We start from the raw sequence: 57,671 nt of genomic DNA, 5'->3' as shown, positions 1-57,671 counted from the left end.
GCCTCCAAATTTCGCGGGTGCAGCATTTCAAATCCTGGAGCCAACAGTAAGAGTGAAGTCCCTAATCATCATTGGATCCGTATTTAAGCGTGCCTCAATGCTCAGAAGTACGTACAAAACTGTTCCATTAAAAAACAATATATAACTCCACATTGCGATTAAAAATCATGACATCTTAGGAGAAGTTATTTTGAGTAAACCAGAGATTGATCCAAACCATATTGTCGTTTTTACTGGAGCAGGAATATCAGCGGATCAGCTAGCGACATTTACTGATGATAATGGACTGTGGTTGAAGTATCGGGTTGAAGAGGTTTCTTCTGCTCAGGCCTTAAAAGCGTACCCAGAAAAAGTTATCGATTTCTATAATTTCCGCAAACAGGAAGTGTTGTCAGCACACCCTAATCCAGCACACATTGCCATTGCCGAACTTGAAAAAAAATACCGGGTTAGTGTTGTAACCAGTAATGTGGATAATCTTCACGAACGAGCAGGCTCAACTCAGGTTTATCACGTTCACGGAAGTCTATTTGAGGCTCGGCATTTAGAGAGTGATGTTTCATTTAGCATCGGTGATAGGCTTTATTCGCTCGAGAATAATGAAAGGCCTCACGTCGTTTTATTTGGGGAGCAGGTTCCTAATCTTTATGAAGTAAAAAAACTATTTAAAACAGCATCTAAGGTTTTGATTGTTGGCACTTCCCTTACCGTAAAGCCTGTATGTAATCTTCCAAAATATGCACGCGGAAGAGCAGAAAAAATTCTAGTCTCTAAACATGTCAACAAACGACCTTATGGTTTTGAGTTCATCCCCTTAGATGCAATTATTGCTGTACCGCTGATAGTAAAACGCTGGCTTAATCAACATTAATGGCGACCAACTCGCTCCCCACCTACTTTAGCCAACATTGTTTCCACGATATCACTTGATGACCATTGGAAAGAAATGATGGATTTTTCGATTTTGAAAAATCCATGTGGCATCCCCTTGGAAATACCGTAATCATCCAGCATGGATGCAAAGACCCTATCCAACGCGATTTTTGATTCAAATGGCACATTCTCATCACCATCAACCAAAAGCCACTTTTGGTAACTTGCATTTGAATAAGGAGGCTCTTGGCTACACGTACCAATAAAAATATATCCATTCATACTGGCAAGTGTTGGACAGATATCCAGTATCTCTTTGATAACACACGTTACCGATTTCATATCAGGCTCCGATTGGGGGTTCATTGATACTACTTAGAGATACGACATCTAACGGCTAAAACAATTCTAGAACCATGAATGACATTATATGACTCTGGTCAATATATCATAGCCGTTAGTTATGAATAATAGCGAAATTCCCTTCGAGGTTATGGTGTTACATGCAAGAAAATGATCCCGCAAACGAGCGCCGTCGCAAAAGTGCAATTTTTAGAAATTTGTTTATGTTGGATAACCTTCCCACTTTCCCTGCTCGTGGTATGACCTTGTCCGAAATTCATACCTTACTGGAAGATGAAGGATTTGAACTGTCAATGAGGACGATTCAAAGAGACCTTAAAATGCTTTCTGCATGGGCAAACCTAGGATATGAGGACGATGACCTAGGATATCGACGCTGGTTCAGAGATTTAAAAAAGCGAAATGTGCTCGATATTCTTCCCACGTCAGAAGCATTCATGCTGGTACTGTCGGAGCAGTTACTACGGAGAGTATTACCGCTACATCAAAGTGATAAACTTGAAGCATGGTTAAATCAGGCCAATGTAACGCTATCCTCAAAACACCTCTATGTGAACTGGATGAAAAAAGTTCGGGTTGTCTCGGACAATTATCCCATCATCTACGATGAGCAGCACATTGACGAGCAATACCGAAAAATCATCTATGAGAGTGTACTTAATGAGAAGGTCATCTCTATTGGCTATCAGTCGAATGAGGTGAGTGACATAAAATATTACACTCTTAATCCATTAGGTTTAATTATTAGGGAGCAAAGCCATTACCTTGTAGCCACTAAGGAAGAGTCACCAGAGGTGCCTCAGCTATTCCTTTTCCACAAAATAATATCAGTCCAAAAGGAGTATTTGGGCATTACCAAACCCAAATCTTTCACTCTTGATGAGTATTACACCAAAAATCCAACAGGCTGGTTCTTAGAGGACACATTAACCACAGTAGAGCTAAAAGTTAAACATTACGCTCTGGATGTTGTTAAACACAATAAGCTTTCCATAGACCAACAGCTTGAACAGATAGATGAAACATGGTGGAAGGTGACTTTTACTTGTTATCCAACATACGATCTCATCGGTTGGATCCTTAAATTTGGTCAAGATGTCGTGTGTTTATCTCCTACTTCACTAAAGCAATTTGTGGTCAAACGATTACGAGCCACTATTGAAAACTACGAGTAAGCATTATGGATAATAGAGTCGAATTAATAAACAAATTGAATGATCATGAACACTTTCAAAAATATCCTCGATTAACACCATGGGTTGGGTCGCGGTACTCAGAAAACAAAATCCTGATTATTGGTGAAAGTCATTATTTGCCCAAAGGGGCGACCTACCATAAGGATGTCGAAAAATGGTATGCAGGGAATGAATTGGCGCTTGAAGAACACATCAAACATCACTGCCTCAATGAGAAGAACGGGATCAGCTACATAAGCACCTCTGGTATTCTTAGGGCTCGCTCAACGGATGTATCACCTGAAGAAAGAAAATCATTCAAAGCCAAAGGCCATACTATTTATCGTAATCTGTTAACTTGTAGTGGCATAGTGAATTTGGCCACCTAATAAGAAATGTTATGATCCCCTCATAACCCATTTAGGTGACAACATGAATAAAAGTAAACGTGCACGATATAGCGCTGCGATTAAGCTTGAAACCGCTCAATTAGTCGTTGATCAAGGTTACACACAAGAAGCGGCGGCGAAAGCCATGAACGTGGGTAAATCGACGGTCAGTAAGTGGGTAACACAGCTTCAAATCGAGCGCCAAGGGCTTGCGCCTAAAGCCTCACCCATGACACCTGAGCAGATTGAAATCAGGGCACTTAAACGTGAAATTGAGCGCATCAATCTCGAGAAAGAAATCTTAAAAAAGGCTACTGCTCTATTGATGTCGGACTCGCTGAACAATTCTCGATAATCGAGAAACTCAATCAGAGCAACAAATATCCTATTTCAGTGTTATGCCACGTATTCAACGTGAACCGGAGCAGTTACCGTTATTGGATGAGCCGCAAGCTTTGTGTAACACCAGAGCAGCGGCTTTTAGAATGTGAAATCAAAGCGATACATGCTGAGAGCAAACAGTCTGCGGGTGCGCGAAGTATCGCCACAATCGCCTCTGAACGTGGCTTTGCATTAAGTCGTTATCGGGCAACGCGGTTAATGAAAAAGCTCGGATTAGTGAGTTGCCAACAACCCAAACACCGTTATAGAAAGGCTGAAAATGAGCATGTGACTATCCCTAATGCACTCAAAAGGCAATTTGCAGTTGTCGAACCGAACACCGTTTGGTGTGGCGATGTGACGTATATTTGGGCGGGTAATCGTTGGTGCTATTTAGCGGTTGTACTGGATTTATTTTCGAGAAAGGCCATTGGTTGGGCGATGTCATTTTCACCGGATACTGAGTTAACGGTAAAAGCGTTAGAAATGGCATTTGAATCAAGAGGAAAGCCTAAAAACCTGATATTCCACTCAGACCAAGGCTGCCATTATACCAGCCTGAAATACCGTCAACGGTTGTGGAAATATCAAATCACCCAGAGCATGAGCCGTCGCGGTAACTGCTGGGATAATGCGCCAATGGAGCGATTTTTCAGGAGTTTAAAAACGGAATGGATCCCGACACAAGGCTATAAGAGTTTTAGCGAAGCTAAACAAGATGTGACCGATTACATCATTGGTTATTACTGTGAAGTCAGGCCACATCATTACAATGCAGGATTGAGCCCAAATGAATCAGAGCGACGATTTTGGGCTGATTCTAAAGCTGTGGCCAAATTTAGTTGACCACTACAACTACCATAAATTCATCTCCTAAATTCAAGCACCAAAATTACCTGGACGTCATTGACCAAGTTGCTTATTACAACTATTTCCAACGCCCAGCAGAGGAGGCCGGAGGAAGTATAGATGTAACCTGCCTCGATAAAGTTATGGCCGAGAGTACATTAAAGCTAGTTTTAAACACACTACAACCGGAGTTAATCATCGTAGCATCAAGGAAGGCTGGGAAATTGATTAAGCCGGTAATACCTAATTATGAGTTTGTCATTACAGCCCACCCGTCAAGCGTATGGTGGAATCGGCTAACCAAAAAGGGGAATTGCGGGAGAAGTGATTTAACCCACTTTTTAGCGAAGCATGTGTGAAAACTTAAGTTGTTAAGTAAGCATATGTTATTTAAAACATATTAAAATTTATGATTATATTCCAATGAGTTAGAGGTACCCCAACCTTTGGATTAATCCAAATAAAGTCTAAGGAGATTTTAGTGGATATCGAACTATCAAAGCTATTAAATGAGCTGAATAATATATATACCAAATCCGACATAAGTAAGTATTGCTTAGAAAATGGGCATAAATGGTCCTATTCTTTGGTTACCTCTACTCTCGAAAAAAATGGCCCACTTGTTATTGGATTCAACTGGGGAGCCTCAAAGGGCGAAGAATACGAGCCTCAAACAGAAATAAAAAAAGCAAACTTCTTAACTGAAGATATTGGTTCGCTATCTAGAATATATCCATTTTGTAGAAAACACTTCGGTGATGATTTTATATCCAAGATAACTCAATCAAACTATTGCTTTTTTAGACCCCACAATGAGTCCCAGATAAGTTCAAAAGACATTGAGTTGTGTGAGCCAATCTTTGAAAAATTGATTAGTATTATAGAACCTTCGATAATCCTTTGTTTTTCAAGCAAACTCCGCGATTCAATCCTCAGAAGTGGTAAAATTAAATCACTAGAAAAGCTTGAAATTGAATACGATAGAGGAAGCTTAAAAATGACATATAGTGCAATCAAAGCAACCTTAAACTCTGGGGTTAAAATTAATTTTTTACCACACCCAAACTATCCCATTAAAGGTGAAGCCAGAATAAAAGCATGGGACTTTTGTTGTGGGCGAAATTCTTGATATGGAGTAGTCCGATCGTAGATAACTACGATCGGACTACGACTAAACTCATCTAAGCAGCCATGTTTTATAATTAAATTTATGTTAATTCACACCGAGCGCTTTATATACCGCATCCACAGGGTCAGCATAAAAGCTGATTTGAAACTTGGAGAAGATCTCTGCAGGCACAGTAGGAATATCTGAGGCGGAGGCCATGGGCAATAATACTCGCTTCCCGCCGCTGTCCATTGCCAATTGTAAACTGCCCGCCAGATCTTCTACCGGATTGACCACACCACCGAGCGTCATGTCCCCAAGAACCACCATTTGCTCCTGCACAGGTTTATTCATCAATATAGAACAAAATGCCACTGATGACGCGTGATCAAATGAGACAAGCGGTATTTGAGTATATTGAGGTTGATTACAATCGAACCAGACGGCATAGTGCTCTTGGTTATTTGAGCCCTGAAAACTTTGAATAAAAAAACAGTGCTTAGCAAAGTGTCCACTATTACTGGATCAGATCATTGGGGAAATTAGGCGTATTTACGTACCTTTTTTAAGGCGATTTGTTGCTTCAATGCCGATAAATGCTCGATAAACACTTTACCGTGTAAATGATCAATTTCATGTTGCAAAACAATGGCTAAAAAGTCGTCGGTTTCGATTTCAACCGCTTTGCCTTGTCTGTCTAAGGCGGTGACTTTGACCTTTTCGAAACGGCTCACTTTGGCGCGGTAACCTGGGATTGAAAGACAGCCTTCTTCACCCACATACTCGCCAGACTTTTCAACAATCTCTGGATTAATCAGCACTAAGGGTTGGTCACGGGTTTCGGATAAATCGATCACAATCACCGCATCTGTACTGCCCACTTGGGTAGAGGCCAGACCGATACCATCGTCAGTGTGGTACATGGTTTCGATTAAGTCATCGATAAATCCCTGAATTGCTTCTATATCTTTTACGGGTTGCGCTTTGCGTTTTAGACGTTCATCGGGAATTGTCAGAATATCGAGTACAGCCATGCCTGTTTCATCTCTTATGGAGTCAAAAAAATTGGCGCCATTATGAACTATTCCTGTGTTTTCTCAATATTCAAAACTAAATAGTTTAATAAAAATCATTACAATCGGTTTTTTAGATTGACATTACGGCTTTTCAAACTAGCCTCTATTTCACTTGGCCTTCGTTTAACGCTACACTGGCTCATCTGTTCATGTTTTACTTGGCATCATCATGCGATTTGCAAAAGATAAGTCTCCACTTTATCGCTACTTAGAGCAAGATAAGGCTAATACGCCAGACGAGTTAGACAATACACAAGATATACGAAGTCATGCCCTATCACCCATGGCGAAGATTTGGCAGATTGTAGCGATGATCCCGCCTGGCAAAGTGAGCAGTTATGGTAAGATCGCCGATTTCGCAGGGTTACCAGGACGCGCTCGCTATGTATCCAGGGCTCTCAAATTGGCCCCCGAACATTTGTCACTTCCTTGGCATAGAGTACTCAATAGTCAAGGAAAAATTTCCTTCGAAAAACATTCAGCCTCCTTTCAGGAACAGATGGAATTATTGCGCCTTGAAGGTGTAATGGTGAACTGTGGCAAAGTGAACTTGTCTGAATGTGAGTGGCAACCGGATATGGTAACCTTAGTGATGTCAATCCCGTTCTAATTTAATATATTGATCTAAAAACTATTTATTCCAATATAAACTCGGTTATAAACACTTAAATTTGATAGCTGAGCCATAGGATAAGCAGTGTTAGACGCTTTCTGTTTGCGATATAAAGGAGCATTAATTGCGCACAATTCCAACGTTATTCGTGAGTCTCGCACTCACCCACAGCGTATTTGCGATGGCGGCGCCAACGCCTTTAACGCCTCAAACTGCTGAATATCAAGTTAATTATGGTGATGTTGAACTGGGTAAGGCCAAGTATCAACTGCCAGCCATAGAGGATGGCGTCTATAAATATCGCTTCGACAGCGATCTTAGCCTGTTATTACTGACCGATGTGCGCCATGTACTGAGTGAGTTTGCCCAAGAGGGGAATCAATTATTGCCCCTGCGCTATTTGCATGAGCGCCAAGGCGTCGGCCCAAATTTTATCGAACAAACCGCCTTTGCTAAGGCACAGGGCATGATCCACACCCGTTATAAGGATGAAAAAGGTAAATTCCCGTTTGAAGGCGATATTTTCGATCCCTTAATGGTGCAGCTGCAGTTTCGACTCGATATCAGCGCTGGCAAAGAAGTGCTTGATTATAAAATGATTAAATCTAACGAGCTCGATGAGTATAAGTTCCATGTGATTGGTAAGGAACGGATGACAATTGAAAGCGGCAGTTATGATACAGTCAAAATTGAGGTAGTGCGTGACAATCATAAACGCCAAACCTTCTTTTGGATGGCGCCGGATTTAGCCTACCTCCCCGTTCGTCTGACGCACTTTGAAAAAGGCAGCAAACAGCTAGATATCAAACTGCTTAAGTATCATTTCGACGATGTGCCAGTTGAAGCCGTGCCCGCTGCCGTTGATACTGAAGTTCCGACGGAGCGGAAAGTACCTAAACTCCTCGGCACAGGCGCGAATTAAGCCAGTTACACATTTATCGCAATTTAAGATGGATTTAGCGCTGTTTCTAAGATGCCGTAACAGCACAAAAGGCCAAACGTGAGTGACTCCGTTTGGCCTTTTGTGTCTTATTTAATTCCGTCAAAGTGCAATGACTGACTGTGACAGCGCCCCAATTACAAATCGATAAGCAGCTCACCTAAGCGGAACAACTTCCAATTACCGGGTTGCATCACCTGCCAGTCTTCGTTTTCGGTTAGCGGCCGAGTGGCAATTACAGTCACGATATCGTGTGGCGTGGTTTCTTTATCAAAATCAATCACTACATCGGTATCAATTAATTTTGCCTTGCCAAACGGCGCCCTGCGGGTGATGTAACACAGATTATTACTGCAATAGCTCATCAAATATTCACCATCGCTGAGGATCATATTAAATACCCCAAGGGCTCGGATTTGTTCGGCAAGCGTAGCCACAAATCGAAACACCGCCTGCATATCCTCTGGACGACGGTCACCAAACTTGGCCGCGACTTGCTCCAGTATCCAGCAAAAAGCCAACTCGCTGTCGGTATCACCAACACTCTGATAACGGGACACCTGAAACTTCGCTTGATAGTCGCTTAACTGACCATTGTGGGCATAGGTCCAATAACGACCCCACAACTCGCGGGTAAAAGGATGAGTATTTTCAAGGGAAACACAGCCGCGATTGGCCTGACGAATATGGCTTATCACCACCTCGCTTTTAATCGGATAGGATTTGATTAATTTTGCAATGTGCGACTCACTACTTGGACAAGCATCTTTAAACGTACGGCTACCACGGCCCTCATAGAAAGTGATCCCCCAACCGTCGACATGGGGCCCAGTGACGCCACCACGCTGTGCTAAACCCGTAAAACTAAACACAATATCGGTCGGCACATTGGCGCTCATCGCCAGTAACTCACACATATTTCTCGCCTTTCTCAATCCAAATATCCACGGTTTTGCATTGTAACTAGTTGATGACATTTGTGGAATGATCATAGGTGACAAAAAATTTAAACAATTGTTTGAAAAATACTTGTATTAAAACTGCCTTAGGTTTAACTTTTATGCGACACAGGTCAGACCACAAACTATAATTGTGATCGCAATCAACAAAACTCGTTATGACCTGTGATTGGCACTCGGTCATACTTAAGGAGAAATACAGTGACTACCCTACTTTGGATCATCGCCATGATCTTAGTGCTAGGAGCCCTAGCTTACCTTCGGGTATCTTTGCTCACTGCCACTATTGCAGCCGCTGTTGTGATGACAGCCGGATGGACACTCGATGTTGTCGGCCCTATCTCTTGGATTATCTTCCTGGTGATCGCGCTGCCCCTCAATATCAGTGCATTTAGACAAAATGTTATCAGTCGCCCACTGATGAAGATGTACCGTGGCATCATGCCCGAAATGTCTTCAACCGAAAAAGAAGCGATTGAAGCTGGTACCACTTGGTGGGAAGCCGATCTGTTTGCGGGTAACCCAAACTGGAAAAAACTCCACAACTACCCTGTCGCTCGTTTAAGTGCCGATGAGCAAGCCTTCTTAGACGGTCCAGTTGAAGAAGTGTGCCGCATGGTGAATCAACACCAAGTATCGCACCAACTGGCTGATTTGCCTGCTGAAGTATGGCAATACCTGAAAGATCACGGCTTCTTCGCCATGATCATCAAGAAAAAATACGGCGGTTTAGAGTACTCAGCCTACGCCCAATCACGCGTACTGCAAAAGCTTGCGGGTTTAAGCAGCGAGCTGGCATCCACTGTAGGTGTGCCTAACTCTTTAGGCCCTGGCGAACTGTTACAACACTATGGTACGCCAGAGCAGCAAAACTATTACCTGCCACGTTTAGCCAAAGGGCTAGAAGTCCCTTGTTTCGCACTGACCAGCCCAGAGGCTGGTAGCGATGCGGGTTCTATCCCTGACTTTGGTATCGTGTGTAAAGGCCAATGGGAAGGCGAAGAAGTCTTAGGTATGCGCTTAACCTGGAACAAGCGTTATATCACCCTCGCACCTGTTGCGACTGTATTAGGCTTAGCCTTTAAACTGCGCGATCCTGATCACCTGTTAGGCGATAAAGAAGAGCTGGGCATTACCTGCGCGCTTATTCCTACAGACGTTGAAGGCGTTGAAACGGGTCGTCGTCACTTCCCGCTGAACTGTATGTTCCAAAACGGTCCTACTCGCGGTAAAGACGTATTCGTACCATTAAGCTTTATCATCGGTGGTCCAAAAATGGCTGGCCAAGGCTGGCGTATGTTGGTTGAGTGTTTGTCTGTTGGCCGTGGTATTACGCTGCCATCAAACTCTGCCGGTGGAGTGAAAACCGCAGCGTTAGCAACCGGTGCCTATGCACGTATTCGTCGCCAATTCAAACTGCCTATTGGTAAGTTAGAAGGGATTGAAGAGCCAATGGCACGCATCGGTGGTAACGCCTACCTGATGGATGCCGTGACCTCATTAACCACCACAGGTATCGACTTAGGTGAAAAACCTTCGGTTATCTCGGCTATCGTGAAATATCACCTGACCGATCGTATGCAGAAATGCGTTATCGACGCCATGGACATCCACGGTGGTAAAGGTGTGTGCTTAGGCCCTAACAACTACTTAGGCCGTGGCTATCAAGCGGCTCCGATTGCGATTACCGTTGAAGGCGCAAACATCCTGACACGTTCGATGATCATCTATGGTCAAGGTGCAATTCGTTGCCATCCGTACGTGTTAGCCGAAATGGAGTCAGCATTTGACACTGAGTCTGGCCAAGGTTTAGCCAACTTCGATGCGGCCATCTTCGGTCACATTGGTTTTGCGACCAGTAACTTTGTCCGTAGCTTCTGGTTAGGTCTGACATCAAGCCGTTTCTCTAACGCGCCTTACTCAGATAAAACCAAGCGTTATTATCAACATATGAACCGTTTCAGTGCTAACCTTGCCCTGCTATCAGACTTAGCGATGGCAACTTTAGGCGGTAACTTAAAACGTAAAGAGCGTATTTCTGCCCGCTTAGGTGATCTGTTAAGCCAGTTATATCTCGCCTCTGCAACCTTAAAACGTTACCAAGATGAAGGCCGTCAAACTGACGATCTACCACTGGTTCAATGGGCGGTTGAAGATGCTCTGTACAAGTTACAAGCTTCATTAGACGATTTACTGGATAACTTCCCTATGGGTCTGGGCGGCGTGTTACGCGCCATCATGTTCCCATTTGGTCGTCCACTGAAACGTCCAAGCGATGTGTTAGACCATAAAGTGGCTAAGATCATGCAAACCCCTTGTGAAAGCCGTGATCGTTTAGGTAAAGGCCAATTCTGGTCTAACTCTGAGCACAATGCTGTGGGTATCCAAGAGCAAACGCTGAAGGATATTCTGGCCGCCGAACCTTTATTCGACAAAGTCTGTAAGGCCAGTGGCAAACGTTTACCTTTCATGTGGTTAGATAAAGTCGCTGCTGAAGGTAAAGCCTTAGGCGTACTAAGCGACAGCGAAGTACAACTGTTGGAACGTGCCGAAATCGGCCGTATGAAGTCTATCAATGTGGATGACTTTGACCCAGCAGAGCTGCGCCCTGAAGTCGTCGCAACGACGTCACAGGAACGCGCCGCTTAATCGCTAAGCGGTACCAGCTAAGCCCATCAAAAATAAACAAAAGGCACTACAATCTAGTGCCTTTTTTATTTTCGTCTCACTTAACGGGCTTATCCCTTAGCTAGGGTTTCATCAGATGTATTAATGTTTTCTTGAACTTCAACCTCAGGTTGCGTTTGTTCCGCAGCCTTGATTTGCGCTTGTAGCTCAAGTCGTTGACGTTCAGCTTCAGCGTTCTCCTCGGCCTTGGCTTTCGCAAGAGCCGCTTCTTCCGCCGCTTTGGCCTGTGCAGCGATCGCCTCTTGCTCTGCAATCGCCTGTTGGACTTTCGCTTCTTCAAGGGCTTCAACGGGCAATAAACTAATCAACTCAATGCCGTTGGGGAATTGGTTGTTATTGCCTGACACAATCACAACTTTACCTTCTTTGGTTAGATACACTAACGGCAATGCCGTTTCACCATAACGTTTGCGGAAATGCTCAAAGGTGAAGTTTTCAGTTAAGTTAGTGACTTTAAGTTGCGCCCCTTTCGACATTTGACTAGCGATTTTGGCATAGGAAACCGTATCACCAAACAAACATAGCCGCTGTTTATAAGTCTCAGATAATTGATGGCGCGCGCTGCCCTGCTCGGCATTATTAAGGCCAAAAACCTTTTTAGCGCCTAATACATCTTGAAAATAGAACGTCACTAGCGGGTTTAACTGCTTATAAGGCGACATGATCAGCACGCGGCCAATCCCTGTTAGATCCATATAGGTTTCAGCATGTTCCGAGGCAGGGTTACCAAAATAGACCGGAATATTATCCATCCGCGCAAGACGAATATTATCCCAGTTGCTGTCGGCCAGCAGCACTTTGACATCTTTGCTTTTTAAGATTTTTGCCAGCTCGCGGGAAAACTTGGAGGCACCAAAAATTAATAATCCTTGCGCCGAACCCGACGTGACCCCAAGGTATTTCGCCCAGCGGCCCGCGGTTAGGCTTTGGATCACCACGGTGCCGATAATGATTAAAAACACTAAAGGTACAATGGCTTCGGCGCCCTGTACATTGTTTGCCTCTAACTTAATGGCGAATAATGAAGACACGGCCGCCGCCACAATCCCCCGCGGAGCAATCCAACATAGGAACCACTTATCGGCCTTTGAGAGTGACGTCCCAATGCCTGACACCCAAATACTGAGTGGCCGTGCAACTAGCATAGTCACGGCGAGCACACCAATGCCGCCCCAACCTAAATCCATCATGGCATTCGAGTCTAGTCTCGCTGCTAACAGAATAAATAATGCGGAGATCAGCAGAACTGTCAGTGTTTCTTTAAATTCAAGGATTTCAGCAATATCCACGCCGCGCATATTCGCCAGCCAAATGCCCATCACAGTCACGGTGAGTAATCCCGATTCTTCCTGCAACAAATTTGAGCCGACAAAAATCCCCAGCATAAGGGTTAATACTGCGGTATTACGTAAATAATGTGGTAACAAATTGTGGCGGATCACTTGGCCAATTAAGTAACCCGATGCAGCGCCTAAGCCTAAGCCAAGTGTGAGCATAGAACCTAGTGCATAGAGTACATGGCTAGTTTGATTGCCAGATACCGCAATATATTCAAACACTAATACCGCTAGCAGCGCGCCAATTGGGTCAATCACAATCCCTTCCCAACGTAAAATACTCGCGAGCTGCGACTTTGGCCTAACACTGCGCAGCATTGGTACTATCACAGTTGGCCCCGTGACCACCACCAACGCACCAAATAGCAGTGCAACTTCCCAGCTAAAATCTAGCAGATAAAAAGTGGCGGTACTGATACAGCCCCAGGTGATCACCATGCCGATACTCACTAAGTGAGTCACCATGCGGCCATGATCTTTAATCTCTTTAAAATTGAGGGTTAATGCGCCCTCAAACAGGATCACGGCAACGCCTAGGGAAATAATCGGAAACAGTAAATCCCCAAATATTGCATCGGGATTTAACACTCCAAATGCTGGACCTAGTAATAAACCACAGAGTAGTAGCGGTAAAATTGCTGGTAATCTCAACTTCCAACCAAGCCATTGACAAAAAAGCGAAAGCACGCCGATGAGTGCTAGCATCCCAGTGATTTTTTCAACCATAAAACATCCTTTCGTTAGGTGGGGCATGCGATTGTGGATTTAACCTAACACGCTTTTTCATTCAGGAAAATAAACGGTTAATGATAACAATAGCAGTAAAAAGCACGCTCTAGTGATGCGAATAAGTTAGATGATATTCAACTTTATTCGCATACCAAGGGAGTTCGAAGGGTTAACATTGCTATATGGGAAACATGAAAGCGACAGAGAATAAAGTTGCAGTCAATTCAGCAAGTTGGGATAAGTTAGTGATCGAATAAATATGTAAGATCTAAATGCCCACAAATGTATCTTGAGTTAGAGATTAGCTAATTTTAGTTTTATTTGCTCATCGGGTAGCTTATTCAATATTTCATCGGGGATTCTGCCGTGATATTTAGTGGCATAGTGTGCCAAGCATAATAATAAGGCTAGATTATGTTCAACATTACTCACCTCAGGCTCTGCGCTGGATAAAATGTTGTCACATAAGGATTCGCTATACCCCCAAAGCGTTAAAAGATAGGCTGATATAGAGACGATGAGTTTTCTCACTGGCCACTCCGTAAACTGAGTCGCAAACGAATCTTGCCAAATACGAGATGCCAAAATCAACTCACCTATTGACGACATCAAAGCGGCAATAAATAGCTCTTCTTGTAGACTCTTTTGTAAATTAAGTGCTTTAGCGATTTTTTGAGCGTTAAGCGCTAACTGATACGCATGCTCGTTAATTCTACTCTGTGCAGACTTATCAATAATCGACGTCGCCGATTGCTCAATGGCGATGGAACTAATAATCGCGCTAGTTAAATCCACCCCTAAGCGTTTGATAGCCTCTTCAATTGACAGTGTTGTGCGGCTAAAACCCAAAAACGCAGAGTTTGCGAGTTGTAATAATTTGGCGGTAATAATTGGTTCGTGGGCAATAAGATCAACAATATCGGCGGCTTCGGATTGCTGATTTAGAAGCACTTTGCGGACCTGTTGCACTATGTCTGGCAGAGGTAGTAATAAAGCACTTGCGCCCAACATTGCTCTAACGTCTTGGGAGAATGGCAATTTATGAACCCGTTCCACTGAGGTCAGAAGTTGTACAATATCCTGTTCATTGAAGGGTTTACTCAATACAAAATGAGCCGTTTTGCCCGCTTTGCATACTACTTCCTCTGTCGTGTCACCTGTAAGTAACGCTCTAATTGCCTGGGGATAATGTTTTGAAACCTCAACGAGTACCCTATCGCCATTAACATCAGGCATTAAATAATCGCAGATTATAAGATCGACATTAACATCATTAGCTATAGATTTTGCCCAGTTTAGGCCATCCTCCTCAGTCCAAAACTGCCAGTCAGGTCTCAGTCTTTTCGCTAGCCGTAAGAGAGCTCTAAGCATAAAACTGTCATCATCAACAAAGAGTACATTAAACATAACTCTCTCCTAAGCCATTGTAGCTGAAAGACTTTCAAAAGAAGCCAATAGCGCTAAATACTCATCTTCAGATTGCGGTTTAGAAATGCAGTATCCTTGCACTACATCACAACCTAAGGATTTGACAATATTGAGTTGGTCCAATGTTTCAATACCCTCGACAACCACTTTCATGTTCAGATCATGTGCTAACCTGACCACATTAGCCACTAAACTTTCAGTATTCAAATTACTTTCAATATCGAGCACAAGTGAACGGTCAATTTTTAGTACATTAATAGGTAGTTTACTCAAGTAACTCAAAGATGAATAACCGGTACCAAAATCATCTATCGCAATACTGATACCGAGTTCAGCAATCGCCTTAAGGGTGATCGCGCAATCTTCAAGGTTATTAAGCAAAAAAGTTTCGGTTAATTCAAATTCTAAATCTGTCGGTGAAACGCCTGTCAGCTGAATATGATGCTTTATCCAGTGAATAAAATCAGGCTCAGTTAACTGTCGACCAGATATATTAATTGCCATTTTCCCAAATTGAATGCCTTCACTCCGCCATCTGGCCGCAGTAATAAAGGCCGTTTTGAGTACCCAATAGCCAATATCCACCATTTGGCCATGTTGCTCAGCTAAAGGAATAAATAACGCAGGTGAAACCATCCCAAATTCGGGGTGCTGCCACCGAATGAGGGCTTCACAGCCGGACAAATTATATTTGGCAAAATCAAATTTTGGCTGAAAATGCAGAAAAAGTTGACGCTGTTGCACCGCATGAAATAACGCCTGATTTGATGAGATCTGGTGTTTTTTTCGTTCAATAGCTTGCTGATCATAACGCATGAACATCCGGACTGAGTCTTCTGCCATCATCAGATTACCCAGTAATAAATTATTCAGAACGGCTCGAGGCTCATCACCATCGTCGGGTATAAGACAGTAACTGACAGCATAATCCAACTTAGATGAGGTCAAATTAGCTTTACCAGTCACGGGGTCAATAATTGAAGCGGCCTTCTGTAAAGCGTCCATCTCGGAGGTAATATCAGGTAAACAAAGCACAAATTGTTCATTCGCTAGTAGTGCAAGCTCCCCTGCCGTACCAGTGGAATTAAGTAGCTGTAATGCAATATGCTCGATAGTCCGCTGCGCTCTGAAGAATCCCCTGATGATTTACAAATAAATCATCAAATTAGGGTGGAAGCGCATCTTGTTGCATGATCAAATGGTTTCGCCAAAAACTACACTTGGACAACAAGATGCGCGAAGCCAATATCCTACAACATTCTTTACACCAATACTGCCCAGAACTTCACCTAAAACGATTAAACAGCTTGATGCTGGCCTCTAAGGCACTGATTGAATGTAAGACACTGACCTTGACTGAGTTAGGTCGAAATTTACCAACCACGGCCCGAACCAAGCACAACATCAAGCGCATTGATCGTTTGCTCGGCAACACGCATCTGCATCAAGAACGGTTAGCTGTCTACCAATGGCATGCCAGCCTCATCTGTTCTGGTAACCCTATGCCGATTGTGCTCGTCGATTGGTCAGACATCCGAGAGCATAAACGCATCATGGCTCTGCGCGCCTCAATAGCCTTCAATGGCCGCTCTATTACCCTGTATGAGAAGTCCTATCCCCTATCAGAACAATGCTCTAAGGCCTCCCACAACGGTTTTTTAGCGGACTTAGCCAAGATTTTACCTTTGCATGTTACCCCTCTCATCGTGACTGACGCGGGGTTCAAAGTGCCTTGGTACAAAGAGGTTGAGGCGCATGGTTGGTTTTGGCTAAGCCGTATTCGCGGTACAGTTCAATTTGCAGATATTGGCGCTGAAAATTGGCGTGCAGTTCGCAGTACACATGACTTGGCCAACGGTCAAGCGAAGAGCCTGGGTTGTAAGACCTTGACCAAAACTAACCCTATCAATTGCCATCTCACGCTTTATCGTAGCAAACCTAAGGGGCGTACAAATCAGCGTTCAACGAGGACTAATTGCCACCATCCATCGGCAAAAACGTACTCAACATCGGCGAAAGAGCCTTGGGTGTTAGCCAGCAATTTACCACCAGAATCTCGGAGCCCAAAGCAGCTGGTAAACCTGTACGCCAAACGTATGCAAATAGAGGAAACCTTTCGTGACCTCAAAAGCCCGGCATACGGCTTTGGCTTACGCCAAAGTCGTACCAACAGTCCAGAGCGATTCGACATCATCCTACTGATAGCGTTGATGGTTCAATGCCTGTTGTGGCTAGTTGGTTTACACGCACAGCAACAGGGCTGGGATAAGCATTTTCAGGCCAATACCATTGGGCATCGAACGGTACTCTCAACGATTCGCTTGGGATTGGAGGTACTCAGGCGGCCTGATTATCAAATCACGGAGAAAGAATTGCTGGCGGCCTGGGTATTATTCGCCAATCAGTTGCTCAAATATGGCTATGCTATGGCTGATTTATGAGGGGATCCTTCAGCGCTGCGCTTCTGAATAACCAATCATGCGGCTCCAGAGTTCAAAACTTTTGATCTTGATAACAACGAGAACCCTAGCTCTGCGAGAATTGAGATATTGTGTTATCACCGAGATAAGCTGCTGATAATTAAGCAGCGAAGGAAGTTCAAATGCCGTGTTTAGCAACTCTCCATCAGTCACGGGATTTAAACACAAAACGACCCCAGAAGGACCAGCTAAACGACAACTCACTTCTAATTCAGTGTGATTCAATAACCTAATAGATACACTCTGACCGATTGCTAATGCCTGTTCCTGCAAGGTTAACCTATCTGTTTCAACCAAAAACTCATCAAGCAAACGTCCCTCGACCAAGGTTGAACCCAAGAGCTTTGTCGCCGCAATATTAGCATGCACAATTTTATTAGATGGGGATATCTCGAGTAAGGCATCGGAACTAGCCAACAACATTTTTTGGGATTGGTGTTGAAATATCTGTTTGTTGTGATGCGTAAATGCATTCGCTATTTCATCAAGTAACTCGTTATCTTCCCAAGGTTTTTGCAGAAAACGATACGCACTACCCGCATTAAGTAATGATTTCACCGACTCAAAATCTGAATAACCACTAATGACAAGCCCGACGACTTCAGGATATAAGCGTTTGATTTTAGAAAGTAACAGCCATCCATCCATATAGGGCATTCTAAAATCGGTCAAAACAACTTTACAATCATAAGTGAGTAATAGGTTTAACGCTTCTTCTCCACTTTGAGCTGTCTTTACCGAATAGCCAGAACGAGTTAATAAGCGTTTTAGGGCCTTTAAAATGCCAACATCGTCATCGACTAGTAGTAAAGAGTTATCCATTGTGGCCTCTAGCTTAAGAGCATATTTACTCTGTCCAATAGATCATGATTATCAAAAGGTTTTGCTATCGCATCATCCGCACCTAATCTAATCGACTCTGCTAACTCTTTAGGTGAAAGCCCTGATAATACTAAAATTTTAATATTTGCTAACTCTGGTCGCTCTCGAATAAATTGGATAACTTCAAAACCATTCAACCCAGGTAAGGACAGGTCAAGAACAATTAAATCTGGCTTTTCAGCAATAATTTTCACCCCAGCCTGAAAACCATCTTGTGCCGATAAAATTGCAAAGGGTGTTGAATGGAGTGCCCGCCTGAGTGCATTTCGCATCGATAATTCATCATCAATGATAAGAATAGACTTTTTATCAGCCATTAACTCATTATTATTTGAGGCTAAAAAGGCTTCTGGCATTGGCATGTTTTGTTGATGTAGAAAACTAATGAAGTCATCAATCAAGACTCGATAATTACCCCGTCCAGGTAATTTGTGACCTTTTAATTGACCTTTAGCGATCCAGCGACTCACTGTGCGTTGATGAACATCGCAATATTGAGCAATATCGCTTGGCTTGAGCGTTTTCATGCTCTCGTACCCATGATTATTCTTGCTTAGTTAACACTTATAGCATAATTTTAATCTATAAGACAAATAGGACAAATGCGATAGGTGACTTAATGCCAACCCCATCTGAAAGCACTCTGCCATTGATTTTGTGTGTAGACGATGAAGCCAGTATTCTAAAATCGCTACAGCGGCTTTTTATCGGTAAGGAGCTGCAGCTTTTATTGGCTGATAGCGGGAGCCAAGCTTTAGAGTTAATGAAGCAGCATAGAATCAATGTCATTATCACCGATATGCGCATGCCGAATATGACGGGGGCAGAATTTTTAGCTAAAGCAGCGGTATTACAACCAGACGCTTACCGCATTTTAATGACGGGTTATGCTGATCTTGCCTCGACGGTCTCTGCAATCAATCTTGAAAAATCCACAGATATGTTCAAAAACCTTGGGATAATCAAGAACTATTAACTGTGGTTGACGAAGGATTAGCAATGTACCACTTAATTCGTCAAAACAAACAACTTACTGCCAAGGTAGCCGCACAAAACAAACAGTTAAAAGAACTCAATAACTCCCTTGAGGAAACCGTTCAAAAACGTACAGAACAACTTAAGCAAACACTATTTAAATTCAAAAACTTAGCAAGTGAACGACAAAAAGATGAAGCTGCTACCTTAGAGGTACTCTACAATATCATCGTGAGTTATCCACCACTCAGTGGCGAACTGGCCCGTAAAATCAGCGCCACCTGCGAATATCTTGCAAATGCATTGCAATTGCCCGCAGAACAGGTAGTTACGATAACAAAAGCGGGCTTATTTTCAGAAATCGGTAAAATCGCGCTCCCCACCAAAATAGCTGAAACGGCATATACCGACCTCTATGATCGTGAACGTCGTTTATTTAATGAACATCCATTACATGCCGAAGAGATCTTACTGCCCGCGATACATTTAAGCGAAATGTCACTCATCATCGTCAATCAATTAGAGCGCTTTAATGGCGGAGGTGAACCCGCTCAAAAAGCAGGCGTAGACATCCCTGCGTATTCCGGCGAAGTTGAACGGCTATTCTGATTGAACGTGAACACCTTGCTCCCTAACGCAAGCTTACTTTAACTGTTATCTCCTAAGTGTTCACGTTCGATGTTTTCCCCTGTGTGTTTGCGCATTGATTCTCCCTTCAGTTCCAGCCGATGACTGTTGTGCATCAAGCGGTCTAAGATCGCATCTGCTAACGTGTTATCTCCTATTGCCGCATACCACTGCTCTGTCGGCAGTTGGCTTATCAGTACTGTCGATGTCACGCCTGACCGATCATCCATTATTTCCATCAAGTCATTGCGTTGGCCTGGTTTCAGCACCTCTAGACCCCAGTCGTCTAAAATCAACAACTGCGTCTTAGCCAACTGGGTCAGCAACTTCTGATAACTGCCATCCGCCTTGGCTTGTGTCAGCTCCAACAACAAACGTGACGTTCTAAAATACCTCACGCTTTGACCCTGATGGCAAGCATGTCGCCCAAGCGCACACGCCAAATAGGTTTTGCCGGTGCCGCAGGGACCGGTGATGAGCAAGTTCTGCGCCCGCGTTAACCATTCCCCTTGGCTCAGTTGGGCGATCTGCGCTCGCTTAAGATTACGGTGTTGCTGGTAATCTATCTCCTGAAGCGTCGCCTGAAGCCTAAAACCTGCTTGGCGCACCAAGCGGGTCTGTTTGCGGTTCTCTCGTTGTAAATGCTCCTGCGTTACCAGCAGTCCCAGTCGTTCCAAGAACGGAAGCTCGGCATAGGTACCGGGCTGCTGTAACTGGGTTTCTAACGCTGTAGCCATGCCGCTTAGGCGCAGCTCGTGCAGTTGGTTTAGGGTTTGAACTGTCATCTGTGGCTCCTTTAGTGGAAGTTCTTCGGACCACGGATATTCTCGTGATCTTGTGGTAATTCGATGGTTAATTCTTGCTGGTGAGGTAACTGATCACGGTTGCTTTGCAGTACCGATTTCAGTTGCTTAAGGCGATTCAGCCCCTCTCGATTGGCGATAGCACATGCCGCATTCAGACGCGTTGCGGGATAGCTGCGCGTCAAATTGAGCAGCCCTAAGGAGACCTTATAGGCTTGCTCTGGATGGGCCTTCTCTTCAAGACGGTCACTGACCCAACGCAGCACTTCCGGCCCCGTATCTTTAGCCCATTGCTTCAACCGTCCTGGCGTCCAGCGTTGCTGTTTGCTATGCCGCTCCGGCATGTGGGCCGGTGTTGTGGTCATACCCGGACGGTATTTGCGAGGATGTGCGGCAATTAACGTCTGACGGAAGTAGAGCTGTATCAGCGTATCGCCAGCATGTAGCTCCAACTGCTCACCCACATATTGATGCGGGACAGAGTAATGATGCTGTTGATAAGCCACATGGTAATCGATACCCACCTTCACCGTTTTGATGTCGGTATAGCGATAAGGTTGTAGTGGTAGCGGCTTGAGCACTGGCTTATCTAGCCGATTAAATGCCTCCAAACGATTTCCTGGTAATTGCTTGAAGGGGCGCAGGTTCAAATCATCCAGCAACATCCGGATGCATTGGTTTAACTCTGCCAGTGAGAAGAAGGTGTAATGCCGCAGTCTGGCTAAAATCCAGCGTTCCACAATCTGCACAGCCACTTCAGCCTTGGCTTTATCCTTAGGTTTGTAAGGCCTTGCTGGGATAACTGCGACTTGATAATGCTCCGCTAACTGTTGGTAGCTGGGATTGAGTTCCGGATCATAACGACAGGTTTTACTGACGGCGCTGCGCAAGTTATCTGGCACCACTATCGCAGGTGTGCCACCGAAGTATTCAAACATGCGCACATGGCTTTGTAGCCAGTCTGGTAAGGATTGCGAGTGTGTTGCTTCAGCATAGGTGTAGTTAGACGCGCCGAGCACCCCCACAAAAATCTGAGCGGTAGTGACTTCTCCAGTGAGGGCATTAACCAGCGGTACGGTGGGGCCGCAGTAATCAACAAAACACTTCTCTCCGGCTTGGTGCAGTTGTCGCATCGAACGCTTCTGCTTTCCATGCCACTGCATATAGAGCGAGCAATACTGCGAGTAGCTGTAACAACTGTTTGGATGGCGTTGTGTGTATTCCTCCCACAACAGTTGCTTGGAGACACCTTTTTTCTTGAGTTCTTGATGGACCTCAGTCCAATCAGGCAGTTGAAAACGTGCGGACGGCTTAGTATCCGCAGCGGGATAAAATAACTGAGCAAGATGTTGGTCATCCATCTCGTCTGGTAATGGCCACGAGAGCCCGATGGCCTCAGCCTCAGTGATGAGTTGTTTGACTTTGCCGAGGCTCACTTTGGTGCCTCGATGTATTTGCCGGTAGGACAAGCCAGCTTGCCACCGAAGTCGAAGTACTTCACGAATTTTACGCATTGCAATTCTCTCTGCTGGCATCACTGGTCCTCGTAAAAAGTCCAGCTTACCAAAATTATTAAATACAATGCGTTAGGGAGGATTCTGACGGAACGTGAACACCGATTCTGGCAAGATGAACACCTATACCGGCAATATGAACACCGATTCTGGAAATGATGGTCAAAGTGTTCAGATTGAAATCAGTATGGGTGTTCACGTTCAATCAGTAGAGGTGTTCACGTTCCGTCAGAATGAGTGTTCATGATCGGCCGGAATACGCAATCCCTCTTGGGTCACGAATATTGGCTGTAGCGAGAGATTTTTGGCTGCATGTTGAAGGCCGATACGATGGTAATAAAAAAAGCATGGCTGACGGCTTTGACGCAATAAAACTACGCCAGGGCAGTTATTATGACCCAGTGATAGTCAACGCTTTGTCAATTTTAGTCACTTCCGAAGAAGTAGACATAGCAAACAAAGCTAGAAGAGGACTACAAGTGAGTGCACTCAAAGCCGGTATGAAATTAAAGCAAAACTTATACAATCTTAAGCACATACTGCTGTTACCTGAAGGACATATACTAACCTCTGCTTCACTTGATAAATTATCAAAGTATCAGCTAAAACATAAGGAGCAATTGTTAGTTGAAATAGAAACAAACTAAAGCTAAAAAACATTATAGATCAATGGGATGAATTAAATATATGACTCCCTGAATACATGTAAAATGCCCACGCTGTGATGTTAAAAGTCCGACAGAAGCGAAAATATTCAACAGTTATCATCCCTATGACCATTGCGGTGATTATTGGCAAGCTAAACGAAGCTATACTCAGTGTTGATACAAAGCTAACTTTCACCCCTTCCATTAGCATTTGTAACGTTGACATACGTGCTCCATATCAACTGTGTCAAAACGACTAATACTCTTATAAAGTTAGCTGTGCAATTTGGACTATTGAATGAATAAAAATGACCAACAGCAATTGCTGATACAATTAATAGCAGAAAATCAGGAATTATTAGAGTTTAAAATACTCAATAATTTAATTTCAAAATCGATGCAAGCTTTGACGGAAAACATAGACCAAGCTATGCCCTTTAGCGTCTTATTTTCACCAGGGCAAGATCGCGAACGTTTTTCGAACAATAATCTATCGATTTGACGAGCAGTTTTAGTTGTGATCTTATACTCTCTTTTTCGGGAGAGTAGCATGTACCTTGAAGTCTTTACCACGCACTTTGATAGCATCATTGATAGCCGCCAGTCTGCAAAAATTACCTACCCACTTTCTGATGTGCTGTTTGTCGCCCTCTGTGGTGTGATTGCGGGCGCTGAAGGCTGGTCTGAAATTCACGACTATGCCCAAGGGCATCATGAATGGTTTAAAGCACAAGGCTTCTTGCTAGACGGCGTCCCAGTCGATGACACGATAGCACGTATTATTGCAAAAATTGACCCTGAACAATTCCGGCAGTGCTTTATTGATTGGATGCAGGCGGTACATGAATTAACGCAAGGCGAGGTGATTGCGATAGATGGCAAAACCCTTCGAGGTTCTTATCACCGGGAAGACCGCAAATCGACCATCCATATGGTCAATGCCTTCGCCTGTGCTAACAAAGTGGTATTAGGCCAGCTTAAAACAGCAGAAAAGTCGAATGAAATTACTGCCATTCCTGAGCTAATTCGGTTGCTTGATATCGAAGGTGCACTGGTGTCGATAGATGCGATGGGTTGTCAAACCGCCATTGCTGAGGAAATTCTTGCGGGTAAAGGCGATTATTTGTTCACACTTAAAGGTAATCAGGGAAAATTGCACAGTGCGGTAGCAGAAATGTTTAAAAAGGAACGAAGCGAGCCGCTCAATGGCATTGTGTTTGAGAAAAACCGTGGTCGAATAGAAGCCAGAAGCTTCCATGTTAAAGCGATTGAACAAGTTGGAGCCTTTAAAAACTGGCCTGGAATTCAAACGATTGGCATGAGCTTGAGTTACCGGAAAACGAAAGGAAAAGAGGCGGAATTAACGTATCGCTATTTCATTAGCTCAGCCAATTTGAGTGAGACTCAACTGGCTGAAGCGGTCAGGGCACACTGGCATGTTGAAAATAGCTTACATTGGGTACTGGATGTCAGTATGAAAGAGGATGCTTGCCAGATATATCAAAACCATGCCGCAGAGAATTGGTCGCTGCTACGCCACCTGTCGTTAAATATGTTGAGGGCAGAGCCATCCAAGGGCAGCATACCAGCAAAACAGAAACGGGCTTGGATGAAAACTGCTTATCTGGAAGACGTGTTAAAAGCGGGCTTTAGCAGAATGTTTGAAAATTAAACATTCATGCGGGAGCCCTGTTATTTTCACTAGTCAAACAGGAGCTAAAACCTGATCTTCAATTAATCGTAACTTGCAACCCAGAAAGTACTGAGCTGAGTATTTTAGCATGCACACATGAGGAACTAATTGGAAAACACATTACATTCGAAAATACAAAAACTGTAAAATTTGAATTTAGAGAAACAACAGTGATCAATTTAGACTCTACCTCTAATTGGTCAAGCACACTAAAACGCCTATTGCCCCAAGCGACATCAGCATTAATTCAGCCTGTAAAATTTAACAACAGTGATTATCAGGGCGGGATTAAGCTTTGTTAAATCTCTTAACCAAAGAAAATCTCGCTCCTAAAATCACCATTCCATGCTGCCTTTCTTATTTTGGTAGGTTTACTGGCTTTTAGCGGATGCTGCCCTAAAAGATTCAGCACGATACGCCGAAATAGCGCCATCTTCTTCGCGTTTTCACGGTCACCAATCCTTGAACAGTCTTCCCTAAAGGTGACGTCAAGCACCCAGTGTTGCTGGTTCTCGATGTGCCAATGCTGACGCACCGCTTTGGCTGCAAGTTCGATGTCCAGAGGTAAAGAACTTAAGTAATAATCCGTATTAATGGTTGTAACACCTTTATGTTTTCGTTGACGCTCAACGGCAATTAGCGACTTGGCTGACGGCCACTTTTTCGCGAGCGCCTGTGGCAGCGTTGCTGGGACTTGAAACGTCGTGCGACGCTCCTTACGGCCATGCCCCTTGTCATCCTCTTCGATACTTAACATGTCAACGCCGTTGTTATCCCAGTGGGGTTGAAACTGCACCTCTATGGCCTGCCTAAGTAGAGGTTGGTTACCTTTGACCTGAACAACATAGTCGCCTTTAGCTTTGATGATTTGTTGAAGCGTTTCCCGCTGGCAGTGAAGTGCATCAAAGGTTACAACAGCGTCTTTAATGTCTAACATGTGCAACAGCGCTTGAACCGTTGCTATTTCGTTACCTTTGGTCTGTGTATCTTGCTGATAGAGCACAATTCCTTGTTCGGTATCAAAGGCCGAAACGAGGTGTAGCGCATTTTTAGCGCCATTTTGATTAACAGCACCACGCAACGTTTTGCCGTCGATAGCGATCAATGGCTTGGATGATGTTTCTCTTAAGCTATTTGCCCAACGAAAGAGCGTCAAAACAAGGATTTCGGTATCGATGACTTTAATAATCCGGGCAATGGAATGCCGAGTCGGGATCCCTTTGTCAAAATCTCGATGTTTACGCAACCAAGATAGATTCTCTTTGCCGAATTCTTCGATAGCTTGCCAGCCATCACAACCTGAAGCGATTGCGGCTAAAACAAGAAAAATAATATCAACTAAATCATGGTCTAGGTTGATGTGAGAGCGAGGGTCTTCGATGAGTTTCAAGTGTTCAAACAGTGACATTGGGAATTGGTCGTTAGCATAACATGCAGGCTCTGATCCTGCTTAAGCCTAAAAGTTTCCGTCAGTTAACAAAGTATGATCCCGCCCTGCAGTGATTATGCCATCATCTTGCAAAAAAAAGAGCCCTATAGCTTTAACTCTGGAGCGCAATCTATCATATCAAACTACTGTAGTTTTATCGCAAACACACTCACATTGAGAGACTATCGCCATATTGCAGCTGAACGCGACAGTTTATTTGCACAACAAAAAAGAATTGAAAACAGTTTAGCTAAAGAAGGAAAATTAGCGGCAATTGGTCAACTTGCAGCCGGTGTTGCCCACGAATTAAATAACCCACTAGGATTTATTTATAGCAACTTGAACACGCTTGACGTGTACTTAAAAGATATCAACTCATTCATAAACGAAGTAAACAATACATATCCAGAAATTAATAAGTCCGTTAAAAAGTACAAGCTTGATTTTATATTAAAAGACAGTATTGAATTAATTAATGAAAGTCAAGAAGGTGCTAGACGTGCGAGAGACATCATTAAAAACCTACGTAGCTTCTCACATCCAGATGAACAAACCATATCAACTATAAACATAGTAAAACTTGTTGAAGATACGGTAAAGATAGCTAAAGTCAATCTAAAAAAACACATAAAAATAAATTTAACTCATCATTTATAAAGTGCATTAGCCAAAGGAAACACAACACAACTAAGTCAAGCAATATTAAATATTATAAACAACTCCTATTATTCAATAAAACATCAAAAAGGATTAATTGAAATAGATATCATGAAGATAGATCATTGGATAAACATTGAAATAAAGGATAATGGGAATGGTATACATGAGACTGATATACCACATATCTTTGAACCTTTTTTACGACAAAAGAAATTGGTGAAGGTACTGGGTTAGGGCTATCAATATCAAGAGCTATAGTAGAGCAACACAATGGATTTATTACTCTTGACTACACAGGGCCTTCGGGCACAAAATTTGTTATAGGTCTACCGGAGTCTAGCCATGCTAGCAATAATTAGAAGACATAATAAATCCATTAAGAAACATCGAATATTATTCTTATTATATTGTATTATCATTGGATTGGTTGCCAATTTATCAGTTGTAACCGTTCCAATTGCAGTACCTCTCAATATAGGCAATGTTGCAGCTTTATTGATTCTAGCACGTTTAGGTCTGAAGAATCCCCTGATGATTTACAAATAAATCATCAAATTAGGGTGGAAGCGCATCTTGTTGCATGATCAAATGGTTTCTCCAAAAACTACACTTGGACAACAAGATGCGCGAAGCCAATATCCTACAACATTCTTTACACCAATACTGCCCAGAACTTCACCTAAAACGATTAAACAGCTTGATGCTGGCCTCTAAGGCACTGATTGAATGTAAGACACTGACCTTGACTGAGTTAGGTCGAAATTTACCAACCACGGCCCGAACCAAGCACAACATCAAGCGCATTGATCGTTTGCTCGGCAACACGCATCTGCATCAAGAACGGTTAGCTGTCTACCAATGGCATGCCAGCCTCATCTGTTCTGGTAAACCTATGCCGATTGTGCTCGTCGATTGGTCAGACATCCGAGAGCATAAACGCATCATGGCTCTGCGCGCCTCAATAGCCTTCAATGGCCGCTCTATTACCCTGTATGAGAAGTCCTATCCCCTATCAGAACAATGCTCTAAGGCCTCCCACAACGGTTTTTTAGCGGACTTAGCCAAGATTTTACCTTTGCATGTTACCCCTCTCATCGTGACTGACGCGGGGTTCAAAGTGCCTTGGTACAAAGAGGTTGAGGCGCATGGTTGGTTTTGGCTAAGCCGTATTCGCGGTACAGTTCAATTTGCAGATATTGGCGCTGAAAATTGGCGTGCAGTTCGCAGTACACATGACTTGGCCAACGGTCAAGCGAAGAGCCTGGGTTGTAAGACCTTGACCAAAACTAACCCTATCAATTGCCATCTCACGCTTTATCGTAGCAAACCTAAGGGGCGTACAAATCAGCGTTCAACGAGGACTAATTGCCACCATCCATCGGCAAAAACGTACTCAACATCGGCGAAAGAGCCTTGGGTGTTAGCCAGCAATTTACCACCAGAATCTCGGAGCCCAAAGCAGCTGGTAAACCTGTACGCCAAACGTATGCAAATAGAGGAAACCTTTCGTGACCTCAAAAGCCCGGCATACGGCTTTGGCTTACGCCAAAGTCGTACCAACAGTCCAGAGCGATTCGACATCATCCTACTGATAGCGTTGATGGTTCAATGCCTGTTGTGGCTAGTTGGTTTACACGCACAGCAACAGGGCTGGGATAAGCATTTTCAGGCCAATACCATTGGGCATCGAACGGTACTCTCAACGATTCGCTTGGGATTGGAGGTACTCAGGCGGCCTGATTATCAAATCACGGAGAAAGAATTGCTGGCGGCCTGGGTATTATTCGCCAATCAGTTGCTCAAATATGGCTATGCTATGGCTGATTTATGAGGGGATCCTTCAGCGTTTAGGTCCCTTGTGGGCGTTAGTATGTTTTGTTTTTGTTGCATCTCCACTCCCCTCTTTTATTGCTATAATACTAAGCCTTATACAAGTTGTATTATTTAATATTTATATTAAAAAAAATAGCTCAAACATAACGCAAGTTTCTGTGATTTATTTTTTAGCAGCTATTCTCGTTATAAAAATGTTTTCACTGGAAGCAATAAAGGATAATTTATCCTTCTTGATTATATATCCGACATTCCGCAGCTAATTTAGGAATAAACTACCTCATAGAATCTACCGAGTAATTTGAGTAGTTGTGTTTGGTGATCTTGAAGTCCAGTGATGAACCTTTGGCCGTTAATCTCTAGCGTATCTATGCCTTCGAATTGCAAGAAGACCCAACGTGCCGTCGGTCTGGAGGTCGTCTTGTTCTTTACCATACTTGGGAAGAACGCTTCGGTTTGTGCGAGTTGTTCTCTGATTTTGTGTTCTAAACTAGCGTAAACAAGCAAGCTCAACGCTGAAGGATCCCCTCATAAATCAGCCATAGCATAGCCATATTTGAGCAACTGATTGGCGAATAATACCCAGGCCGCCAGCAATTCTTTCTCCGTGATTTGATAATCAGGCCGCCTGAGTACCTCCAATCCCAAGCGAATCGTTGAGAGTACCGTTCGATGCCCAATGGTATTGGCCTGAAAATGCTTATCCCAGCCCTGTTGCTGTGCGTGTAAACCAACTAGCCACAACAGGCATTGAACCATCAACGCTATCAGTAGGATGATGTCGAATCGCTCTGGACTGTTGGTACGACTTTGGCGTAAGCCAAAGCCGTATGCCGGGCTTTTGAGGTCACGAAAGGTTTCCTCTATTTGCATACGTTTGGCGTACAGGTTTACCAGCTGCTTTGGGCTCCGAGATTCTGGTGGTAAATTGCTGGCTAACACCCAAGGCTCTTTCGCCGATGTTGAGTACGTTTTTGCCGATGGATGGTGGCAATTAGTCCTCGTTGAACGCTGATTTGTACGCCCCTTAGGTTTGCTACGATAAAGCGTGAGATGGCAATTGATAGGGTTAGTTTTGGTCAAGGTCTTACAACCCAGGCTCTTCGCTTGACCGTTGGCCAAGTCATGTGTACTGCGAACTGCACGCCAATTTTCAGCGCCAATATCTGCAAATTGAACTGTACCGCGAATACGGCTTAGCCAAAACCAACCATGCGCCTCAACCTCTTTGTACCAAGGCACTTTGAACCCCGCGTCAGTCACGATGAGAGGGGTAACATGCAAAGGTAAAATCTTGGCTAAGTCCGCTAAAAAACCGTTGTGGGAGGCCTTAGAGCATTGTTCTGATAGGGGATAGGACTTCTCATACAGGGTAATAGAGCGGCCATTGAAGGCTATTGAGGCGCGCAGAGCCATGATGCGTTTATGCTCTCGGATGTCTGACCAATCGACGAGCACAATCGGCATAGGGTTACCAGAACAGATGAGGCTGGCATGCCATTGGTAGACAGCTAACCGTTCTTGATGCAGATGCGTGTTGCCGAGCAAACGATCAATGCGCTTGATGTTGTGCTTGGTTCGGGCCGTGGTTGGTAAATTTCGACCTAACTCAGTCAAGGTCAGTGTCTTACATTCAATCAGTGCCTTAGAGGCCAGCATCAAGCTGTTTAATCGTTTTAGGTGAAGTTCTGGGCAGTATTGGTGTAAAGAATGTTGTAGGATATTGGCTTCGCGCATCTTGTTGTCCAAGTGTAGTTTTTGGCGAAACCATTTGATCATGCAACAAGATGCGCTTCCACCCTAATTTGATGATTTATTTGTAAATCATCAGGGGATTCTTCAGAGCTCAACGTCATTATCATTAGCAACGCTTCAATGCGCTCAGGCTTTTTCAAGAAGATGGAAGAGGTTAAAAACTCAGGGCTTTTTAGAAAACGGAAGCCGCGCTCGACTTTTTGTTGCGATTTGTAATGTGCTAGAAGAGCCGCCATGGTGAGTGCTTCATTGTCGGTGTCATTCGTCGCGAGGATAAACATGCCTACTTTGAGCTTAGCCAGTTTTACTTTTTCTAGGTCGGTGAAGGGGGCGGCTTCGATAAAGTATTGGTATCCTGTCGGTGCTTCATCTGTCTTTGGGCGGCCCGAATGAGAGTAAGTCGGCTGTTTGATGAGAGTGCCTTGTTCAAACCCAAGTAAGTCACATTGTTTCTTGAAATCGTTAAACGCTAATTCTGCGTCAACTTCACAAGCGAATGGTTTTTTACTTAGCTTTTCCAACGCTTTGATTTCTTTTGCTATGTTTTTCTCTAAGTTCTTGAAGAAAGTGATTTCTTCCCGCTTGGTGGCCTGTTCACTGTGAACGAGCAACCAACGTTGATTGACCTTTCCGTAATCCGAGTCTATCCAACATCCTGAGTAGCCATGACCGATAGTGCTTAATTGCTCTGGCTCTAGCGCAAGTAGTGCTTGTTTTGCGAGCTTGATGGTCATGGGGACACGGGTAATGAATTTTTGATTTTGCTCATCTAGCGAGGAGATGCTTTCTTCGGTGTACAAAGCGGCATCAGCGATAAAGTAACGACTATTTTGCGCGGCTTTTAGGCAATGTATGTGTCTTTTAGTGACTTCAGCGAATGCCTTGGCATCATTGGTGTTACCACTCAGTGCTTGCATGTAAACAGGAATACCTGCTTGGTTTTCACAGATGAGTTCAAGCACGACTTGGTTAAGCTCTGGCCTATGATCCCGACTATAACCTCTTACAAGCTTAATCACGTTGGTGTTTTCATCTTGTGCATACTCACCATCAACGTGGAAGCTAGTGATATCAAGATGAACAGAATCGGTCGTCAAGCCCAGTTTATCAACAACACGCTCAGCACTGAAGAATCCCCTGATGATTTACAAATAAATCATCAAATTAGGGTGGAAGCGCATCTTGTTGCATGATCAAATGGTTTCTCCAAAAACTACACTTGGACAACAAGATGCGCGAAGCCAATATCCTACAACATTCTTTACACCAATACTGCCCAGAACTTCACCTAAAACGATTAAACAGCTTGATGCTGGCCTCTAAGGCACTGATTGAATGTAAGACACTGACCTTGACTGAGTTAGGTCGAAATTTACCAACCACGGCCCGAACCAAGCACAACATCAAGCGCATTGATCGTTTGCTCGGCAACACGCATCTGCATCAAGAACGGTTAGCTGTCTACCAATGGCATGCCAGCCTCATCTGTTCTGGTAACCCTATGCCGATTGTGCTCGTCGATTGGTCAGACATCCGAGAGCATAAACGCATCATGGCTCTGCGCGCCTCAATAGCCTTCAATGGCCGCTCTATTACCCTGTATGAGAAGTCCTATCCCCTATCAGAACAATGCTCTAAGGCCTCCCACAACGGTTTTTTAGCGGACTTAGCCAAGATTTTACCTTTGCATGTTACCCCTCTCATCGTGACTGACGCGGGGTTCAAAGTGCCTTGGTACAAAGAGGTTGAGGCGCATGGTTGGTTTTGGCTAAGCCGTATTCGCGGTACAGTTCAATTTGCAGATATTGGCGCTGAAAATTGGCGTGCAGTTCGCAGTACACATGACTTGGCCAACGGTCAAGCGAAGAGCCTGGGTTGTAAGACCTTGACCAAAACTAACCCTATCAATTGCCATCTCACGCTTTATCGTAGCAAACCTAAGGGGCGTACAAATCAGCGTTCAACGAGGACTAATTGCCACCATCCATCGGCAAAAACGTACTCAACATCGGCGAAAGAGCCTTGGGTGTTAGCCAGCAATTTACCACCAGAATCTCGGAGCCCAAAGCAGCTGGTAAACCTGTACGCCAAACGTATGCAAATAGAGGAAACCTTTCGTGACCTCAAAAGCCCGGCATACGGCTTTGGCTTACGCCAAAGTCGTACCAACAGTCCAGAGCGATTCGACATCATCCTACTGATAGCGTTGATGGTTCAATGCCTGTTGTGGCTAGTTGGTTTACACGCACAGCAACAGGGCTGGGATAAGCATTTTCAGGCCAATACCATTGGGCATCGAACGGTACTCTCAACGATTCGCTTGGGATTGGAGGTACTCAGGCGGCCTGATTATCAAATCACGGAGAAAGAATTGCTGGCGGCCTGGGTATTATTCGCCAATCAGTTGCTCAAATATGGCTATGCTATGGCTGATTTATGAGGGGATCCTTCAGCGCTCAGCAATAACCTGATAGAGCGCTGAGACATCGGCTTCGTATAGAGCATCTAATGTGCGGCCTAGTACATCATCAGTCAGGTGGTGTGCTTCAATGTCTTTGGCGAGTAGCTTAGATACAGGCTTGGTCTTAAAAAAGTCCGAGAACATGTGCAGTGTTCTGCTATGAAAGCCAAGTCCATTTAGGAGCATGGCCAATACCGCGTCACCATGAGAAACATTGTGGTCAGAATATTTTGGGATAACGGCATCTATCATCCGTGGCAGGCCAATTTCGTGACAAAAGGCGGCAATGAGACCAAGGTGATCTAAGCGTTTAATAACAGGATGGGTAGACATATTTTGAGACCGTCAAATAGCAGTAATAGATCAAAACTGTCGATCGCGGTCAAGATGGTGTCGTAGTTTTTATGAAAAGCTGATCGCCAGATCACACTATTTAAATTCTGGAATTAGCTGCGGAATGACGGTTGTAACAGATAATAATGGTATTGTTAGAGATTTCTACAAAGTTGATGCAAACACAAACAACATCGGCAACTTGAGCGTTGCAGACCGTCCCTATTTTTATTTGGTAAAACAAACAAAAACGTCTTTTATAAGTGATACCTTCAAAGGAAGATCACTCGGAGATGATCAATTATTTGCTGTAAGCACACCTATAATAAGAGAAAATAAATTTGATGGTGTTCTACAATTAGCAATAAAACTTAATTCATTACTGACATTATTTGATAAACATAATGATAGTATTTCACATCGTATACTCATAGATAAATCGGGAAGAAAAGTATGGGGAAACAATGTAAGTGGTGATATCGGCAGTGTTTGGACTCGACCTAAAGATAGCGAGCCGATGAAAGAAAAATTTTTAAGAAAAAGTATATTCAACCCACTTAATCCTATTACATTTAGCAAAGATGCGCATCACTTTATCATCAATGAAAAAATAGGTTTAACTGGTTGGGAGTTATATTTTTTCATTGACACGAACGATCTCTTCATAAAACTTTCAATTTATTTTTTTCTTGCTCTAGCCTTAATCACTATAATATTAGAAACATCTGTTAGACTATCAAAAAGATTTGTAAAAAACTACACACAGGCATTGGAGCAATTGGTAGATTACACTCAGCAATGGGATGGCAAAACCTTAAATAGCAAAGTATTGAATCTTACTCAATCGGCGCTTGAAATTGACACTTTAGCGCATAGCTTTATAAATATGCAACGACGAGTAACTGGTGCTCACAACGCAACAATATCATCAATGAATGAGGTAAGACTTCTTAATGAAGAGTTAGAAGAAAGAGTTGAAAAACGAACAAGAGAATTAGAAGAAGAGCGCGATAAAGCAAAGCATCTAGCAGCAATTAAAACTAGATTCCTTGCTAATATGAGCCATGAAATTCGTACTCCAATTACGATAATTAAAGGTTTCACTGAACAAATTTTACCCATTACCCATGGTGAAGTGCATACTGCTCTTTGCAAAATTGAACAAAATACATCTCACCTTCAAAATATCATTAATGACATTTTAGATGCGGCAAAAATTGATGAAGGAAAAATGACTATAGCTGAGCAATCTGTTGCTATTGAACCTCTTTTAAACAGCTTAAGTGATGCATTAACTGTTTTAGCACATTCGAAAAATTTAACCACTCAGTTAGACATTAATTTATTAAATATAAAATATATAAAAACAGATCCTTATAGACTTAAGCAAATATTACTAAATTTTATTAGTAACGCGGTAAAGTTCACGCTAAAAGGTACTATCAAGTTAGTTGCGAACATAACAGATAAAAATGAGTTATATATCGCGATTATCGACAACGGCATTGGTATTTCATCTGAACAAGCATCAAGTTTATTTCATGCATTTACTCAAGCAGACTCCAGTACCAGTAGAGATTATGGCGGAACAGGTCTAGGATTATTTATCAGCAAACAATTAGCTAATGCTATGTCTTTACAACTTAATATGCATAGTACAGTTGGGATTGGGTCTTGTTTCTCTATCACATTACCCGCAGAAAAATTAATTAATAATGTTGCCATAACGCATGATGAAATCAACATTATTCAAAATGAAATCATAGACTGGAAAAAGAAAAGCATCTTATTTGTTGATGATGTAGAGGATATTAGAGACTTAGTAGCCATTTACCTAAAAGATACAGGAATAAGTATAGATTTTGGTGTCAATGGTGAAGAAGCAATACAATTAGCATATCTAAAACATTACGATCTGATCATATTAGACCAACAAATGCCAGTTATCGATGGACTTACCGCTGCAAATACAATACGTGCGATGAATAAAAATATTCCTTTATTATTATTAAGTGCTGATATTTTTTATGATGACAGTGAAAAAAATAGCGCTTTCAACAAAAAAATCACAAAACCTTTTAGCAAACAACAACTCATTGATACCTTGCAATATTTTCTGGGAGAAAACCAATCAAAATATAATAAGCAAAAAAAGAAGATGACATATTAGATAATGATTTAACAATTGAATATCTAAAAACCTTACCTAATGTATTGTCCTTATTAAAGAAACTTATCAATGATGGAGAAATAACAAAGTTAGGATATGAATTACATAAGCTAAAAGGAACAAGTGCGTGTTTAGGACTTAGCAATATATCGTCATGTGCGGCACATCTCAATGTGCAACTAAAAAATCGAATGATAACCCTAGATGAAATCAACGAATTGTCAACCGCTATAACAGATGCACTTTTAGCTGAAAATGAAAAATAATAGGATATAATATCAATGATAACACATGAGTCAGACCTAACACTCAGAAACATCAGCAGGAGTTAATATAGGTAATATCACAGTGAAAGAAGTACCTTCACCTAATGTTGAAGTGACTTTAATTTCACCTTTATGCTTTTGAACTATGCTGTAGGATAATGATAAACCAAGCCCAGTACTGAAGAATCCCCTGATGATTTACAAATAAATCATCAAATTAGGGTGGAAGCGCATCTTGTTGCATGATCAAATGGTTTCTCCAAAAACTACACTTGGACAACAAGATGCGCGAAGCCAATATCCTACAACATTCTTTACACCAATACTGCCCAGAACTTCACCTAAAACGATTAAACAGCTTGATGCTGGCCTCTAAGGCACTGATTGAATGTAAGACACTGACCTTGACTGAGTTAGGTCGAAATTTACCAACCACGGCCCGAACCAAGCACAACATCAAGCGCATTGATCGTTTGCTCGGCAACACGCATCTGCATCAAGAACGGTTAGCTGTCTACCAATGGCATGCCAGCCTCATCTGTTCTGGTAACCCTATGCCGATTGTGCTCGTCGATTGGTCAGACATCCGAGAGCATAAACGCATCATGGCTCTGCGCGCCTCAATAGCCTTCAATGGCCGCTCTATTACCCTGTATGAGAAGTCCTATCCCCTATCAGAACAATGCTCTAAGGCCTCCCACAACGGTTTTTTAGCGGACTTAGCCAAGATTTTACCTTTGCATGTTACCCCTCTCATCGTGACTGACGCGGGGTTCAAAGTGCCTTGGTACAAAGAGGTTGAGGCGCATGGTTGGTTTTGGCTAAGCCGTATTCGCGGTACAGTTCAATTTGCAGATATTGGCGCTGAAAATTGGCGTGCAGTTCGCAGTACACATGACTTGGCCAACGGTCAAGCGAAGAGCCTGGGTTGTAAGACCTTGACCAAAACTAACCCTATCAATTGCCATCTCACGCTTTATCGTAGCAAACCTAAGGGGCGTACAAATCAGCGTTCAACGAGGACTAATTGCCACCATCCATCGGCAAAAACGTACTCAACATCGGCGAAAGAGCCTTGGGTGTTAGCCAGCAATTTACCACCAGAATCTCGGAGCCCAAAGCAGCTGGTAAACCTGTACGCCAAACGTATGCAAATAGAGGAAACCTTTCGTGACCTCAAAAGCCCGGCATACGGCTTTGGCTTACGCCAAAGTCGTACCAACAGTCCAGAGCGATTCGACATCATCCTACTGATAGCGTTGATGGTTCAATGCCTGTTGTGGCTAGTTGGTTTACACGCACAGCAACAGGGCTGGGATAAGCATTTTCAGGCCAATACCATTGGGCATCGAACGGTACTCTCAACGATTCGCTTGGGATTGGAGGTACTCAGGCGGCCTGATTATCAAATCACGGAGAAAGAATTGCTGGCGGCCTGGGTATTATTCGCCAATCAGTTGCTCAAATATGGCTATGCTATGGCTGATTTATGAGGGGATCCTTCAGAGCCCAGTACCTGTCCCGACAGGTTTCGTGGTATAAAAAGGCTCAAATATTTTACGTATATCTTGTGCCGCAATACCAGAACCAGTATCACGAATAACAATCATAAACTCTGATTCTGTCGCACTTCCTTCGATAGATATTTCACCTCTTTCCTCTATAGCTTGCGCAGCATTAACTAACAAATTAAGAAATACTTGATTAAGCTGCATAGGCTGACAATATAGCTCTGGCAAATTATCCTGGAAATTACGAAGAACAACAGCTTTATATTTAATTTGGTTAGCAGCAATTTTTAATGTATTTTCAATACCCTCTATTACATTAGCATATTGCCATTCACTACTATCTACATGAGAAAACGACTTAAGGCTTTTCACTATTACGGCAACGCGCTCTAATCCTTCAATCGATTCATTGATTAAATCAGGCAAATCTGAGCATATAAATTCAAATTGATGGCGCTTCAACATATCTTGTTCAAGTGCAAAATAAGGCGGAGACCCAATCTTATGTACTAGTTTCTGATAGAAGCTGAGTAATTTCAACAACTTGCCATTATAATCTTGTAAACTTTGTAAATTTGAATTCACAAAACCAATAGGATTATTAATTTCATGAGCAACACCTGCAGCTAACTGTCCAATTGCGGCCATTTTTTCAGATTGTAATAATTGATTCTGAGCAGCCTCTAGTTTTTTATTGAGAAGACTCAATGCTGTATGCTCTTGTTCTAACTGTTCAGAAAGGCATTTTTGTGCTTGGTAATAACTTGCAAGCTCAGTTACATCTTGCACAATTAAACAAACTGTTTTCACTTGATTATTTTCTATATCGAGCGGGAAAAACTCAATATTTTGATACATAGCAGTTTCTTCGCCTGTAATAGGCCGGCTGCTACTAAAATCAAATACATGTGGACGATGCTCCCAATATGAGAAACTGGCATTATTTAGCACGAAAACGCTATTAATTTTTTTTTGAAGAAATTTTGCGGCATCAGGGAATAACGCGAGCAAGTTATTTTCGTGTGTAACTGACTTATTATCGGTTGACAATCTATCGGTAAAAAATTCATTCCAGTAAATAATTTGATAACACTCATCAACCACACAAATTCCAAGTGGTAAGCGTGAAGTAAGCTTCTGCAATAGCTGTGACTGACTCATAATTACTCCAGCAGCTGCTGTAGTTTCGCTAATAAAGTTTGAACTGATGCCTCTTCCAAACAGATCACAACTTTTGAGTCAAACTGACTCACTTCCACTTTAAACTCAACCTCCATCATTAAAGTACTTGCCCATCTATAGTGGTAATGCTGGCTGGCTGCATTGTACATTGTCGGCATACTTAACTTTGCGTTTAATGAAAGTTGCTCAGCAAATCCTGTTAAACATGCACCAGCTAAAATGTTGGCAAGTTCTAACAACAACTCATTTAACCGGTCTTGAGTTAGTGGCAGTTCATACTCCATTAATGTACCAATCGCATCGCAGCCCTGCTTAGATAGCGTTGAAATAACTTCACCTTTAATACTGCCTAAGAATGATTGGCGTGTGTACCACATTTCCTCGTCCGATAGCATAGAGACAAATTGTTCAGGTGTAACATCACTGATTTTAGGAATTGATAGTGTAATTTTCGCTTCGATTAAACGAGCAAGTGAATTAGCTGCTTGCCCCATAGAAATATTCATCAATTCCTGGAGCGCGTCTCGTTGTTCTTCAGATAGCAACATGTTCATATTAGCCCCACATCGAAAAGTGCTTCTCTTAACTGTGCGGGTTGTAACGGTTTTTGTAAGAAACGAAAAGAACCTAGGGAATCAACTAACAATTTAGCTTCTGGCTGTATATCTGCACTTATCACAATCACAACCGTCTTTGATTGTTGTTCATGAAGACATTTAAGTACTCCGAATCCATCAAGTTCAGGCATGGTCAGGTCAAGAAATAGTACCTCAGCCTTACCTGAATTAGCTGCTTCTAGGGCCTCTTTTCCATTGCACGCTTCAGTGATCTCAACATCCCAGTCCTCCGGTAAAGCTCGTCTTACCGCTTTTCTGGACATTAAAGAATCATCAGCAATTGTGACAGGTATTGGCATAGCATCACCTCATGAGTGTCTCATCTGTCTTATATTAGTCGTTATTCACTATGCGTCAATGTTAAGCGCTAATAATAAGAATCTTAGCAGAACCTTCAGCACAATGATTTTCTCGATAAGGTTGAACTTAAAAAATAACTCATGCCAAAACAACAAACTAGTAAAACTATTCCACCGTCTTGATTGCATTCCAGTTGCTTTCAGGATGAAAATTTAGCTAACACTAAATTGAAGCTTTGGCCAGGCTAAAAGAAATAGATAAACAGCTGGTTTTAAATGAATGCGAGTAGCAATATTGGGATAAAACCACATAGCCAATATGACCAGTTTATTTGAGATATTAGGGCGTGTTGGCAACGTTTCAGAGTGGTTTGTTTCAGCAGTTTGGCTGGTTGTGCGAGGCAAAGTCCATACTGCATAGTTAAGCTACATAAAACTAAGATAACTCCGCAGAAATATCAGCCAAATACTGCCAGAAGAGTTCATTCTGGCAAGACTCTTCTCTTTACTTTCAGTGATTAGAGGCGCTGGTAATTTGAGTAAAATAACGGCCCATATTTGCTCGCTTCGCGAGCAGCACTTACTCAAACGAACAAAATTGAATCTTAAATATCAACATTCTTTAGACGGTAGGCATTAGTGGTTTACTGATATCGCAAATGAAAAAGCCTCATCAAATGATGAGGCTTTTTCATATTTGGCGGAGCGGACGGGACTCGAACCCGCGACCCCCGGCGTGACAGGCCGGTATTCTAACCAACTGAACTACCGCTCCAAACTTTTTATTATACCGCTATAACAGCACTATAATTTTAACTTTCAATAACTTGACTGGCGGAGCGGACGGGACTCGAACCCGCGACCCCCGGCGTGACAGGCCGGTATTCTAACCAACTGAACTACCGCTCCACTCAAGTTGCGGTGAATAATACGGTTGAGCGTTCGCAGCGTCAACCGTTTTTTTCACTCAATTGCATCGATTAGTTAAAATTTCGCCAAACTTAACAAAACCCCATGATAAGTGAACAAAATATCTGCAAATCCCGATGTAAATCTCACCCTTTCCTTCACTTTTATCTACGATTATCAGGTTCATCTGGCATAGTTAAATCTATTTCATCAAGAGATGGGACATCAGCTTTATTTTGTTCCGCGTCATCTAAAATCCGCTGTTCGGCCGCGGCTAATGCTTGTGCCAAACTTTGACGCTTACGCCAAATAATCAGCCCAACCACACCCAGTAGCACTAACACCACATTGACGGTGATAATCCAGAAGATCGCTTCCTGCTTAGCGAGAGCCTCTTCCTCTGCAGCCTTTTGCGCGGCCACAGCTGCGAGCTCTTCTTCGCTAGGTGGTGGCTCGGGCGGTTGCACTAGGTTGAAGAACAGTTCAGGTAAATCGAGTACTATTTCACGGCCAGTGACTGTCGTTGTCGCAGCAGAGCCTTTTATTCGGTAACTGCCAAACTCGGTCACAGGCGGTATCGGCAATTCAGTGTCGCTCTCCTTAAGCCCATGAACTACGAGGGGAAGTTGCAAACCAGCAGGTCCAACAAGCTCAAATGAAAAATGGGTCTCAGCTAGCTGTAATACGCGACTATCGGCATGTAGCATGATTTTCCATTGACCCGTCAAAGGATCTTCAGGAGTTATCACCTCTGCATTTACGGGTCGTGGAGATAAGCTAAAAGGAAATGAGACTTGCCTTTCAAATACGTTGTTACGCGCTTGAACGACAAAGTCGTACTCACCCCATGGCTGCTTAAGATTGATATCGCCTGTAAATATGCCGTCATCAGGTCTTTCATCGAACTTTTCACCATTATCTTTGTAGGAACCAACGATAATGTCACCTGCGGCAAAGTTTTCATCGCCCGTACGATGCTTACTGACAAAGTGCGCGGTCCACTCGACTAAATAGTCCATCCCAGGCATGCGAACGCGCTCTGCATCTCCCATTAATTGGGCAATCACTTTGGTTTGTTCGCCTTGAAATAATGGCTGAGGTAATCGTTGAACTTCAATCTCAAGCTTTGAAACCCGTTTAATTTTCGAGCCCGGCACCACCTTCCCCACTAATTGCCAAGGACCAGGCTGGGGTGATTCGATATAAATAATATCTCCGGTCATACCATCAACCCATTTAACGGTTTCTGGATGACGATTGGCGTACCACTTACTGCCATCGGGCAAGACAATCACCACGGGGGCCGAACCATATTCTCGCTGGATCATGAGTGTCATACTGCTGACCATATGATCCACCCGAAAACGATTTTTAAGCTCAGAAGCCGTATCTACGGGCACGACTTTCATATTCGATGGCTTGGACGACGTGTTTACCTTACTCTCAGCACTGTTTACCTTAACCTCAGCACTTGGCTCAGCAGTATTTTGAACCTTAGCTGCCATATCGGTAGTCGGCTTTGTCGGCTTAGCGGTCACTGGTTCCGTATCAGCCGCAAACAATGACGTGCTCAAGCTAAGGTAGCCGAGTATTAACGTGGTATTGACTAGAGATTTTCGCAGCGACATCGTCATAGGCTAAAAATTATCCTCTCCAGAGGCACTTTCCTGATTTTGCGACTAAATCAAGGCGTTGTTCATGTATAACGAGTTCATCGGCCGATGCGCTGATCACTTTAAGATTAAGTGATGCGGGATCAAAGCGTTGAATGCCTCCCGCCTCTTGACCAACTTCTTCGTTAGAGAGATTGAACTTAGTCTGACCTCCCGTCATCGACAAATACACATCGGCAAGAATTTCGGCGTCGAGTAATGCGCCGTGGTAATGGCGGCGGGAATTGTCGATGCCATATCGTTTGCAGAGAGCGTCTAAGTTGTTTTTTTGCCCAGGATGCAAAAACTTAGCGATATCGAGGGAGTCTAAAATATCACAAATGTCGCGAGTCTTTGGTCCTAACGGTTGCAGTAAGGAAAACTCATGGTCCATAAAGCTCACGTCGAAGTTTGCGTTATGGGCTACAATTTCTGCGCCACTGATAAAATCGATAAACTCTTGCGCTATTTGATGAAATCTTGGCTCATTTGCAACACGCTCATCGGTGATCCCGTGAACAGCAATCGCTTCTGGATCAATCGCTTGGCCAGGATTGATATATTGATGGTAATAACGCCCCGTTAAACGGCGGTTGATGACCTCAACACAACCTATCTCAATAATTCGGTGTCCTAAATACACCGCACCACTCCCCTGGTTCATACCAGTGGTTTCAGTATCCAAAATAACCTGACGGCTTGCGTTTGAGATAATATTCATACTTTTATGCGCTTCTTATGACTTTTTTTGGTTATACTCGGCCGATATTTACGACGCTGGTAACCACTTGATGACTGAACTAAAACTAATCCACATCTTCACCGATGGTTCTTGCTTAGGCAATCCGGGCCCCGGTGGCTATGGCATTGTAATGAATTATAAGGGCCATACAAAGGAGATATCCGATGGTTTTGCCCTGACAACCAATAATCGCATGGAATTATTAGCCCCAATCGTTGCGCTTGAGGCCCTAAAAGAACCCTGTAAAATCATTCTCACCAGCGATAGCCAATATATGCGCCAAGGGATCACCACTTGGATCCACGGCTGGAAGAAAAAAGGCTGGATGACATCTAATCGAACGCCGGTGAAAAATGTCGATCTTTGGAAACGTTTAGATAACGCCGCTCAACTCCACCAAATTGATTGGCGCTGGGTAAAAGGCCATGCCGGACACGCGGAAAATGAACGCTGTGATCAACTTGCTCGCGCCGCCGCAGAGGCAAATCCTACGCAAATTGATGCAGGTTATCAGGCGGAGTCCTAACACTTATCGCTGCTAGAACACCATTATTCTCGTGATAAATGGAAAAAATTACTGCAAAACTGCACAAAGGCCAGCCCTAACGACGTTGCTTGGCGACTCTTATGAGTGATGCGGTAAAACTGCCGCTCTAACACTAATCCTTCAATGGTGACTAGAGCCAATTCTTTTCGACTAATGTCTTTATCCAACGCAAGTTCTGACAAAACCCCCAAACCAGCACCTTGTTTTACCGCCAACTTGATGGCATCGGGCGTGGTAAAGCAGAACTTAGCCTCCGGTTGCATACCTAGTTCATTGGCCGCATTAACAAAATATTCCCGAGTTCCCGATCCCTCTTCACGCAGCACCCAAGATTGGCCTTTTACGGCCAAAGGCTTAACCGTTTGCCCTGCCAATGGATGAGCGGGATGGCAAAACACCAATAATCGATCCTTGTGCCACGGCTCGATATGAAGACGGTTATCAGTACAATGCCCTTCAATAAACCCCATTTCGGCACGAAATTGTGCAACGGATTGAATCACTTCTTGGGTATTGGTGATCGCCACGTCTACATGGGTTTGGATATGTTGCTGGCAAAATGCGACTGCCGCTTTCGCCAGTAAATAATTACCAATCGTTGAGCTTGCACTCACACTTAAGTGTCCAACCAAATCACCATCTTGACGAGTAAATGCCTGCTCAATTTGTTCAACACGATGTAAAAGATCGGTGGCCAACGGCAACAAGAGGTTACCCTGCGAATTCAGTTGCAGACGATTGCCAATTCTTTCAAATAACCGGGCATTGAGCTGTTTTTCCAATTCGGCTAAGGCCATAGAGGTCGCAGGCGGCGATAGATTAACTTGTTCAGCCGCTTTTGCCACCTGACCACTGCGTGCGACGGCTTCAAAAACTGCAAGTTGCCTTAGGGTAATTCGCATATCGGTCTCATTAATCGATGATGTTATTTTATATGTTCGGATAAATGCCCAGTGCGTCCGGCGCTTGGCGCAGTGGCCCAATTGGGTTGTCGAACCTTACGTTTGTCACGGATTGGGGTTAATGGTGATTCTAATTTTCGAGCCACAATCAAATACAAACTCCCCGCACTGGGAAGCCATGAAGCTAAGGTTTGCTGTAAAAAACGGCCACGATTCAATTCGCCGATCAGGGGATGGTAAACCAAACGCTCATCACTCACCACTTGATAACCAAGTAGCCCTAACCAATCTCGCACCCTAGATGGCATAAAAAAGCGTCCGCACCAAGGTAGATCATCTTGATATTTCGGCCACAGCTTGCCAAGAAACACTGAGCTTAAGGGGTTAAAGCCCACAATAAATAAATAACCACCGGCGATCAGCACTCTGTCGGTTTCCCGTAAAATACGGTAAGGATCAGCCTCAAACTCTAGTAGCAGGCTCATCACCACAGCATCAATCACCCCATTTTGTATCGGCAAATGACAAAAATCCCCCATTAACGAGGCTGTTGGTGCTGAGCATAGTGAAAAATGATGAGCAACAGGGGATGCCATACTGGAGAGCTGTGCACTTAAGGGGCCCAACTTCAACAAATGATAACCAAACACCCTTGGCCACCAATCAGTGAGCTTATCGGTAACAGCTTGCTGGAGTGCGTCGCCATTGGGTAAATCTTCCCATTGCTCAGGTTTACGCACAGAACTGTTATACGACACAACTCACCTCCCTTTCCGTTATCTTATTACTTTTACCGAGTTAAGACCTTCATTGAACATCCATCATTAGGTGATTTAAAAATCACAATAGTCGCCAACTGATATCCACCTGTGGATAATAACCTCATCTTGAAATCAAAATACAGCTATCGGCGGTGCTATGCTCACTATAACAGCGATTAATGCCTTTAATGACAATTATATCTGGGTGTTGCGACAAGACTCCCAGCAAACGGTGTATGTGGTTGATCCTGGCGACCCACATGTTGTGCTCGACTACTTACGTAAACATCAACTTACGTTAGCGGGTATTTTGATCACTCATCATCATCATGATCATACAGGTGGAATAACCGCCCTCGCCGCCCATGTTAAGCAGACAACAGACCAGATCCTGACTGTCTACGGTCCGCAACGTGAAGCTATTCAAGGCATCAATCAGCCAATCGACCCTACACAGAGCAATACACTTACATTGCCCTTTATCGATGCGCCCATACACATCTTGTCTGTACCTGGGCATACTGCTGGTCATATAGCGTATCTACTTGATGGTGCCCTATTTTGTGGTGATACACTCTTTAGTGCAGGCTGCGGTCGTTTATTTGAGGGCACCCCTGCACAAATGTGGCAATCCTTAAGTTTGCTCGCGGCGTTACCCGATGAGACTCGAGTGTACTGCGCCCATGAATATACTCTTGCGAATCTTAAATTCGCCCAAGAGGTAGATGCAGATAACGCCGCACTCAACAAGTATGTAGAGCAAGCCACCACAATGCGTGGCCAAAACAAAGCCACTATCCCCTCCACCATAGGGTTAGAGCGGGCAATCAATCCCTTCCTTCGTCCGTTAGCGCCTACCATAGTCAACAGCATAAAAAGTAAGTTTTGTGACCAAGATCTGACTAAAGCTGATGAAGTAAGCTGTTTTGCCCTACTTCGGCAGTGGAAAGATATTTTTTAGTAAAAAACGATCCATTTATGGCTGAAATTTATACAGATTTTTCCACTTTTGATGACGTAAATCAAAAGTGACCCTACAAGATGTACGATAATTTAGGGACAAGCTCGAAAAGATCCCATAGAATGGCTCGTTTTTGCGTGAATACTTTGCGCTCTGTGTTGCCACTTTTTTTCACATAATCAATTCGTTAGATAATTTACGTTGTACGAAAAGTGCAGTGGCAATGCACTAACAGAGGACTATCGTTTTCCATGAGAGTATCACTTTATGTTGTAGTAGGGGGATTTGCCCTACTCACAGGTTGTCAGACGTTAGACAACCCTCAGGTGCCCAAACCTGAAGCTGAAACCGTCACGACCGAAAATACCGTCCCACAGTATTATCTCGCAACCGAACCTGAATCGGCGCAAATTACTGATGTATGGGAACGAATTCGTCAAGGAATGCAGTTACCCATTCCAGACAAGAAACTCGTTAACTATTATCGCGATTGGTACATTAACAACCCTAAACACCTTGAATTGATTTCTGAGCGTGCAGCGCCTTACATGTATTTGATCGTCGAAGAGCTTGAAAAACGCCATCTACCAATCGAGATAGCCCTGCTTCCGATTATTGAAAGCGCTTTCGATCCCAGTGCTTCTTCGGCCAGTGCTGCCTCAGGGCTTTGGCAATTTACCACCCCGATGGCTAGCCACTTTGGGTTAGAAATGAACTGGTGGTATGACGGCCGTCGCGATGTGCCTGCATCCACGACAGCAGCCCTAGATATGCTCGAATATTTGTACGATAAAACCAATAATAATTGGCTTTATGCAATTGCGGCCTACAACTCAGGAGAGTCACGCGTACTCAATGCGATTAAACGCAACGAAGATAAAGGTCTTAAAACCGATTTTTGGTCGCTCGATCTCCCAAAAGAAACCAAACGTTATGTGCCACAGTTATTGGCGCTCGCTGAAGTGATTAAACATGCCGATGAATATGGCATAACTCTGGCACCCATTGATAACAGCCCTTCAATCGAAGTGGTTGATATAGACAGTCAAATTGACTTAGCCATGGCAGCAGGTCTCGCCAATATGACTACCAATGAGCTATTAAAGCTCAATCCAGGTTACAATCGCTGGGCAACCTCACCAATGGGCCCACATACTTTAGTATTACCCATTGATAAATCTGAAGAGTTCAAAAAAGCACTTGCAGAAACAGAAAGTGAGGCCCGTGTAAGCTGGCTTAGATATACGATTAAGCCTGGAGATAGTTTAGGGTCTATTGCAGAAAAACATCATACAAGCATCAATGCGATCCGTGCTGCTAATGGTATGAAAAACAACAATATCATTGCTGGAAGACCGCTAATTATCCCAGTCTCTGCTGATGATAAACAACTGTATGCCCTATCAACCAGTCAGAAATTACCTAAAAAGGCCGCTGTTGCCACCTCGGGTAACAAGTTGACCTATAAAGTAAAATCCGGTGATAGTTTGTGGCAAATTGCCCAAGCACATAATGTTAGCGTCAAACAATTAATGACTTGGAACCATTTAAGCAAAGACAGCAAATTACAAAGTGGTCAGCAATTGACGATTGTTGCACCACAAGAAAAACACGATAACGAGCAGATCCGAACCGTCAGCTACAAAGTTAAGGCTGGTGATTCACTCGCGCGAATTGCAAACAAGTTTAAGGTGACTGTTCCTGAACTTCGCGAATGGAACGGCTTAACCGCATCACAATATATTCAACCCGGTCAAGTGTTGAAACTGGTTGTAGATGAAAGCAATTTAAATACATAAAGCATTTAAGTGTGAATCACTCTAAATACCTTATGTTTAATTTGTTAATAAAATCGTCTTGCATCTAAAATAAAGATCAACATAAAAAAGCAGTAACCTCTGGGTTACTGCTTTTTTATTGGCTCAATACGCCGTTATCTTTCGAGCAGAACGTTGCCGGTTACGCTCACACATCGACTGTTGACGTAGGAGATGACAGAGCACGCAAATCTTGCATACCTACAAGCCGCCCAACTTTTTAAGTAGCGAATCCTTTAATTTTTCTTTCGCTTTATCAGTCTCTTCCTTCAACTGATTATTTAATAACGCTTGAGTATCTAAGGCATATTCCGGCTTTTGGAAAGTACCGGTAATAGCGAGAGGGATATCAATTCCTGCCAGCGCATCTTTCTCACTGCCACCTTGACCTTTAAGGGAATTGACTAAACTGGTCGTTAACCGATAATCCAGAGTTTGCGTCAAGAGATCCGCGCTGCCCTTACCCGCAAGCCTAAGCAAAGGTGAAGACATAGCGAGATCAGGGTTTGTCGCTACACCATGTTCAAGGGAGAAGTTACCGGTTAGGCTCGAGAAGTCGGTTTTACGCTCCTCTTTCGTGTCCGCAGACAAATCCCCCTTTAATTTAGCCTGAGCACTACGGATCATCTGCGGGATATTGACACCGTAAAGGGCACCATCGGTGATATCAAAACGACCATTCGCGAGGAGGTTTTTCTTTAATTGTTCAGGAATTAAGCTCTTACCTTTGCCTTTTACATTAAAATTTGCCGTTCCCGCCAGAATATCTAGCTTGGCCGCATCCTTAAGTAATGGTTGAATTTGAACACCTGATATTTGCTTATCAAATTGGTAACTTGACACTTTTGATCGCGCATCAACCTGAGCATTGAGCATTAACTTACCTTGGTAGAGATCTGCACTTAGCTGCTTAAGATCAACCTCACCATTTTTAATGCCTAAATCCATTAACCAATTTTGCGTAGACAAATTCGCGACTTTGATCGATTTAACCGCCAATATTAGCTTCGCATCCAAACCATTAAGCGCCGTTAAATCGGGTTCAACAGCCTGAGTCTGTGAAGACGCAGCTGCGGTTTGTTCTTCTGAAGTGTCAGATTTTGGTAGCAAAGCATCGAGGTCAATATCCCCAAATTGGAAATCCGCACTAATTTTCGGCACTTTGCTCCCGTAACTGACGGTCAACTTACCCGCGGCATTGATATCCATTGCGGTTAATTTACTGATGTCCGCCGATAACTGCTTTTTATCTAATGCGATTTGGCTGTTTAGACTAACCTCGGCGGTCAATTTTTTATTAGGGATCCCCTCGCCTTCAACTTGAGTCTCAATATCCAGCTTCTCAATCACCAGCTGATTAAAATCATGACTTAACTTGATTTGCCCTTCGCCTTTGCTGCTCACTGTCATATCCGGCAAGGTCGCGGCAAATTCGTAGGCCATCGGCGCAAATTTATCGAGTGAAAATGCCCCCAAAGTGAACTGTTTTAAGGTTAAGGTTTGGGTTTGCCCTTTAGCTTCATCAATTAAATTGATTTGCGTATTCGTAATAGAAATGCCACCTACATCGATACTGGCTAATTGTGCTTTAGCACTTGATTCAGATGGGGTAGCAGATAGCTCAGTGCTCTTGCCCGTTAAGCCATCTAGGCTTGAGCTACCATTTTTACGGGTGACCAAATTGATTTTTGCGCCATCAAGAGTGAGCTGAGCGATTTCAATTTGCTTGCTAAACAGCGGTATAAGCTCAACCTCAGCTACGGCTTTATTAACTTCAAGCACTGAAGAATCCCCTGATGATTTACAAATAAATCATCAAATTAGGGTGGAAGCGCATCTTGTTGCATGATCAAATGGTTTCTCCAAAAACTACACTTGGACAACAAGATGCGCGAAGCCAATATCCTACAACATTCTTTACACCAATACTGCCCAGAACTTCACCTAAAACGATTAAACAGCTTGATGCTGGCCTCTAAGGCACTGATTGAATGTAAGACACTGACCTTGACTGAGTTAGGTCGAAATTTACCAACCACGGCCCGAACCAAGCACAACATCAAGCGCATTGATCGTTTGCTCGGCAACACGCATCTGCATCAAGAACGGTTAGCTGTCTACCAATGGCATGCCAGCCTCATCTGTTCTGGTAACCCTATGCCGATTGTGCTCGTCGATTGGTCAGACATCCGAGAGCATAAACGCATCATGGCTCTGCGCGCCTCAATAGCCTTCAATGGCCGCTCTATTACCCTGTATGAGAAGTCCTATCCCCTATCAGAACAATGCTCTAAGGCCTCCCACAACGGTTTTTTAGCGGACTTAGCCAAGATTTTACCTTTGCATGTTACCCCTCTCATCGTGACTGACGCGGGGTTCAAAGTGCCTTGGTACAAAGAGGTTGAGGCGCATGGTTGGTTTTGGCTAAGCCGTATTCGCGGTACAGTTCAATTTGCAGATATTGGCGCTGAAAATTGGCGTGCAGTTCGCAGTACACATGACTTGGCCAACGGTCAAGCGAAGAGCCTGGGTTGTAAGACCTTGACCAAAACTAACCCTATCAATTGCCATCTCACGCTTTATCGTAGCAAACCTAAGGGGCGTACAAATCAGCGTTCAACGAGGACTAATTGCCACCATCCATCGGCAAAAACGTACTCAACATCGGCGAAAGAGCCTTGGGTGTTAGCCAGCAATTTACCACCAGAATCTCGGAGCCCAAAGCAGCTGGTAAACCTGTACGCCAAACGTATGCAAATAGAGGAAACCTTTCGTGACCTCAAAAGCCCGGCATACGGCTTTGGCTTACGCCAAAGTCGTACCAACAGTCCAGAGCGATTCGACATCATCCTACTGATAGCGTTGATGGTTCAATGCCTGTTGTGGCTAGTTGGTTTACACGCACAGCAACAGGGCTGGGATAAGCATTTTCAGGCCAATACCATTGGGCATCGAACGGTACTCTCAACGATTCGCTTGGGATTGGAGGTACTCAGGCGGCCTGATTATCAAATCACGGAGAAAGAATTGCTGGCGGCCTGGGTATTATTCGCCAATCAGTTGCTCAAATATGGCTATGCTATGGCTGATTTATGAGGGGATCCTTCAGCTTCAAGCATCGATTTTGGAGTAAATCCGTCATTCCGCAGCTAATTCCAGAATTTAAATAGTGTGATCTGGCGATCAGCTTTTCATAAAAACTACGACACCATCTTGACCGCGATCGACAGTTTTGATCTATTACTGCTATTTGACGGTCTCAAAATATGTCTACCCATCCTGTTATTAAACGCTTAGATCACCTTGGTCTCATTGCCGCCTTTTGTCACGAAATTGGCCTGCCACGGATGATAGATGCCGTTATCCCAAAATATTCTGACCACAATGTTTCTCATGGTGACGCGGTATTGGCCATGCTCCTAAATGGACTTGGCTTTCATAGCAGAACACTGCACATGTTCTCGGACTTTTTTAAGACCAAGCCTGTATCTAAGCTACTCGCCAAAGACATTGAAGCACACCACCTGACTGATGATGTACTAGGCCGCACATTAGATGCTCTATACGAAGCCGATGTCTCAGCGCTCTATCAGGTTATTGCTGAGCGTGTTGTTGATAAACTGGGCTTGACGACCGATTCTGTTCATCTTGATATCACTAGCTTCCACGTTGATGGTGAGTATGCACAAGATGAAAACACCAACGTGATTAAGCTTGTAAGAGGTTATAGTCGGGATCATAGGCCAGAGCTTAACCAAGTCGTGCTTGAACTCATCTGTGAAAACCAAGCAGGTATTCCTGTTTACATGCAAGCACTGAGTGGTAACACCAATGATGCCAAGGCATTCGCTGAAGTCACTAAAAGACACATACATTGCCTAAAAGCCGCGCAAAATAGTCGTTACTTTATCGCTGATGCCGCTTTGTACACCGAAGAAAGCATCTCCTCGCTAGATGAGCAAAATCAAAAATTCATTACCCGTGTCCCCATGACCATCAAGCTCGCAAAACAAGCACTACTTGCGCTAGAGCCAGAGCAATTAAGCACTATCGGTCATGGCTACTCAGGATGTTGGATAGACTCGGATTACGGAAAGGTCAATCAACGTTGGTTGCTCGTTCACAGTGAACAGGCCACCAAGCGGGAAGAAATCACTTTCTTCAAGAACTTAGAGAAAAACATAGCAAAAGAAATCAAAGCGTTGGAAAAGCTAAGTAAAAAACCATTCGCTTGTGAAGTTGACGCAGAATTAGCGTTTAACGATTTCAAGAAACAATGTGACTTACTTGGGTTTGAACAAGGCACTCTCATCAAACAGCCGACTTACTCTCATTCGGGCCGCCCAAAGACAGATGAAGCACCGACAGGATACCAATACTTTATCGAAGCCGCCCCCTTCACCGACCTAGAAAAAGTAAAACTGGCTAAGCTCAAAGTAGGCATGTTTATCCTCGCGACGAATGACACCGACAATGAAGCACTCACCATGGCGGCTCTTCTAGCACATTACAAATCGCAACAAAAAGTCGAGCGCGGCTTCCGTTTTCTAAAAAGCCCTGAGTTTTTAACCTCTTCCATCTTCTTGAAAAAGCCTGAGCGCATTGAAGCGTTGCTAATGATAATGACGTTGAGCTTGCTTGTTTACGCTAGTTTAGAACACAAAATCAGAGAACAACTCGCACAAACCGAAGCGTTCTTCCCAAGTATGGTAAAGAACAAGACGACCTCCAGACCGACGGCACGTTGGGTCTTCTTGCAATTCGAAGGCATAGATACGCTAGAGATTAACGGCCAAAGGTCCATCACTGGACTTCAAGATCACCAAACACAACTACTCAAATTACTCGGTAGATTCTATGAGGTAGTTTATTCCTAAATTAGCTGCGGAATGTCGGGTAAATCCCTCAGGGTTAGATAGGGAAACACCCCCTAAATTAATCCCTATGGTTGGAAAAAATGTCCATGACAAGTCATCGGTTATTACTAACTCGCGCCCAGTTTGTTTTTTAACAGCGTTGACAACTTCTGGCTTAAAATCATTAGGGTCAAAAAAAACGGTGAGATATAAGGTGACAGTAACGACTAAGGTTAGCAGCAGTGCTAAAAACCACTTAATGAATTTCATGAAAACATCCTTATCAATAACATCTTGAATTTAAAAACTTAACTTAAAAATGCGAAATTTAAACACTCCTCACTGATGGCAATGCCATTCTCATCAACATAAACCATCATACCGGGTTTGACTGTAACACTGCCAAACTCGATAGGCACATTGACTTGCCCTTGATCTTTCTTATCAGTCTTGATGGGCATCGCGCCTAAGGCATAAACCCCTAAATTAAAAGTATTCAGTCTAGCAACGTCCCGAACATAACCATTGATAATCACACCTTGCCAACCATTATCCATGGCGCTTTGGGCGATTAAATCTCCCAGCAGTGCACGACGGGATGAGCCTCCACCATCAACAACAAGCACTTTCCCTTGACCTGGTTGTGCTAAAACTTCTTTCACTTTGGAGTTATCTTCAAAACATTTGACCGTCACAACTTCACCCCAAAACAACTTCTTACCGCCATAAGCACGAAACGCTAGCGGCAACAAAGTGAGCTTTGATGGATAGTGATCAAACAAATCGGGTAATAGATCAAGCATTTCAATCTCCACTTGGCGAAAAGTTTAGACTACTCATTATTGTAGACGCCGACAAGTACTATGAGAAAACCAGCTTTTTATTGGTTTTAGCACTTTAATACTTGGTCAGCATTGGCATAAACATTATAATCTGCGATAGTAAAACGCTTGTGATACCCTCTTGGGTTAAGGCATTCATTCTTTCGCTTCTCAACGTCTCGTAATAAAGTGAACACCAAATGACAACTGATCTAGATTTGCAAAGCGCTATCGCTGCACTCGATGAATATGGATATGAGAAAAAAGTCTCAACGGATCTTGAGCAAGCCCGTAATAAACAACAAATGGGGAAATACATCAAATCCCTTGATTACAGTTTGCGTCGCTTATTAATATTGCAAGAAACTGTTAACGAACTAGTTGAAGAAAAGAAACACCAACTTGCACAGCAAGAAAATATTCAAACCTATAAGACTAAAATTATTAACCTTTCTCGAGAGTTTAACATTTCATACGAAGATGTATTAGCTATTATGGCTGAGTTACCCAACAAAAAATAATACCGAAAACAGCCTTTCAGAAAGAAACAATTATAACAAGGCCATACAGAATCTGCTGTACGGCCTAAATTAATCGTTGTATCAATTCAGACGTATTCATCCACGCAATTTATATCAAAACAGCCAGTGAAAAGGCGCCATTGATGGCACCCTTTCAATTATTGGCTTATTTTTCTAGCATTAACTGACGAATATATTTCACTGGCGCACTGCCATAGCTTAAAAACTTCTCATGGAATGCTTTGAGATCAAAATCCTTATCTTTGAGCTGCTTATATTCTTCGCGGAAATCGTAAATTTCACGGTAACCCGAGTAGTAACTGGTCAACTGTACTTGGCTTAGGGTGGCACGGCGCCACTTACCTTCCGCCTCAGCTCGCTGCTGGAAGGCTTCATCCATCATCAGGCTGATGGCTTGATCTTCAGTCATGCCTTTAACATGAATGCTGTAATCCAAGATAGTGTTACAGATAACACGTAGATTCCACTTGTAATACATCAACCACATTTCAGGCTCGAAATTGCCATAACCTTCTTCAAGCATCATGCGTTCGGTATAAACGGCCCAACCTTCGACCATTGCGCCATTACCAAATAAGCTTTTCACTAAGCTTGGTGACTCATTGGAATACACTAATTGAGTGTAATGCCCTGGAATCGCCTCATGGATATTTAAAATCTGTAATATCCAATGGTTATATTCGCGTAAATAGCTTTCAGCGGATTCATCATTCATACCATCGAGTGGCGTGACGTTATAATAGGTATTGCCTAATTTATCATAGGGGCCAGGGGCACTAATCGACGCTCCAGCATAACCACGCATATACTCCGGAGTTTCACGAACCACTAATGGTTTTTTAGGGTCTAAAGTCACTAATTTTTTTTGATTTACAAACTCAATCAACTCAGGAATTTGTTTACGGACTTCGCTAACAAAGTCGTCACGTTTGACGTGCTCAGTCGACAATTTATCAATTAATTGGCGGATGGCGATTTTATTATCACTTGGTTTTGGCGTTGTAAAATATTTAGGCCAAAGTTTATCGGTGATCTTGGCCATTTCACCTTGGACCCTATCTTTATCTGCCATGGCTTTTTGATAGAGCTGTTTAGCCGTCATGCCCGCTTGGATATCAAAGGCAAATTTTTGCTCGTATAATTCTTCACCGATCCTAAAGCTACGGGCACCTTCTTTTTTCAGTAAGTCAACCTGTGCATTTAACCACCGAATATGTTCATTAATTGCTTTCGTTGCCGTATCGAAGCGGGATTTAAACAGCGATTTTTCCGCATCCGACAGACCGGAATCCGCCACTTGTTTTAATAAATCATCGGAGAATACCGAAAACGCACCTTGGTTTTGCATTACAGCAAGTTCCGTATGCTCTAGGGTTGGTTTCGATATATTACTTCTTGCTGCGGCGTAATAAGCTGGGATATTTTCCATCCTAGCCAATACCGAGCGTAATCTGTCATCCAGCGGCGCAAAGTTTTCATTGATGATTTGTGCAAAACCGCCCGCCACGTTATAGCTAGAGGGATCCCATTGCCAAGATTTAAAGTCAGTGATATCCCACGCCATGCTATTTAACAGGTTATCAATCAAATGATAATCGATGGTTTCGTTAGAGCTCAGAGACTTAAGTTCAAACTGTTTCAGCTTTGCCTGCTGGTTTTTTACAAAGGCAAGTGTCTTAACACGGCTAGCTTCATTGGGGATTTCTAAATAGCCATCATTAACATGCTTGCCGCTATATAGCGCCCATGTTGGTGATAATTGCCACAAATCATCGATAAAAGCATTACTAAACTGCGCAAAAGAAACCGTGCTAACTTCACCACTAACCACTTTACTTGGCGAGGTTTGGTCTGATTGGGATTGGCAGCCTACAAGGCCGGTGAACGATAACAATATCGCAAGGGATAGGGTGGTTTTTCTCATTCTTTATTGTCCTTTTTATATTTATACCAACGCGTTGTTGTAATGCTTACCCTAAGCAAGCTGGTAAAACGAATGCTAGGCGTATTGAATTTGGCGATAAACGCCTGAAAGCGCGCTCGTCAGGCGTATTTAACATTACTTTAGTTAATCATATCAGCCGCCTAATTGCAGCAATGTTAATATCTAATACATGCCCAGTTACAAATTTGTAAGCCCATTTATTAACCCCTCGAACTAACCGCAAAGTTGAGATAATCCCCTATTTCAATAATGCTACTGCTATAATAGCGACCTGCTTCGCTGTTTGCGCCACGCTAACAGTTTGCCAATAAATCATTTAGTTGAGATCCTCAATGCCATTCACCCAACTTGGATTACACAGCGCGCTTATCAAAGCCGTGACTGAACTGGGTTACCAAAGCCCAACGCCAATACAAGCTCAGGCCATTCCCAGCATTCTTGCGGGGAAAAATGTGCTAGCCGCAGCCCAAACCGGTACAGGTAAAACGGCTAGTTTTGTATTACCGTTGCTGCATCGATTTGCTGACGCTCCCAAAATTCGTCCTAAACGGGTACGTACCATCATTCTTACCCCCACACGGGAACTGGCACTGCAGGTTGAACAAAACATCAATCAATATGCCAAATACCTGCCATTAACGGCCATGGCCATGTACGGCGGTGTTGATGCTGCGCCGCAAAAAAAACGTCTGATTGAAGGGGTTGATCTGCTCGTTGCAACGCCTGGGCGTTTGCTGGATATGTATACTCAAAGAGCCATTCGCTTTGATGAAGTCTCAGTATTAGTGCTGGATGAAGCCGATCGTATGCTCGATATGGGCTTTATCGAAGATATTAATAGCATTATTGAAAAGCTGCCTGAGCAGCGGCAAAACCTGCTATTTTCGGCAACCTTATCAAAACAGGTCAAAGCACTGGCTAAAACTGCTATTCCGGATGCCATTGAGATTGAAATCAGTCGTAAAAATGCCGCTTCAACGCAAATTGAGCAGTGGTTAACGACCGTTGATAAAGATCGAAAATCCGCACTATTGAGCCATTTAATTAAAGAGAATAACTGGGCACAGGCATTAATTTTTATCCAAACCAAACACGGCGCTGCCAAATTGGTTAGCCAGTTAGAAAAGCGTGGCATTACCGCGGAGGCTTTTCACAGTGGTCGCAGCCAAGCGGTGCGCGAGCAACTGCTTATCGATTTTAAAGCGGGTAAAGTCTCCTTTTTAGTCGCGACCGGTGTTGCGTCACGCGGTATCGATATCGATGCGCTCGAGCGAGTGATTAACTACGATTTACCCGATGAAGCCGATGACTATATCCATCGCATTGGCCGCACCGGCCGCGCGGGTAATCAAGGTGAAGCCATTTCCTTTGTCTCTAAGGACGATTTTAGAAATCTGTGCGCCATTGAGCGCCGTTTAGGCCATATTATCGAGCGCAAGCATATCGAGGGGTTTGAGCCTAAAAAAGCGGTGCCTATTTCAATTCTCGATTTTGTGCCCAAATCGGCTTCTACATCAGCGCATAAACCCAATAAAAAAGCTCAAGCCTTGCCCTATTCCAGTGGAAAACCCGGCACCTTTGAGGCGACTCAGGCGAAAAAGCACCGTAGTGCTAAATCCAAGCCGCAACCTAAGCAAGCGACAAGGTTAACACAACCCGATGTGAGCGAAAGCACCGAGAAACAACAAACACAAGGTGAAACATCTCTATCATTTAATCCTTGGCTTAGTGGATCTCACACCAAATAACTCACTAACAGAAGCGCAGCATATGATTATTTTCACGACAAATTTTGGCGATATAACCCTCGAACTTGATGTAGAGCGCGCCCCCGTTACCGCCAAAAACTTTATTCGTTACTGTAAAGAAGGTTTTTATGATCACACGATTTTCCATCGTGTAATCAAAGGCTTTATGATCCAAGGCGGTGGCTTTACCGCCAAAATGAAAGAAAAGCCCACCCACGAACCAATTGTCAACGAAGCCAACAAAGGCCTATCGAATGTATTTGGTACTATCGCCATGGCCCGTACCGATGCGCCACACTCGGCAACCGCGCAGTTTTTTATCAATACTGCCAATAATGAGTTTCTAGACCATACGGCACCCACCAATAACGGCTGGGGTTATGCGGTATTTGGTAAAGTCACAGCGGGACTCGAGGTTGTGCT

51 protein-coding genes, 2 tRNA genes and 6 pseudogenes (2 of these 59 cut by a window edge) are annotated in these 57,671 nt (G+C 43.4%); 29 read left to right on the top strand and 30 right to left on the bottom strand.

All coding sequences use genetic code 11. The features are described from left to right. Both FJD32_RS11125 and FJD32_RS11120 read left to right on the top strand, forming a co-directional pair. Positions 1-87, top strand: the 3' portion of a protein-coding gene (locus tag FJD32_RS11125) for a metallophosphoesterase (RefSeq protein WP_069455299.1). It extends 513 nt beyond the left edge of the window; the window shows 87 of its 600 coding nt (coding positions 514-600); its start codon lies beyond the left edge, outside the window; its stop codon occupies positions 85-87. 103 nt (positions 88-190) lie between these two features. Beyond that, positions 191-871 (top strand): Sir2 family NAD-dependent protein deacetylase, encoded by a 681-nt coding sequence (locus FJD32_RS11120; RefSeq protein WP_037428263.1) that lies wholly within the window; start codon positions 191-193, stop codon positions 869-871. Here FJD32_RS11120 and FJD32_RS11115 read toward each other — a convergent pair. Further along, positions 868-1,215, bottom strand: a complete 348-nt coding sequence (locus tag FJD32_RS11115; protein ID WP_140907634.1) for a hypothetical protein — start codon at positions 1,213-1,215, stop codon at positions 868-870. The genes FJD32_RS11120 and FJD32_RS11115 overlap by 4 nt on opposite strands. Positions 1,216-1,376: 161 nt before the next feature. Here FJD32_RS11115 and FJD32_RS11110 point away from each other — a divergent pair, with 161 nt between their 5' ends. The 4 genes from FJD32_RS11110 (at position 1,377) to FJD32_RS11095 (ending at position 5,159) form a co-directional block, all read left to right on the top strand. Continuing rightward, complete coding sequence (locus FJD32_RS11110) at positions 1,377-2,411, top strand: WYL domain-containing protein (protein ID WP_140907635.1); 1,035 nt, start codon at positions 1,377-1,379, stop codon at positions 2,409-2,411. Between the two features lie 5 nt (positions 2,412-2,416). Beyond that, entirely contained in the window at positions 2,417-2,800 is a 384-nt protein-coding gene (locus FJD32_RS11105) for a hypothetical protein (RefSeq protein WP_140907636.1), read from the top strand. A 43-nt stretch (positions 2,801-2,843) separates the two neighbouring features. Further along, positions 2,844-4,027 (top strand): IS3 family transposase gene (locus FJD32_RS11100; RefSeq protein ID WP_113594453.1). Its coding sequence is split into 2 segments (ribosomal slippage): positions 2,844-3,099 and positions 3,099-4,027, totalling 1,185 coding nucleotides; the frame shifts between segments, so codons are not numbered across the junction. 484 nt (positions 4,028-4,511) lie between these two features. Next, on the top strand, positions 4,512-5,159 hold the full coding sequence (locus tag FJD32_RS11095; RefSeq protein WP_140907638.1) for a hypothetical protein: 648 nt from the start codon (positions 4,512-4,514) through the stop codon (positions 5,157-5,159). 84 nt (positions 5,160-5,243) lie between these two features. Here FJD32_RS11095 and FJD32_RS11090 read toward each other — a convergent pair whose 3' ends face one another. Further along, positions 5,244-5,492 carry a S16 family serine protease gene (locus FJD32_RS11090; protein ID WP_240200005.1) on the bottom strand — a complete coding sequence of 83 codons (249 nt, stop codon included), beginning with the start codon at positions 5,490-5,492 and terminating at the stop codon, positions 5,244-5,246. A gap of 17 nt (positions 5,493-5,509) precedes the next feature. On the opposite strand from FJD32_RS11090, the pseudogene FJD32_RS11085 reads away from it, so the two are divergent. Then, positions 5,510-5,626, top strand: a pseudogene (locus FJD32_RS11085) (IS3 family transposase); the annotation flags it as partial. A 54-nt stretch (positions 5,627-5,680) separates the two neighbouring features. On the opposite strand, the gene def reads toward FJD32_RS11085, so the two are convergent. Further along, positions 5,681-6,172 (bottom strand): peptide deformylase, encoded by a 492-nt coding sequence (gene def / locus FJD32_RS11080; RefSeq protein ID WP_037427638.1) that lies wholly within the window; start codon positions 6,170-6,172, stop codon positions 5,681-5,683. 208 nt (positions 6,173-6,380) lie between these two features. Here def and FJD32_RS11075 point away from each other — a divergent pair, with 208 nt between their 5' ends. Then, entirely contained in the window at positions 6,381-6,824 is a 444-nt protein-coding gene (locus FJD32_RS11075) for an MGMT family protein (protein ID WP_140907639.1), read from the top strand. A 127-nt stretch (positions 6,825-6,951) separates the two neighbouring features. Next, the gene (locus FJD32_RS11070; RefSeq protein ID WP_140907640.1) at positions 6,952-7,749 is read left to right on the top strand and encodes a DUF3108 domain-containing protein; all 798 of its coding nucleotides are present in this window, start codon (positions 6,952-6,954) and stop codon (positions 7,747-7,749) included. A gap of 155 nt (positions 7,750-7,904) precedes the next feature. Here FJD32_RS11070 and FJD32_RS11065 read toward each other — a convergent pair whose 3' ends face one another. Beyond that, positions 7,905-8,684: a class II glutamine amidotransferase gene (locus tag FJD32_RS11065; protein ID WP_140907641.1), complete on the bottom strand. Its 780-nt coding sequence runs from the start codon at positions 8,682-8,684 to the stop codon at positions 7,905-7,907. 243 nt (positions 8,685-8,927) lie between these two features. Here FJD32_RS11065 and fadE point away from each other — a divergent pair, with 243 nt between their 5' ends. Next, positions 8,928-11,375, top strand: a complete 2,448-nt coding sequence (gene fadE, locus FJD32_RS11060) for an acyl-CoA dehydrogenase FadE (protein WP_140907642.1) — start codon at positions 8,928-8,930, stop codon at positions 11,373-11,375. Positions 11,376-11,464: 89 nt separating this feature from the next. On the opposite strand, the gene FJD32_RS11055 is transcribed toward fadE, so the two are convergent. From FJD32_RS11055 to FJD32_RS11045, 3 genes are all read right to left on the bottom strand, one after another. Then, a complete protein-coding gene (locus FJD32_RS11055) occupies positions 11,465-13,477 on the bottom strand; it encodes a sodium:proton antiporter (RefSeq protein WP_140907643.1) in 2,013 nt (670 codons plus the stop codon). A gap of 297 nt (positions 13,478-13,774) precedes the next feature. Further along, positions 13,775-14,887, bottom strand: a complete 1,113-nt coding sequence (locus FJD32_RS11050; protein WP_037419113.1) for an HDOD domain-containing protein — start codon at positions 14,885-14,887, stop codon at positions 13,775-13,777. A 9-nt stretch (positions 14,888-14,896) separates the two neighbouring features. Further along, positions 14,897-15,754 (bottom strand): EAL domain-containing protein, encoded by an 858-nt coding sequence (locus FJD32_RS11045; protein WP_181159880.1) that lies wholly within the window; start codon positions 15,752-15,754, stop codon positions 14,897-14,899. Positions 15,755-16,140: 386 nt separating this feature from the next. Here FJD32_RS11045 and FJD32_RS11040 point away from each other — a divergent pair, with 386 nt between their 5' ends. Next, positions 16,141-17,349, top strand: coding sequence for an IS4-like element IS10A family transposase (locus FJD32_RS11040; protein ID WP_001206290.1), 1,209 nt, complete (start codon positions 16,141-16,143; stop codon positions 17,347-17,349). A 9-nt stretch (positions 17,350-17,358) separates the two neighbouring features. On the opposite strand, the gene FJD32_RS11035 is transcribed toward FJD32_RS11040, so the two are convergent. Further along, positions 17,359-18,210: a response regulator gene (locus tag FJD32_RS11035; RefSeq protein ID WP_181159810.1), complete on the bottom strand. Its 852-nt coding sequence runs from the start codon at positions 18,208-18,210 to the stop codon at positions 17,359-17,361. Positions 18,211-18,218: 8 nt separating this feature from the next. Beyond that, complete coding sequence (locus FJD32_RS11030) at positions 18,219-18,797, bottom strand: response regulator (RefSeq protein ID WP_140906915.1); 579 nt, start codon at positions 18,795-18,797, stop codon at positions 18,219-18,221. Between the two features lie 92 nt (positions 18,798-18,889). Between FJD32_RS11030 and FJD32_RS11025 the strand changes: the two genes are divergently transcribed. Continuing rightward, on the top strand, positions 18,890-19,246 hold the full coding sequence (locus tag FJD32_RS11025) for a response regulator (RefSeq protein ID WP_240200004.1): 357 nt from the start codon (positions 18,890-18,892) through the stop codon (positions 19,244-19,246). 23 nt (positions 19,247-19,269) lie between these two features. Next, positions 19,270-19,854, top strand: coding sequence for an HD domain-containing phosphohydrolase (locus FJD32_RS11020; RefSeq protein WP_181159812.1), 585 nt, complete (start codon positions 19,270-19,272; stop codon positions 19,852-19,854). 38 nt (positions 19,855-19,892) lie between these two features. On the opposite strand, the gene istB is transcribed toward FJD32_RS11020, so the two are convergent. Beyond that, positions 19,893-20,657, bottom strand: coding sequence for an IS21-like element helper ATPase IstB (gene istB / locus FJD32_RS11015; protein WP_133040732.1), 765 nt, complete (start codon positions 20,655-20,657; stop codon positions 19,893-19,895). Positions 20,658-20,668: 11 nt separating this feature from the next. Beyond that, positions 20,669-22,210, bottom strand: a complete 1,542-nt coding sequence (gene istA / locus FJD32_RS11010) for an IS21 family transposase (RefSeq protein ID WP_133040733.1) — start codon at positions 22,208-22,210, stop codon at positions 20,669-20,671. A gap of 212 nt (positions 22,211-22,422) precedes the next feature. Between istA and FJD32_RS11005 the strand changes: the two genes are divergently transcribed. The 3 genes from FJD32_RS11005 to FJD32_RS10995 all read left to right on the top strand — a co-directional run bounded on the left by FJD32_RS11005 (position 22,423) and on the right by FJD32_RS10995 (position 24,508). Continuing rightward, positions 22,423-22,836 (top strand): HD domain-containing phosphohydrolase, encoded by a 414-nt coding sequence (locus FJD32_RS11005; protein WP_181159811.1) that lies wholly within the window; start codon positions 22,423-22,425, stop codon positions 22,834-22,836. A 298-nt stretch (positions 22,837-23,134) separates the two neighbouring features. Continuing rightward, positions 23,135-23,338, top strand: coding sequence for a hypothetical protein (locus FJD32_RS11000; RefSeq protein ID WP_140906916.1), 204 nt, complete (start codon positions 23,135-23,137; stop codon positions 23,336-23,338). A 48-nt stretch (positions 23,339-23,386) separates the two neighbouring features. After that, positions 23,387-24,508, top strand: coding sequence for an ISAs1 family transposase (locus FJD32_RS10995; protein WP_140906917.1), 1,122 nt, complete (start codon positions 23,387-23,389; stop codon positions 24,506-24,508). A gap of 328 nt (positions 24,509-24,836) precedes the next feature. Here the strand turns inward: FJD32_RS10995 and FJD32_RS10990 are convergent, their stop codons facing one another. Next, positions 24,837-25,937 carry an ISAs1 family transposase gene (locus FJD32_RS10990; protein WP_172590376.1) on the bottom strand — a complete coding sequence of 367 codons (1,101 nt, stop codon included), beginning with the start codon at positions 25,935-25,937 and terminating at the stop codon, positions 24,837-24,839. 108 nt (positions 25,938-26,045) lie between these two features. Between FJD32_RS10990 and FJD32_RS10985 the strand changes: the two genes are divergently transcribed. Together FJD32_RS10985 and FJD32_RS10970 are read left to right on the top strand one after the other, a co-directional pair. Next, positions 26,046-26,615, top strand: a complete 570-nt coding sequence (locus tag FJD32_RS10985) for a histidine kinase dimerization/phospho-acceptor domain-containing protein (protein WP_181160259.1) — start codon at positions 26,046-26,048, stop codon at positions 26,613-26,615. Between the two features lie 625 nt (positions 26,616-27,240). Then, on the top strand, positions 27,241-28,449 hold the full coding sequence (locus FJD32_RS10970) for an IS4-like element IS10A family transposase (RefSeq protein ID WP_205403054.1): 1,209 nt from the start codon (positions 27,241-27,243) through the stop codon (positions 28,447-28,449). Positions 28,450-28,715: 266 nt separating this feature from the next. On the opposite strand, the pseudogene FJD32_RS10965 reads toward FJD32_RS10970, so the two are convergent. The 3 genes and pseudogenes from FJD32_RS10965 to FJD32_RS10955 form a co-directional block, all read right to left on the bottom strand. After that, positions 28,716-28,964 (bottom strand): annotated as a pseudogene (locus tag FJD32_RS10965) (IS1634 family transposase); the annotation flags it as partial. Between the two features lie 15 nt (positions 28,965-28,979). After that, on the bottom strand, positions 28,980-30,188 hold the full coding sequence (locus tag FJD32_RS10960) for an IS4-like element IS10A family transposase (protein ID WP_001206290.1): 1,209 nt from the start codon (positions 30,186-30,188) through the stop codon (positions 28,980-28,982). Positions 30,189-30,295: 107 nt separating this feature from the next. Next, positions 30,296-31,330 (bottom strand): annotated as a pseudogene (locus tag FJD32_RS10955) (IS1634-like element ISSpu7 family transposase); the annotation flags it as partial. A 107-nt stretch (positions 31,331-31,437) separates the two neighbouring features. On the opposite strand from FJD32_RS10955, the gene FJD32_RS10950 reads away from it, so the two are divergent. Next, entirely contained in the window at positions 31,438-32,646 is a 1,209-nt protein-coding gene (locus FJD32_RS10950; RefSeq protein WP_001206290.1) for an IS4-like element IS10A family transposase, read from the top strand. A 12-nt stretch (positions 32,647-32,658) separates the two neighbouring features. On the opposite strand, the pseudogene FJD32_RS10945 reads toward FJD32_RS10950, so the two are convergent. Beyond that, positions 32,659-33,000: pseudogene (locus FJD32_RS10945) on the bottom strand (DUF4277 domain-containing protein); the annotation flags it as partial. A gap of 124 nt (positions 33,001-33,124) precedes the next feature. On the opposite strand from FJD32_RS10945, the gene FJD32_RS10940 reads away from it, so the two are divergent. Further along, positions 33,125-35,170 carry an ATP-binding protein gene (locus FJD32_RS10940; RefSeq protein WP_205403047.1) on the top strand — a complete coding sequence of 682 codons (2,046 nt, stop codon included), beginning with the start codon at positions 33,125-33,127 and terminating at the stop codon, positions 35,168-35,170. Between the two features lie 302 nt (positions 35,171-35,472). On the opposite strand, the gene FJD32_RS10930 is transcribed toward FJD32_RS10940, so the two are convergent. After that, the gene (locus FJD32_RS10930; RefSeq protein ID WP_258195932.1) at positions 35,473-35,631 is read right to left on the bottom strand and encodes an ATP-binding protein; all 159 of its coding nucleotides are present in this window, start codon (positions 35,629-35,631) and stop codon (positions 35,473-35,475) included. Positions 35,632-35,720: 89 nt separating this feature from the next. On the opposite strand from FJD32_RS10930, the gene FJD32_RS10925 reads away from it, so the two are divergent. After that, positions 35,721-36,929 (top strand): IS4-like element IS10A family transposase, encoded by a 1,209-nt coding sequence (locus tag FJD32_RS10925; RefSeq protein ID WP_001206290.1) that lies wholly within the window; start codon positions 35,721-35,723, stop codon positions 36,927-36,929. 9 nt (positions 36,930-36,938) lie between these two features. On the opposite strand, the gene FJD32_RS10920 is transcribed toward FJD32_RS10925, so the two are convergent. The 7 genes from FJD32_RS10920 to dnaQ all read right to left on the bottom strand — a co-directional run bounded on the left by FJD32_RS10920 (position 36,939) and on the right by dnaQ (position 42,327). Beyond that, entirely contained in the window at positions 36,939-38,108 is a 1,170-nt protein-coding gene (locus FJD32_RS10920) for an ATP-binding protein (RefSeq protein WP_140907567.1), read from the bottom strand. Positions 38,109-38,110: 2 nt separating this feature from the next. Beyond that, a complete protein-coding gene (locus FJD32_RS10915; protein ID WP_140907566.1) occupies positions 38,111-38,683 on the bottom strand; it encodes a chemotaxis protein CheC in 573 nt (190 codons plus the stop codon). Then, positions 38,680-39,045, bottom strand: a complete 366-nt coding sequence (locus FJD32_RS10910) for a response regulator (RefSeq protein WP_140907565.1) — start codon at positions 39,043-39,045, stop codon at positions 38,680-38,682. Before FJD32_RS10910 ends, FJD32_RS10915 begins: the two co-directional genes overlap by 4 nt. A gap of 698 nt (positions 39,046-39,743) precedes the next feature. Continuing rightward, positions 39,744-39,820: transfer RNA gene (locus tag FJD32_RS10905), tRNA-Asp, on the bottom strand. A 57-nt stretch (positions 39,821-39,877) separates the two neighbouring features. Continuing rightward, positions 39,878-39,954, bottom strand: a tRNA-Asp gene (locus FJD32_RS10900). A gap of 164 nt (positions 39,955-40,118) precedes the next feature. Beyond that, positions 40,119-41,588, bottom strand: coding sequence for a TIGR03503 family protein (locus FJD32_RS10895; RefSeq protein WP_140907681.1), 1,470 nt, complete (start codon positions 41,586-41,588; stop codon positions 40,119-40,121). Between the two features lie 10 nt (positions 41,589-41,598). Continuing rightward, positions 41,599-42,327 (bottom strand): DNA polymerase III subunit epsilon, encoded by a 729-nt coding sequence (dnaQ, locus tag FJD32_RS10890; protein WP_037419134.1) that lies wholly within the window; start codon positions 42,325-42,327, stop codon positions 41,599-41,601. Positions 42,328-42,397: 70 nt separating this feature from the next. Between dnaQ and rnhA the strand changes: the two genes are divergently transcribed. Further along, the gene (rnhA, locus tag FJD32_RS10885) at positions 42,398-42,874 is read left to right on the top strand and encodes a ribonuclease HI (RefSeq protein WP_037419137.1); all 477 of its coding nucleotides are present in this window, start codon (positions 42,398-42,400) and stop codon (positions 42,872-42,874) included. Between the two features lie 23 nt (positions 42,875-42,897). Here the strand turns inward: rnhA and FJD32_RS10880 are convergent, their stop codons facing one another. After that, a complete protein-coding gene (locus FJD32_RS10880) occupies positions 42,898-43,797 on the bottom strand; it encodes a LysR substrate-binding domain-containing protein (protein ID WP_069454870.1) in 900 nt (299 codons plus the stop codon). Between the two features lie 23 nt (positions 43,798-43,820). Next, a complete protein-coding gene (locus FJD32_RS10875; RefSeq protein WP_037419144.1) occupies positions 43,821-44,555 on the bottom strand; it encodes a methyltransferase domain-containing protein in 735 nt (244 codons plus the stop codon). Between the two features lie 160 nt (positions 44,556-44,715). Here FJD32_RS10875 and gloB point away from each other — a divergent pair, with 160 nt between their 5' ends. Next, complete coding sequence (gene gloB / locus FJD32_RS10870) at positions 44,716-45,519, top strand: hydroxyacylglutathione hydrolase (RefSeq protein ID WP_140907682.1); 804 nt, start codon at positions 44,716-44,718, stop codon at positions 45,517-45,519. A gap of 251 nt (positions 45,520-45,770) precedes the next feature. Then, on the top strand, positions 45,771-47,318 hold the full coding sequence (locus tag FJD32_RS10865; RefSeq protein WP_037427661.1) for a LysM peptidoglycan-binding domain-containing protein: 1,548 nt from the start codon (positions 45,771-45,773) through the stop codon (positions 47,316-47,318). A gap of 219 nt (positions 47,319-47,537) precedes the next feature. On the opposite strand, the pseudogene FJD32_RS10860 reads toward FJD32_RS10865, so the two are convergent. Then, a pseudogene (locus FJD32_RS10860) lies at positions 47,538-49,121 on the bottom strand (AsmA family protein); the annotation flags it as partial. Between the two features lie 102 nt (positions 49,122-49,223). Between FJD32_RS10860 and FJD32_RS10855 the strand changes: the two are divergent. Together FJD32_RS10855 and FJD32_RS10850 are read left to right on the top strand one after the other, a co-directional pair. Further along, positions 49,224-50,432, top strand: a complete 1,209-nt coding sequence (locus FJD32_RS10855; RefSeq protein ID WP_001206290.1) for an IS4-like element IS10A family transposase — start codon at positions 49,224-49,226, stop codon at positions 50,430-50,432. 170 nt (positions 50,433-50,602) lie between these two features. Further along, positions 50,603-52,213, top strand: coding sequence for an IS1634-like element ISSpu7 family transposase (locus tag FJD32_RS10850; protein ID WP_205403045.1), 1,611 nt, complete (start codon positions 50,603-50,605; stop codon positions 52,211-52,213). A gap of 18 nt (positions 52,214-52,231) precedes the next feature. On the opposite strand, the pseudogene FJD32_RS10845 reads toward FJD32_RS10850, so the two are convergent. Both FJD32_RS10845 and FJD32_RS10840 read right to left on the bottom strand, forming a co-directional pair. Further along, positions 52,232-52,462 (bottom strand): annotated as a pseudogene (locus tag FJD32_RS10845) (AsmA family protein); the annotation flags it as partial. Positions 52,463-52,500: 38 nt separating this feature from the next. Further along, positions 52,501-52,995, bottom strand: a complete 495-nt coding sequence (locus tag FJD32_RS10840; RefSeq protein ID WP_037419152.1) for a putative 4-hydroxy-4-methyl-2-oxoglutarate aldolase — start codon at positions 52,993-52,995, stop codon at positions 52,501-52,503. Positions 52,996-53,213: 218 nt separating this feature from the next. Between FJD32_RS10840 and FJD32_RS10835 the strand changes: the two genes are divergently transcribed. After that, on the top strand, positions 53,214-53,534 hold the full coding sequence (locus tag FJD32_RS10835) for a hypothetical protein (protein ID WP_037419155.1): 321 nt from the start codon (positions 53,214-53,216) through the stop codon (positions 53,532-53,534). 166 nt (positions 53,535-53,700) lie between these two features. Here the strand turns inward: FJD32_RS10835 and FJD32_RS10830 are convergent, their stop codons facing one another. After that, on the bottom strand, positions 53,701-55,479 hold the full coding sequence (locus tag FJD32_RS10830) for a DUF885 domain-containing protein (protein ID WP_140907012.1): 1,779 nt from the start codon (positions 55,477-55,479) through the stop codon (positions 53,701-53,703). 353 nt (positions 55,480-55,832) lie between these two features. Between FJD32_RS10830 and FJD32_RS10825 the strand changes: the two genes are divergently transcribed. Beyond that, positions 55,833-57,248, top strand: coding sequence for a DEAD/DEAH box helicase (locus tag FJD32_RS10825; RefSeq protein ID WP_140907013.1), 1,416 nt, complete (start codon positions 55,833-55,835; stop codon positions 57,246-57,248). A gap of 22 nt (positions 57,249-57,270) precedes the next feature. After that, positions 57,271-57,671: the 5' portion of a peptidylprolyl isomerase gene (locus FJD32_RS10820; RefSeq protein WP_037419214.1), read on the top strand. The gene runs 94 nt beyond the window's last position; the window shows 401 of its 495 coding nt (coding positions 1-401); its start codon is at positions 57,271-57,273; the stop codon falls past the right edge of the window.

This window comes from Shewanella sp. LC6, assembly GCF_006385735.2.
Lineage (GTDB): Bacteria > Pseudomonadota > Gammaproteobacteria > Enterobacterales > Shewanellaceae > Shewanella > Shewanella xiamenensis.
Note: the sequence above shows the minus strand (reverse complement) of the source record. Positions and strands in the feature narration are given on the sequence as shown.

Excerpts from the sequence above, each read along its gene's own strand:
- FJD32_RS11115 (WP_140907634.1), bottom strand. The coding sequence starts at position 1,215 with ATGAAATCGGTAACGTGTGTTATCAAAGAGATACTGGATATCTGTCCA.
- FJD32_RS11110 (WP_140907635.1), top strand. The coding sequence starts at position 1,377 with ATGCAAGAAAATGATCCCGCAAACGAGCGCCGTCGCAAAAGTGCAATT.
- FJD32_RS11105 (WP_140907636.1), top strand. The coding sequence starts at position 2,417 with ATGGATAATAGAGTCGAATTAATAAACAAATTGAATGATCATGAACAC.
- FJD32_RS11090 (WP_240200005.1), bottom strand. The coding sequence starts at position 5,492 with ATGAATAAACCTGTGCAGGAGCAAATGGTGGTTCTTGGGGACATGACG.
- def (WP_037427638.1), bottom strand. The coding sequence starts at position 6,172 with ATGGCTGTACTCGATATTCTGACAATTCCCGATGAACGTCTAAAACGC.
- FJD32_RS11065 (WP_140907641.1), bottom strand. The coding sequence starts at position 8,684 with ATGTGTGAGTTACTGGCGATGAGCGCCAATGTGCCGACCGATATTGTG.
- FJD32_RS11055 (WP_140907643.1), bottom strand. The coding sequence starts at position 13,477 with ATGGTTGAAAAAATCACTGGGATGCTAGCACTCATCGGCGTGCTTTCG.
- FJD32_RS11050 (WP_037419113.1), bottom strand. The coding sequence starts at position 14,887 with ATGTTTAATGTACTCTTTGTTGATGATGACAGTTTTATGCTTAGAGCT.
- FJD32_RS11045 (WP_181159880.1), bottom strand. The coding sequence starts at position 15,754 with ATGATGGCAGAAGACTCAGTCCGGATGTTCATGCGTTATGATCAGCAA.
- FJD32_RS11040 (WP_001206290.1), top strand. The coding sequence starts at position 16,141 with ATGCGCGAAGCCAATATCCTACAACATTCTTTACACCAATACTGCCCA.
- FJD32_RS11035 (WP_181159810.1), bottom strand. The coding sequence starts at position 18,210 with ATGGATAACTCTTTACTACTAGTCGATGACGATGTTGGCATTTTAAAG.
- FJD32_RS11030 (WP_140906915.1), bottom strand. The coding sequence starts at position 18,797 with ATGAAAACGCTCAAGCCAAGCGATATTGCTCAATATTGCGATGTTCAT.
- FJD32_RS11025 (WP_240200004.1), top strand. The coding sequence starts at position 18,890 with ATGCCAACCCCATCTGAAAGCACTCTGCCATTGATTTTGTGTGTAGAC.
- FJD32_RS11020 (WP_181159812.1), top strand. The coding sequence starts at position 19,270 with ATGTACCACTTAATTCGTCAAAACAAACAACTTACTGCCAAGGTAGCC.
- istB (WP_133040732.1), bottom strand. The coding sequence starts at position 20,657 with ATGACAGTTCAAACCCTAAACCAACTGCACGAGCTGCGCCTAAGCGGC.
- istA (WP_133040733.1), bottom strand. The coding sequence starts at position 22,210 with ATGCCAGCAGAGAGAATTGCAATGCGTAAAATTCGTGAAGTACTTCGA.
- FJD32_RS11005 (WP_181159811.1), top strand. The coding sequence starts at position 22,423 with ATGAGTGTTCATGATCGGCCGGAATACGCAATCCCTCTTGGGTCACGA.
- FJD32_RS11000 (WP_140906916.1), top strand. The coding sequence starts at position 23,135 with ATGAATAAAAATGACCAACAGCAATTGCTGATACAATTAATAGCAGAA.
- FJD32_RS10995 (WP_140906917.1), top strand. The coding sequence starts at position 23,387 with ATGTACCTTGAAGTCTTTACCACGCACTTTGATAGCATCATTGATAGC.
- FJD32_RS10990 (WP_172590376.1), bottom strand. The coding sequence starts at position 25,937 with ATGTCACTGTTTGAACACTTGAAACTCATCGAAGACCCTCGCTCTCAC.
- FJD32_RS10970 (WP_205403054.1), top strand. The coding sequence starts at position 27,241 with ATGCGCGAAGCCAATATCCTACAACATTCTTTACACCAATACTGCCCA.
- FJD32_RS10960 (WP_001206290.1), bottom strand. The coding sequence starts at position 30,188 with ATGCGCGAAGCCAATATCCTACAACATTCTTTACACCAATACTGCCCA.
- FJD32_RS10950 (WP_001206290.1), top strand. The coding sequence starts at position 31,438 with ATGCGCGAAGCCAATATCCTACAACATTCTTTACACCAATACTGCCCA.
- FJD32_RS10940 (WP_205403047.1), top strand. The coding sequence starts at position 33,125 with ATGACGGTTGTAACAGATAATAATGGTATTGTTAGAGATTTCTACAAA.
- FJD32_RS10925 (WP_001206290.1), top strand. The coding sequence starts at position 35,721 with ATGCGCGAAGCCAATATCCTACAACATTCTTTACACCAATACTGCCCA.
- FJD32_RS10920 (WP_140907567.1), bottom strand. The coding sequence starts at position 38,108 with ATGAGTCAGTCACAGCTATTGCAGAAGCTTACTTCACGCTTACCACTT.
- FJD32_RS10915 (WP_140907566.1), bottom strand. The coding sequence starts at position 38,683 with ATGAACATGTTGCTATCTGAAGAACAACGAGACGCGCTCCAGGAATTG.
- FJD32_RS10910 (WP_140907565.1), bottom strand. The coding sequence starts at position 39,045 with ATGCCAATACCTGTCACAATTGCTGATGATTCTTTAATGTCCAGAAAA.
- FJD32_RS10895 (WP_140907681.1), bottom strand. The coding sequence starts at position 41,588 with ATGACGATGTCGCTGCGAAAATCTCTAGTCAATACCACGTTAATACTC.
- dnaQ (WP_037419134.1), bottom strand. The coding sequence starts at position 42,327 with ATGAATATTATCTCAAACGCAAGCCGTCAGGTTATTTTGGATACTGAA.
- rnhA (WP_037419137.1), top strand. The coding sequence starts at position 42,398 with ATGACTGAACTAAAACTAATCCACATCTTCACCGATGGTTCTTGCTTA.
- FJD32_RS10880 (WP_069454870.1), bottom strand. The coding sequence starts at position 43,797 with ATGCGAATTACCCTAAGGCAACTTGCAGTTTTTGAAGCCGTCGCACGC.
- gloB (WP_140907682.1), top strand. The coding sequence starts at position 44,716 with ATGCTCACTATAACAGCGATTAATGCCTTTAATGACAATTATATCTGG.
- FJD32_RS10865 (WP_037427661.1), top strand. The coding sequence starts at position 45,771 with ATGAGAGTATCACTTTATGTTGTAGTAGGGGGATTTGCCCTACTCACA.
- FJD32_RS10855 (WP_001206290.1), top strand. The coding sequence starts at position 49,224 with ATGCGCGAAGCCAATATCCTACAACATTCTTTACACCAATACTGCCCA.
- FJD32_RS10850 (WP_205403045.1), top strand. The coding sequence starts at position 50,603 with ATGTCTACCCATCCTGTTATTAAACGCTTAGATCACCTTGGTCTCATT.
- FJD32_RS10840 (WP_037419152.1), bottom strand. The coding sequence starts at position 52,995 with ATGCTTGATCTATTACCCGATTTGTTTGATCACTATCCATCAAAGCTC.
- FJD32_RS10835 (WP_037419155.1), top strand. The coding sequence starts at position 53,214 with ATGACAACTGATCTAGATTTGCAAAGCGCTATCGCTGCACTCGATGAA.
- FJD32_RS10830 (WP_140907012.1), bottom strand. The coding sequence starts at position 55,479 with ATGAGAAAAACCACCCTATCCCTTGCGATATTGTTATCGTTCACCGGC.
- FJD32_RS10825 (WP_140907013.1), top strand. The coding sequence starts at position 55,833 with ATGCCATTCACCCAACTTGGATTACACAGCGCGCTTATCAAAGCCGTG.